This is a genomic window from Leyella stercorea (assembly GCF_019052365.1).
Lineage (GTDB): Bacteria > Bacteroidota > Bacteroidia > Bacteroidales > Bacteroidaceae > Prevotella.
Map to the genome: position 1 here is coordinate 1 of NZ_JAHQUY010000018.1, position 44,549 is coordinate 44,549.

38 protein-coding genes and 1 tRNA gene are annotated in these 44,549 nt (G+C 48.2%); 25 read left to right on the top strand and 14 right to left on the bottom strand.

The genetic code is table 11. The features are described from left to right. Positions 1–31: 31 nt before the first annotated feature. The 4 genes from KTQ90_RS05010 to KTQ90_RS05025 all read right to left on the bottom strand — a co-directional run bounded on the left by KTQ90_RS05010 (position 32) and on the right by KTQ90_RS05025 (position 2,642). The gene (locus KTQ90_RS05010) at positions 32–817 is read right to left on the bottom strand and encodes a hypothetical protein (protein WP_217317432.1); all 786 of its coding nucleotides are present in this window, start codon (positions 815–817) and stop codon (positions 32–34) included. A gap of 142 nt (positions 818–959) precedes the next feature. Next, the gene (locus KTQ90_RS05015) at positions 960–1,370 is read right to left on the bottom strand and encodes a lipocalin family protein (protein ID WP_217317433.1); all 411 of its coding nucleotides are present in this window, start codon (positions 1,368–1,370) and stop codon (positions 960–962) included. Positions 1,371–1,398: 28 nt separating this feature from the next. Then, positions 1,399–2,235, bottom strand: a complete 837-nt coding sequence (locus KTQ90_RS05020) for a hypothetical protein (protein WP_217317434.1) — start codon at positions 2,233–2,235, stop codon at positions 1,399–1,401. Then, positions 2,232–2,642 (bottom strand): hypothetical protein, encoded by a 411-nt coding sequence (locus tag KTQ90_RS05025; protein ID WP_217317435.1) that lies wholly within the window; start codon positions 2,640–2,642, stop codon positions 2,232–2,234. The genes KTQ90_RS05020 and KTQ90_RS05025 overlap by 4 nt, the downstream gene beginning before the upstream one ends. A gap of 934 nt (positions 2,643–3,576) precedes the next feature. Here KTQ90_RS05025 and KTQ90_RS05030 point away from each other — a divergent pair. Continuing rightward, a complete protein-coding gene (locus KTQ90_RS05030) occupies positions 3,577–3,744 on the top strand; it encodes a DUF6261 family protein (RefSeq protein ID WP_217317436.1) in 168 nt (55 codons plus the stop codon). Positions 3,745–3,793: 49 nt separating this feature from the next. Here KTQ90_RS05030 and KTQ90_RS05035 read toward each other — a convergent pair whose 3' ends face one another. Further along, a complete protein-coding gene (locus tag KTQ90_RS05035; RefSeq protein ID WP_217317437.1) occupies positions 3,794–4,105 on the bottom strand; it encodes a hypothetical protein in 312 nt (103 codons plus the stop codon). 219 nt (positions 4,106–4,324) lie between these two features. On the opposite strand from KTQ90_RS05035, the gene KTQ90_RS05040 reads away from it, so the two are divergent. Next, positions 4,325–4,843, top strand: a complete 519-nt coding sequence (locus KTQ90_RS05040) for a methylated-DNA--[protein]-cysteine S-methyltransferase (protein ID WP_217317465.1) — start codon at positions 4,325–4,327, stop codon at positions 4,841–4,843. 211 nt (positions 4,844–5,054) lie between these two features. Then, entirely contained in the window at positions 5,055–6,110 is a 1,056-nt protein-coding gene (locus KTQ90_RS05045) for a CNNM domain-containing protein (RefSeq protein WP_217317438.1), read from the top strand. Positions 6,111–6,198: 88 nt separating this feature from the next. On the opposite strand, the gene KTQ90_RS05050 is transcribed toward KTQ90_RS05045, so the two are convergent. The 3 genes from KTQ90_RS05050 to KTQ90_RS05060 form a co-directional block, all read right to left on the bottom strand. Continuing rightward, positions 6,199–6,600 (bottom strand): hypothetical protein, encoded by a 402-nt coding sequence (locus tag KTQ90_RS05050; protein ID WP_217317439.1) that lies wholly within the window; start codon positions 6,598–6,600, stop codon positions 6,199–6,201. A gap of 147 nt (positions 6,601–6,747) precedes the next feature. Beyond that, positions 6,748–8,874, bottom strand: a complete 2,127-nt coding sequence (locus KTQ90_RS05055; protein ID WP_217317440.1) for a Tex family protein — start codon at positions 8,872–8,874, stop codon at positions 6,748–6,750. A gap of 81 nt (positions 8,875–8,955) precedes the next feature. Beyond that, positions 8,956–11,247, bottom strand: coding sequence for an NADP-dependent malic enzyme (locus tag KTQ90_RS05060; RefSeq protein ID WP_217317441.1), 2,292 nt, complete (start codon positions 11,245–11,247; stop codon positions 8,956–8,958). A gap of 224 nt (positions 11,248–11,471) precedes the next feature. On the opposite strand from KTQ90_RS05060, the gene KTQ90_RS05065 reads away from it, so the two are divergent. Beyond that, the gene (locus KTQ90_RS05065; protein WP_254359495.1) at positions 11,472–12,065 is read left to right on the top strand and encodes a TetR/AcrR family transcriptional regulator; all 594 of its coding nucleotides are present in this window, start codon (positions 11,472–11,474) and stop codon (positions 12,063–12,065) included. A gap of 166 nt (positions 12,066–12,231) precedes the next feature. Here the strand turns inward: KTQ90_RS05065 and KTQ90_RS05070 are convergent, their stop codons facing one another. The 4 genes from KTQ90_RS05070 to KTQ90_RS05085 all read right to left on the bottom strand — a co-directional run bounded on the left by KTQ90_RS05070 (position 12,232) and on the right by KTQ90_RS05085 (position 17,114). Beyond that, complete coding sequence (locus KTQ90_RS05070; protein WP_217317443.1) at positions 12,232–14,451, bottom strand: RelA/SpoT family protein; 2,220 nt, start codon at positions 14,449–14,451, stop codon at positions 12,232–12,234. A gap of 87 nt (positions 14,452–14,538) precedes the next feature. Continuing rightward, positions 14,539–15,153: a deoxynucleoside kinase gene (locus KTQ90_RS05075; RefSeq protein ID WP_022157417.1), complete on the bottom strand. Its 615-nt coding sequence runs from the start codon at positions 15,151–15,153 to the stop codon at positions 14,539–14,541. Positions 15,154–15,164: 11 nt separating this feature from the next. After that, positions 15,165–15,791, bottom strand: a complete 627-nt coding sequence (locus tag KTQ90_RS05080) for a deoxynucleoside kinase (RefSeq protein WP_217317444.1) — start codon at positions 15,789–15,791, stop codon at positions 15,165–15,167. A 27-nt stretch (positions 15,792–15,818) separates the two neighbouring features. Continuing rightward, the gene (locus KTQ90_RS05085; RefSeq protein WP_217317445.1) at positions 15,819–17,114 is read right to left on the bottom strand and encodes a sialidase family protein; all 1,296 of its coding nucleotides are present in this window, start codon (positions 17,112–17,114) and stop codon (positions 15,819–15,821) included. A gap of 400 nt (positions 17,115–17,514) precedes the next feature. Between KTQ90_RS05085 and KTQ90_RS05090 the strand changes: the two genes are divergently transcribed. From KTQ90_RS05090 to nagA (KTQ90_RS05115), 6 genes are all read left to right on the top strand, one after another. Further along, entirely contained in the window at positions 17,515–19,152 is a 1,638-nt protein-coding gene (locus KTQ90_RS05090; protein ID WP_217317446.1) for an ABC-F family ATP-binding cassette domain-containing protein, read from the top strand. A 4-nt stretch (positions 19,153–19,156) separates the two neighbouring features. After that, on the top strand, positions 19,157–20,422 hold the full coding sequence (locus KTQ90_RS05095; RefSeq protein WP_217317447.1) for a metallophosphoesterase family protein: 1,266 nt from the start codon (positions 19,157–19,159) through the stop codon (positions 20,420–20,422). After that, positions 20,422–23,814 (top strand): SbcC/MukB-like Walker B domain-containing protein, encoded by a 3,393-nt coding sequence (locus KTQ90_RS05100; RefSeq protein WP_217317448.1) that lies wholly within the window; start codon positions 20,422–20,424, stop codon positions 23,812–23,814. The genes KTQ90_RS05095 and KTQ90_RS05100 overlap by 1 nt, the downstream gene beginning before the upstream one ends. Positions 23,815–23,932: 118 nt before the next feature. Continuing rightward, positions 23,933–25,267 (top strand): DUF4082 domain-containing protein, encoded by a 1,335-nt coding sequence (locus KTQ90_RS05105; protein WP_217317449.1) that lies wholly within the window; start codon positions 23,933–23,935, stop codon positions 25,265–25,267. Between the two features lie 318 nt (positions 25,268–25,585). Next, a complete protein-coding gene (nagA, locus tag KTQ90_RS05110) occupies positions 25,586–26,743 on the top strand; it encodes an N-acetylglucosamine-6-phosphate deacetylase (RefSeq protein ID WP_217317450.1) in 1,158 nt (385 codons plus the stop codon). A 12-nt stretch (positions 26,744–26,755) separates the two neighbouring features. Beyond that, positions 26,756–27,913 carry an N-acetylglucosamine-6-phosphate deacetylase gene (nagA, locus tag KTQ90_RS05115; protein ID WP_217317451.1) on the top strand — a complete coding sequence of 386 codons (1,158 nt, stop codon included), beginning with the start codon at positions 26,756–26,758 and terminating at the stop codon, positions 27,911–27,913. Between the two features lie 126 nt (positions 27,914–28,039). Here the strand turns inward: nagA (KTQ90_RS05115) and KTQ90_RS05120 are convergent, their stop codons facing one another. Continuing rightward, the gene (locus KTQ90_RS05120) at positions 28,040–29,509 is read right to left on the bottom strand and encodes a phosphohexomutase domain-containing protein (RefSeq protein ID WP_217317452.1); all 1,470 of its coding nucleotides are present in this window, start codon (positions 29,507–29,509) and stop codon (positions 28,040–28,042) included. 198 nt (positions 29,510–29,707) lie between these two features. On the opposite strand from KTQ90_RS05120, the gene KTQ90_RS05125 reads away from it, so the two are divergent. Both KTQ90_RS05125 and KTQ90_RS05130 read left to right on the top strand, forming a co-directional pair. Further along, complete coding sequence (locus tag KTQ90_RS05125; protein WP_217317453.1) at positions 29,708–30,406, top strand: helix-turn-helix domain-containing protein; 699 nt, start codon at positions 29,708–29,710, stop codon at positions 30,404–30,406. A gap of 100 nt (positions 30,407–30,506) precedes the next feature. Further along, positions 30,507–32,552, top strand: coding sequence for a TonB-dependent receptor (locus KTQ90_RS05130; RefSeq protein ID WP_217317454.1), 2,046 nt, complete (start codon positions 30,507–30,509; stop codon positions 32,550–32,552). A 17-nt stretch (positions 32,553–32,569) separates the two neighbouring features. Here KTQ90_RS05130 and KTQ90_RS05135 read toward each other — a convergent pair whose 3' ends face one another. Further along, a complete protein-coding gene (locus KTQ90_RS05135; protein ID WP_217317455.1) occupies positions 32,570–33,343 on the bottom strand; it encodes a class I SAM-dependent methyltransferase in 774 nt (257 codons plus the stop codon). Positions 33,344–33,510: 167 nt separating this feature from the next. On the opposite strand from KTQ90_RS05135, the gene KTQ90_RS05140 reads away from it, so the two are divergent. From KTQ90_RS05140 to KTQ90_RS13860, 13 genes are all read left to right on the top strand, one after another. Further along, a complete protein-coding gene (locus KTQ90_RS05140) occupies positions 33,511–34,290 on the top strand; it encodes an EFR1 family ferrodoxin (protein ID WP_217317456.1) in 780 nt (259 codons plus the stop codon). A 27-nt stretch (positions 34,291–34,317) separates the two neighbouring features. Further along, positions 34,318–34,704, top strand: a complete 387-nt coding sequence (gloA2, locus tag KTQ90_RS05145) for an SMU1112c/YaeR family gloxylase I-like metalloprotein (protein WP_217317457.1) — start codon at positions 34,318–34,320, stop codon at positions 34,702–34,704. 90 nt (positions 34,705–34,794) lie between these two features. After that, a complete protein-coding gene (locus KTQ90_RS05150; RefSeq protein ID WP_217317458.1) occupies positions 34,795–35,577 on the top strand; it encodes a ZIP family metal transporter in 783 nt (260 codons plus the stop codon). Between the two features lie 47 nt (positions 35,578–35,624). Then, positions 35,625–35,996, top strand: a complete 372-nt coding sequence (locus KTQ90_RS05155; RefSeq protein WP_254359497.1) for a rhodanese-like domain-containing protein — start codon at positions 35,625–35,627, stop codon at positions 35,994–35,996. A gap of 42 nt (positions 35,997–36,038) precedes the next feature. Beyond that, positions 36,039–36,797 carry an SDR family oxidoreductase gene (locus KTQ90_RS05160; RefSeq protein WP_022157199.1) on the top strand — a complete coding sequence of 253 codons (759 nt, stop codon included), beginning with the start codon at positions 36,039–36,041 and terminating at the stop codon, positions 36,795–36,797. A gap of 224 nt (positions 36,798–37,021) precedes the next feature. Continuing rightward, on the top strand, positions 37,022–38,272 hold the full coding sequence (gene serB, locus KTQ90_RS05165) for a phosphoserine phosphatase SerB (protein WP_217317459.1): 1,251 nt from the start codon (positions 37,022–37,024) through the stop codon (positions 38,270–38,272). Positions 38,273–38,313: 41 nt separating this feature from the next. Then, entirely contained in the window at positions 38,314–39,180 is an 867-nt protein-coding gene (locus KTQ90_RS05170; protein ID WP_217317460.1) for a tetratricopeptide repeat protein, read from the top strand. Between the two features lie 119 nt (positions 39,181–39,299). After that, a tRNA-Arg gene (locus KTQ90_RS05175) sits at positions 39,300–39,374 on the top strand. Between the two features lie 389 nt (positions 39,375–39,763). Further along, positions 39,764–40,078, top strand: a complete 315-nt coding sequence (locus tag KTQ90_RS05180; RefSeq protein WP_217317461.1) for a hypothetical protein — start codon at positions 39,764–39,766, stop codon at positions 40,076–40,078. Positions 40,079–40,101: 23 nt separating this feature from the next. Then, positions 40,102–40,725, top strand: coding sequence for a S8 family peptidase (locus KTQ90_RS05185; protein WP_217317462.1), 624 nt, complete (start codon positions 40,102–40,104; stop codon positions 40,723–40,725). Positions 40,726–40,785: 60 nt separating this feature from the next. Further along, positions 40,786–42,084 (top strand): hypothetical protein, encoded by a 1,299-nt coding sequence (locus tag KTQ90_RS05190; RefSeq protein WP_217317463.1) that lies wholly within the window; start codon positions 40,786–40,788, stop codon positions 42,082–42,084. 19 nt (positions 42,085–42,103) lie between these two features. Then, positions 42,104–43,603 (top strand): S8 family peptidase, encoded by a 1,500-nt coding sequence (locus KTQ90_RS05195; RefSeq protein ID WP_217317464.1) that lies wholly within the window; start codon positions 42,104–42,106, stop codon positions 43,601–43,603. A gap of 214 nt (positions 43,604–43,817) precedes the next feature. Beyond that, positions 43,818–44,411 (top strand): leucine-rich repeat domain-containing protein, encoded by a 594-nt coding sequence (locus KTQ90_RS13860; RefSeq protein ID WP_369680863.1) that lies wholly within the window; start codon positions 43,818–43,820, stop codon positions 44,409–44,411. The last annotated feature ends 138 nt before the right edge of the window (positions 44,412–44,549 follow it).

Consider the following 44,549-nt stretch of genomic DNA (forward strand, 5'->3'; position numbering starts at 1 on the left):
ATTTCTCTTTGCCGTACGACACAGAGAAATCCTAATGACCGATTTGGGTTAAAGTTCCAGAACCACTAATGGTGGATGTTTTATCTATTTTAATGCATGAATTGTACCAAAGACAATCCCAATATGTTCCGTAACCATAAGTCGCTCCTGGCTTTATAGGGCCAGTAACCTTACCACCACCTTCAATGGTTCCACGAGCTTCACATGAAACTGGATCACCCACTGCATTTATAGGATAGCCACTCCAGTTTAAATATTTTATAGTCTTATTAGATACATTCTTCCATACAAGATGAGCGTCTACACCGCCAGCACTATTAGGAGATGATAGATAAGCCTTCTTTATCTTTATCGTATTTTTTAACAGGTCTATTCTCTTAGCTCTCTTTAGACTATCCTGACTCTTTTTTTCTGCAGCAGCTATGGTAGCGAGAGAATCATCTTTTTTATCGGTCTCACTATTTGAAGTTGACTCAGTATTATTAGAAGTCGTTTTATAATTATCAGAGCAATCTCTTAGTAAACAAATACAAAATGCAAAAATAATCACAGAAAATAGTAATACAAAAGCACATGGGAAGGATGTTTTCCCCCCATCTGGATTGTTACTTTTATTATCATTAATATTTGAAGAATAAGGAACTTGTCCATTATCAAATTCCATACGTTTCTTATCTTCTACTTGAGGCATTTGAATGTTAGCTTTAACTTGTCTTTCTTCCTCTTCTTGTTTCACGCTAGTTTCTTCCTCTTGGCGTTTCTTTTCGGCCTTCCATTCTAAGAATTCCTCAAACTCTTTTTTTTCGTCTTCTGTCATTATATCTCAGTTTTAAGTTATTACACAATTAATGAACATTAGTCTCATGCAAACTCACCTGTCCCACTTTAAATTTTAAAACGCCACCGTTGCAAATCTGCAACAGTGACGTCAATCTTTATTGCTATCTATTTGCAAGAATTTATTTTTTCTCCCATGTATAGTTAAAGCTAACGTCCAGACTTGAAGTTCCGTTCCATTTCATCTTATTACCACTAACAACAATCGTTGCGCTGAAAGTGTTACCATACGTGTTCTTAGCTGACATTTTATTACCGTCAAGCTTCCATGTGCCATTGCCTATAGAGCTTGCAGTAGAAGAGAACTTTCCATCCTCACTGATAGTAATAGACTCCACAACCATATAACCGGTTATAGATTTACCATCCACTTTATCTGTACTTGCGGTACATGTCCAAATTCCAACTACTTCTTGCACATTGATGTCTTTGCTGCCGTCTCCGTCATCATCACTACTACATGACGTGAAAAACATAACTGTTACTGACATTACGAGCATCGCTAAGATGCTCCAAATTTTGTTTGTTTCCATATTTTATTATTTTGATCTACTTGCGTTTTTATTCATGACATACAGGACGAATTGATCGACCTATATGACGAGTACCTGTATCATAAAAGTTCAAATCGTTTTCAGCATGAAAGCTGGTAAAATATGCATTAGAGTACCAGTTTGAGAGAGAACATGTCCAATAGCTGCAGGTTTTGTCTGTCTCGCCTATTCCAGTATTAACATAACCACCTGCTGCTGGAAGGAAAATATAATTACCATTTGGTCCCGTTATTTTATAGCCGTAATTACTTTTCATTAAAGCCCATTTCCATGTACATTTATCACGTAATTCTTCAAACTCTTCAATTGTAGGCATACGCCATTTGCCACCCCAATTCTCATAAGCAGCATCATCTTCTAATTCTAATGTAACTTTATCATCGCGAAAACCATCATATCCTGATTTATCATCAGTAACGTACTTTGTGTACCCTTTCTTTGTTATTTCAATAAGAAATCCATCTTCGTCTGTTGTTTCAGTAGTGCTTTCCATGTAATATTTGTAGTCCTTTTCTGTGAAATTGGTTTTTCCCTCCTGACTACCTTTGGTTTCTGCCCATGCAAAATAATCTCCATAGGAAGATATGCTTTTGGCACCGATATTCATATTTGCCCATTTTGTTCCTGATGGCAATCCAAGATCAATTGCAGTTACGCCATTGGGGGTATTGTCTGGTTTTATCGGTTCTGAATTGTTAATACTCCATGTGATATTATCGATTAAAGGAACTGGAATTTCCATAACCTTACCATCGACAAAATTAATTTGCATTTGTGCATTTTGTGCATTTGAGCAAATAATGGTTGAAACAAAAGCAAAAAATAAAGCTACTATTCTTTTCATTTTTTTAATACTTTAAAAGTTGTATCGCCTTTCTTGATTATATAAATTCCCTTAGGAATTTCTAAAAAATTGTTTTCTGATATTCCAGAATCATTGTGTATCCTTTTTAGAAGTACACCTTTTTCATTATATATGAGAATATCGTTACTTTCCCTTTCAATATGTTGTAATTTTATGTCTGTTAATTCGTCTTCAAAAGATAGCTTTTCAAGTTCGGTTAATGGGAATTCAATAGAAACAGTTTTTGTAGAAACCTTTAATGTGTTTCCTTCATAAGTAACTATTGGCTTGTCTAAAAAATCACAACAGAATATCTCTCCTTCTTTTTGGTGAATGTTCAGAGTGTTCTGGGCAAATCCTGCAATCGAAAAGAGGATTATAGGAATTAATATCAAAAACTTTTTCATTGTTTTATCTTTTTGTTAAACGCAAAAACGTGAGACTCTACACTTGCTCGCCACTCATTCAAGGTCGTAGGAAACCTATGGTTAATGACGAACAGATAGAATCTCACGTTGAAAGTTATACGTACCCCCCAAAAGTGTGCCGATGAGGTTAATCCTCCTTGGCACACTACGAGGGTTGATAATACAACCTACCCGTGACACCTTCTCTGCAATGTCATTGATAACCAATTTGAATTTCCTACGTTCAGAATGATCAATGAGCAAAGCGTTGACGACGCCTTATGTATGTTTGCAAACGCATTTATTGCGAATGCGCAGCAAAGTTACTAAAAATCAATAAGAATAAAGACATTATTTGTTATCGATTTCGTAAAAACTGAAATTTTTGTCTAATTATGCTACTATAATTACCAAAAACATCAGCCAATATGTCAAAACCATAGTGCATGATACAAGAAACCGTATCAACGATGACATGAAATGTGTCGGTAAAGGTTTGTGGCATGAAGATTGTATAATTCATTATCGGAAGACGGCAGAAACAGCGTTTCTTGCATTACTTCATACGGAATGGTGCAAGAAACGCTGTTTTTGCGACCAAACCCAAAGGAGCGAGTAAGGAAACAACGTGCACGGCTGATTCTATGATAATTATTATCGGAAACAACATAGAGATGGCATAAACAATCTATTTAACGCAACAGAAAACGGAGTTTCCACAGTATTCATCTTAAACCTTTTATCAAACTACAAGCGAAATTGGAACTCTTAGCTTGGAGCATCTAAACAACGGCGCACATTTTCTGTTCATTTCAAATGTGTTGGCACGTGCTGAGGCCGATGCGAATTAAAGAGTAAGCTCAGCGCACAGATTGTCTCGCTAAAGGCTGCCATGGAGCAAAAGGATGAAGACTTGAAAATCTCGCAAAAAAGTATGCTGACAGATGACATCGCTACAGCCGATGCTGAGCGTGACGGACTTTACAGCGGTTACAAAAAGGCAGTTAATGGCTTCAAGAATTTGTCTGTGGAGAACATGGCAAAAGCAGCAAAGGTACTGACGCAACACATCAAGGAGGTACTTCGTAGACACCTGCTCTAATCCAATTGAGCCACCTCGCCAGTTTTGCCATAACAGATTTACCACTCCGCTATCGCTTGTCTGGAACGCCATAGTCTATCCAGCGCTCCTGCGGATAATAGCCTTTGATGACCTTCTTGGTCTCGCTATAAGTCTCCTTGACAGTCATAAAGGTTGCGTTCATGTGCTTCACCTTTTCACTAAGTTCAGCACGTATCTTGTCAACCTCTGCACTTTGCTGTTTGAGTATTGAGAGATTATTCTCAAATTTAGCTACTTCTTCGTTCGTCACTCCACGCTCACCAATTTCGCTGATGTGTCGCTTCACGCCTTTCACGAACGTACGGCTCTTTTCAAGCTGGATTTCTATCGTTTTTGCCATTTCTATAAGATCTTAATTGTTCCTGTTTGTTTTCTTTTTACTATACAAATTTACAAAAAACATGTTCTTGCGTAAATATAAAATGTATCTTTGTATAAGATAAGCTGTGTCTCAGGATATCTGCGGCAATACGTAAGGCGCCAACGATAAGCCGAAGAATTGGTTATTGGAAAATTGACAGTCTGGAAAGACTTCACATGTAAGTGCAAGAGAATTATGATGAACAACAGAAAGCAAATAAACATCCAGTATTACGACTCGCCATGCGGCCGATTGGTCTTGGCTTCTTTCGCTGACAGTCTATGCCTTTGCGATTGGAGCGACAATCCTTTTGCAGAGCGCAACATGCGTAGACTGACAAGGGGCATGAATGTTTCTTTCAAGACTGGGACAACCTCTGTCTTGGAAGAGACCAAAAGACAACTCGACGAATACTTTGCCGGCAAGCGCAAGGCTTTCGACATACAGTTACAACTGACGGGTACTGATTTTCAGAATGAAGTGTGGAACGCTTTGCTCGACATTCCGTACGGAGCGACAAAGAGTTATAAGGATATAGCGCGATACATCGGCAAGCCCAAGGCCGTAAGAGCCGTGGCTGGAGCCATAGGCGCGAACGGCATCAGCATCCTGATCCCTTGTCATCGAGTAATAGGCAGCGACCATTCACTGACAGGCTATGCGGGAGGATTGGAGGCAAAGAAAATGTTGCTTGGTGTGGAGACAATTGTATTATAAGTGAGATAGTAAAAACTTTATAAAAGCCGAAGCCTTTTAGTTAAATATTCGCAATGTTTTAGCCTCCGAACGTCATGATTATTGCAAAATAGATATCTTTGTGCAGTAAATGACACATCGATTATACATACACCATAACGCCCTTCGTTTATAGTAAGTCGTCTAAACACCCCTTTTGCAGACAACTTATTATTAACGAATCATATATTTAATGGGCTTAATCATATTATATTTTTTAGGTGCTCTGTCACTATCCTTTTTATGTTCCGTCCTTGAGGCGGTACTCCTATCCACTCCTATGTCGTTCATCTCGATGAAGGAAACCGGCGGCAATAAGACTGCCGCTTTGATGAAACAGTATAAGAACAACGTAGACCGCCCGGTAGGCGCAATCCTTTCGCTCAACACCATTGCGCACACCATCGGTTCGGCAGGTGTCGGCGCCGAGTCGATGAAGCTCTTCGGCGAAGAATACTTCGGACTGATATCAGCCATTCTCACGCTGTTGATTCTTGTGCTTTCCGAAATCATCCCCAAGACTATCGGAGCATCCTACTGGCGTTCGCTCGCCATGCCTTCTACCAAGATCATCCGCGTGCTCATCTTCATCACCTACCCGCTGGTTCTGCTCTCAGAACTAATCACAAAGTTGTTCACTCCGAAGAATCATCAGGCTTCTGTGAGCCGCGAAGAAGTGTCGGCGATGGTTGACGTAGGCACAACGGAGGGCATCTTCCGCGAATCGGAAAGCAAAATAATAAAGAGTTGCATCCGTCTGGCGAGTGTGAAGGCACGCGAGGTGATGACTCCATCCATTGTAGTAGAATCTGCCAACGTGAACCTTACCATCAAGGAGTTCTACGAGCAGCAGACATGGAACTTCTCACGCATACCGGTATACGACAACAGCAAGGATTACATCATCGGCTATGTGCTGAAAGACATGGTGCTGAAGGAGTTATCAGAAGATAAGTTCGATACCAAACTCTCCGACCTCATGCGCCCGATTCTTTCCTTCAACGAAGACGATTCGGTATATCAGATATGGGAAAAGATGCTGGAGAAGCGCGAGCACATCTCCATCATCCTCGACGAATACGGCTGCCTACGTGGCGTGGTGTCGATGGAAGACATCATAGAAACCATGACCGGCGTCGAAATCGTGGACGAGGATGACGTGGCTGTTGACATGCAGGCTTTCGCCAAAGAGAAGTCACGCAGAAGGTTTAACGCTTCATCATGTTTTGGCACACATTCGGGCATTTAATCAGATTACCGCGCACCGAAAACATCATTACAGCAGCGTGGTAATAGCGTTACCGCGCAAAGGTAATACCGTTACCACGCTGCTGTAACTATGGTATCTTCACCTGTTCCACCTCCTTCACGAGCGAGTCTTTTCCGTTAAGCAAGTAGTATTTCACTCTTACCACGTTGTTAATCTCGGCAGAGCCTTTTACGCGTATGTGTCGTGTCTTGCCATAGACGGTGGTGTCGCGGCGTGAGGGATAGGACACAAGCTGTATGAACTCTCGGGTAGATCCGCTACCGATGTAGTAGAGTCCCACGCTGTCGGCTACAAACGTAGTATCGGCAGCCTTTGCGCGTGCCTTCTTGTTAATCAAAGCCGTGTCGGCAGGCTCAAATACCGAAGCCGCAACCGTATCGCCCAAATTAGGCGAGGATGCGAAGCGGCAACTTGTGAGAGCAAAGCCAGAGGCTACGATGCACGCAGCAATAAACAATATCGATTTCATTCTGTTTCTTAAATTTAAAATTACTGATAAAAATGAGGGTGAGTCAAAACTATAACATTTCGTTACAACTGCTTGCAATGGCTACGGCAGGAATGCCGTAGCCTCCTACAGTGTGGATGCGTGGGTATAGCAAGGATGCCACGCCCACTACTCCTTCATCGACAGCGAAATACGCTGGCGCTTGCAGTCCACTTCCGTCACACGCACCACAACGTGCTGATGGAGCTTTACGACGTCGTTCGGATCCTTCACATACCGATCAGCAAGCTGCGAGATATGCACCAATCCGTCCTGATGCACGCCGACGTCGACGAATGCTCCGAAGTTTGTGATGTTCGTCACGATACCCGGCAGAAGCATACCCACCTGCAAGTCGCCAATCTCATGCACACGCGGGTCGAACTCGAACACCTCAACCGCAGCACGCGGGTCGCGTCCCGGTCGCTGCAGCTCAGCCATGATGTCGGTAAGCGTAGGCATGCCGACAGCAGGAGTGACGTAGCGGTCGAGCTTTATGGTCTTCTGCAGGTCTTTGTCGGCTATGAGCTGCTGCACGGTGCAGCCCTTGTCCTCAGCCATGCGCTTCACGATGTCGTAGCTCTCGGGATGCACGGCGCTGTTGTCGAGCGGATTCTTGGCGTCGGGTATGCGCAGGAAGCCGGCACACTGGACGAAAGTTGCCGGTCCGAGTCGCGGCACCTTCTTCAGTTCGGCACGCGAGCGGAAAGGACCGTTCTGCTCTCTGTAGAGTACGATATTCTTAGCCGTAGTGGCGTTCAGTCCGCTGACGTAGGTGAGCAGGTGGCGGCTGGCTGTGTTGAGGTTGACGCCCACCGTATTCACACACGACTCCACAACCATATCGAGCGACTTCTTCAGCTCCGTCTGGTCCACATCGTGCTGATACTGTCCGACGCCGATGCTCTTCGGGTCAATCTTCACAAGCTCTGCAAGCGGGTCCATAAGGCGTCGTCCGATAGATACCGCTCCACGCACCGTCACATCCTCCTTCGGAAATTCCTCACGCGCAACCTCCGAAGCCGAATAAACCGAAGCGCCGTCCTCGCTCACCACGAAGACATGTATCTTCGGGTCAAGACCAATCTCCTTTAGGAAAGCCGACGTCTCTCTGCTTGCCGTACCATTACCCACGGCAATCGCCTCTATACCGTATTTCTCCACCATGCCCAACACCTGGCGTGCTGCGCCACGCGTATCGCTCTTTGGCGGATGCGGATAAATAGCTTCAAAGTGGAGGAGCGTGCCCTGGGCGTCGAGACAAACCACCTTGCAGCCCGTTCTGAAACCCGGGTCAACGCCCATTACACGCTTCTGTCCGAGCGGAGCGGCGAGGAGGAGCTGACGCAGGTTCTCGGCGAACACGCCTATAGCCTCCTGGTCGGCGGTCTGCTTGCTCGACACAGAGAACTCGGTCTCTATCGAAGGCTTCAACAGACGCTTGAAGGCGTCGTCGGCAGCCTCGCCTACCAGCTTGCTGCACTCGCCGTAGCCACGCACGTACTGCGCCTTTATCTTCTGCTTGCATGCCTCGTCGTCGGCAGAGATGCTCACCTTGAGGAAGCCTTCGCGCTCGCCGCGACGCATGGCAAGAAGGCGATGGGAAGAGCAGCGGCGGAGCGACTCAGAGAAGTCGAAGTAGTCGCGGTATTTCTGCGCTTCCTCGGCATCAGCCTTCGCCTTTACAGCCTTTGAGGAGATGACAGCCTCGCGTCGGTAGATAGCTCTGACCGCCTTGCGCACGCTCTCGTTCTCGTTGACGGCTTCGGCTATTATGAACTTTGCGCCCTCAAGCGCTTCTGCCACCGACTTCACCTCGCCCTTCACGAAGCGTTCGGCTGTGCGTGAAATGCTCTTGTCGAGCTGCAGAAGGATGGCGTTGGCGAGGGGTTCGAGTCCGTTCTGTCGGGCTATGTCTGCCTTTGTGCGGCGCTTCGGCTTGTAGGGCAGGTAGATGTCTTCGAGCTCGGAGAGCGTCCAGCAGTTGTCGATGCGCTTGCGCAGATCATCGGAGAGCTTGCCCTGGCTCTCGATGGTAGAAAGAATGGTCTCCTTGCGCTTGGCGATGTCGGTGAGCTTCTCGCGCATGAGCGCTATGTCCGACACCTGCACCTCGTCCATATTGCCGGTCATCTCCTTGCGGTAGCGACTGATGAACGGAATGGTGCAGTTCTCGTCGAGCAGCTGCAACGTGTTCTCCACTCCGCGCTGCGGCAGACCAAGTGCCTCGGATATGATTGGTGTGAATGTATTCATCTTGCTTGTGTTTATGCAGATACAACAAGAGGTTATGACTGGAGAGCCATAACCTCTTTTCTGAAAATAAGTATATACGGCTTATTTCTGTTTGTTAATCTTCTTGGCTACGTAGGCGTCGATAACCGCAACGGCTGTGATGTTCACAATGTCGCGTACCGAGCTTTCGAAGTCGGTGAAGTGGATCGGCTTGTTCAAGCCCATCTGAATCGGGCCAATGATTTCGGCATCGGGGTCGAGCGCCTGCAGCATCTTGTAGCTGCTCTGAGCGCTGCTCATGTTCGGGAAGACGAGCGTGTTGACGTCCTTGCCCTTAAGGCGTGTGAACGGATACTTGTCGTCGCGCAGCTGCTTGTTCAGCGCAAAGTTGACCTGCATCTCGCCGTCGATGCACATATCGGGGAAGCGGCGCTGCAACTCGTCGACAGCTGCATGCACCTTCACCGGACTGCCAATCTCGTCTGTACCGAAGTTTGAGTAGCTTATCATGGCTATCTTCGGCTCCTCGTTGAAGAAACGCACGGTGTGGGCCGTGAGGCGTGCCACGTCGGCAAGGATATGCTCGTCTGGGTGACGGTTGATGAGCGTATCTGAGATGAAGAACACGCCCTTCTTGGTGTTGAGGATGTGCATTGTGGCGAATGTGCTGTACTCGTCGCGGATGCCGATCACCTCCTTGGCTACCTTAATGGTATTCGAATACTTGGTGTAAAGACCGGTGATGAACGCGTCGGCGTCGCCCGTCTCTACCATCATCATACCGAAGTAGTTGCGCTCGTACATCTTGTCGTATGCCTCCTCGAAGGTGTAGCCCTGGCGCGCACGCTTCTTGGCGAGATGCTTGGCGTATGTGGCACGGCGGCCCTGCTCCTGGTCGGCACGCATGTCTACGATGTCGATGCCCTCAAGACTCAGCTTCAGACGCTGTGCCAAGCGCTGCAGACGGTCGGGATTGCCGAGAAGTACCGGATGGCAGATGCCCTCAAGGCGTGCCTGAACGGCTGCCTTCATCATAGACGGGTGACCGCCCTCGGCGAACACTACGCGCTGCGGATGCAGACGGGCTGTATCGTGGAGGTTGCGTGTGAGCTTTGTCTCCTGACCCAGCAGCTGCATAAGATTCTTCTTGTAGGCGTCCCAGTCAGTGATGGTCTTGCGTGCTACTCCACTCTCCATTGCAGCCTTGGCAACAGCCGCACTCACCTCTGTGATAAGACGAGGGTCGACGGGTTTCGGGATGAAGTATTTCGGACCGAACGTGAGGTCGTTAACATGATATACCTCGTTCACGATATCGGGCACAGGCTGCTTTGCGAGGTCGGCAATGGCATGAACGGCAGCCATCTTCATCTCCTCGTTGATAGCCTTGGCGTGAACGTCGAGGGCTCCACGGAAGATGTACGGGAAACCGATTACGTTGTTAATCTGGTTGGGATAGTCGCTTCGGCCAGTAGACATGAGCACGTCGGGACGACTTGCCATTGCGTCCTCGTAGCTAATCTCGGGCACGGGGTTGGCAAGGGCGAACACGATAGGCTGGTCTGCCATAGAGCGGATCATATCCTGCGAGAGCACGTTGCCCTTAGAGAGTCCGACGAACACGTCGGCGCCCTTCACGGCTTCCTCAAGGGTGTGTACGTCGGTGCGCTTTGTGGCGAACAGGGCTTTCTGCGGAGTGAAGTTCTGACGGTCGGCGGTGATAACACCCTTAGAGTCGAGCATCACGATATTCTCTACTTTTGCGCCAAGCGCTACGTACAGTTTAGTGCAGCTGATGGCGGCTGCTCCTGCTCCGTTTACAACAATCTTTACGTCGGCGATGTTCTTGCCGGCTACCTCAAGCGCATTCTTCAAGCCGGCTGCCGAGATGATGGCTGTGCCGTGCTGGTCGTCGTGCATCACGGGGATGTCGAGGGTCTTCTTCAGACGCTCTTCGATGTAGAAGCACTCAGGAGCTTTGATGTCCTCAAGGTTGATGCCGCCGAAGGTAGGCGCAATCTTCTCTACTGCCTCGCAGAACTTCTCCGGATCTTTCTCGGCAACCTCGATGTCGAACACATCGATGCCGCCATATATCTTAAAGAGCAGGCCTTTGCCTTCCATAACTGGCTTGCCGCTCATTGCTCCAATGTCGCCAAGACCTAACACGGCGGTGCCGTTTGAAATCACAGCGACAAGATTGCCTTTGTCTGTGTACTTATACACATCGTCCGGATTCTGCTGAATCTCAAGACACGGGAAAGCTACACCAGGAGAATACGCCAAACTAAGGTCGGTCTGGGTGTGGTAAGGCTTTGTCGGCTTCACCTCAATTTTGCCAGGACGTCCACTTTCGTGATACTCCAATGCACTTTCTTTTGTGATTTTAACCATTGTATTAAATAATTATTAGATATAGAATTTCACCGCAAAGTTACTGAAAAAGCTTGGATTAATGGCATCGGTTAAAAAATTGTTTCGCACGTTTTGTTTAAAATAATATAAAAACTCGCAGCTCTTTGAAAGTTTTTTTATACTTTTGCGGAAAATTATAACGATATTCATCAGATTATAAATAGTTTTCTATGTACAAGGGAAGTTCTCAAACATGCTATAAATTGGAATTGCGCAACAGGATTCTGAAGGCTGCCATGACCGAATTCTTGCACAAGGGCGTCAAGTCGGTAAAGATGGACGACATAGCCAACACACTTGCCATATCCAAACGCACGTTGTATGAGATTTATTCCAATAAGGAGGAACTTCTGCTTGAGGCGGTGCGCATACACGAGCAGGAGTTCAACGACCACATGGTGCAGTATAGTCAGGACAAAAACCATAATGTGATGGATATCATCATCGAGTTCTACAAAAAAAAGCTGCTTGACATTGCCGACGTGTCGCCTTTGTTCCTCGTAGAACTGCGCAAGTACAAGCAGGTCGTAGAGTATCTCGAGAAGCAGAATGCAGAGCGACACAACAACGCTCTACTGTTCTTCCATCGTGGCGTGAAGGAAGGTTTCTTCCGCTCCGACCTCAACTTCGACATTATCCTTAAAACAAGCTCTGCGTCTGCCAACTATGCCATGGAGACGCAGATGTACAAGAACTACAGCATTACTGCCATCATGCACAACACAATATTCCTTTATCTGCGCGGCATCTGCACAACGAAAGGCATAAAGGAACTGGATGCTGCGATAGGACAATGAGTTTTGAATTTTGAATTGTGAATTTTGAATTGTGCGCTTCGCACATTTTGAGTTGGTCAATTTTGAATTACGAATTCGCAGTTCATAACTCTCAACTCATAAATTCAAAATCGGCGCAGCCGACAATTCAAAACTCAAAATTCAAAACTCAAAATTCATAAGCTCACTATAGACGTGTAACCGACTTCACTCCCTTCACGGTGCGCAGCTTCTTCAATAATGCGTCGAGTTTCGACGTGTCGTCAATCAGCACGTTCAGATTGCCGCTGAACAGTCCGTCGTGACTGTCGATGTTTATCGACTTCATCACAATCTTTTGCTCCTTAGAGATGATGCTTGTGATGTTGTTCACGATGCCGAGGTCGTCGTTGCCTACTACGCGCAGCGTTATGTTATACTGCGATGTTCCCTTGCCGCTCCATCTTGCTTTCACTATTCGATAGCCGAAGCGCTTGCGCAGTTCGGGGGCGTTCGGACAGTCCTGACAATGTATCTTGATACCGCCGTTCACGGTCACGAAGCCGAATATCTGGTCGCCGTAGATAGGATGGCAGCATTGTGCCAGCGAGTAGTCTACACCTTTAAGGTTGCGGTCGATAACCAGCTCGTCGTCTGACGACTTTGTGCGGAAGCTGTTAGCGTTATTGTCTTTGTCAAGCACAAACTCTTCTGCCGAACGTATCGCAGCGCCCATCTTCTGGTTTGCGCCGTGTTCTTTCTCGGCTATGTATCCGTCCACAACATCGTTGATGTCTATCTTCTCGTCTACGAGTTGTCTGTAGAAGTCGGAAGTCTCCTTGAAGCCCATCTTCGAGATGAGATGGTAAAGCACGCTCTCCTCAAGCTCTATCTTTCGGTTCTTGAACTTGCGCTCGAGCATCTCTTTCGCAAACACTCCGTCCTTCACCTTCAGCTCCTTCAGCGCAAGGCGTATCTTCGACTTCGCACGCGAGCTTTGCACGATGTTCAGCCACTCCTGCTTCGGCGTCTGGTTGTTCTGCGTCAGAATCTCTATTGTGTCGCCCGAGTGAAGCACCTCTCTGAACGACACGTTCCTGCCGTTTATCTTGCCGCCGACACACTTGTTGCCGACGCCTGAGTGTATGTGGTAGGCGAAGTCGAGCACGGTCGATCCTTTCGGAAATTTCAGCAGATCGCCTTTCGGCGTGAATACGAACACCTCATCTTCGTACAGATCCATCTTGAACTGGTCCATAAGCTGCAAGCTGTCGCCTGCTTCGAGTGCTGCTCGTATGTTGTTGAGCCAATCGTCTATGCCCGAATCGCCCTTGATGCCCTTATAGCGCCAGTGCGCAGCCAGACCTTTCTCGGCTATCTCGTCCATGCGCTCGGTGCGTATCTGCACCTCCACCCACTTCTGCTCCGGACCGAGCACGGTTATGTGCAGACTCTCGTAGCCGTTCGACTTCGGCACCGAGAGCCAGTCGCGCAGACGCTTCGGGTTAGGCTGGTACATGTCGGTGATGAGCGAGTAGGTCTGCCAGCATTGCATCTTCTCTTCGCTCAGCGGCGAGTCGATGATGATGCGTATAGCGAAGAGGTCGTAGATGCCCTCGAATCCGCATTGCTGCTTCTTCATCTTCTGCCATATCGAGTGTATGCTCTTCGTTCTGCCTTTTATATGACTCTTTATGCCCATGGCGTCGAGCTTCTCGGCGATAGGCTTTATGAACTTCTCTATATATGCGTCGCGAGAGCGCTTCGTCTCGTTCAGCTTCTCCTTTATCATATAGTAGGCGTCGTGCTCAAGATACTTCAGGCTGAGGTCTTCCAACTCGCTCTTCAGCTTGTAGAGGCCCAGCTTGTGTGCCAGCGGAGCATACAGATAGCTCGCTTCTTCGGCCACTTTCTGCTGCGCTTCGTTGTTCTCCGTATCGCGGATATGGCGCATAAGCACCACGCGCTCCGATATCATAATCAGCACCACGCGCATGTCCTCGGCGAACGAGAGCAGAAGGTTGCGAAAGTTCTCGCTCTCTATCACCGGCGACTTGCGGTATAGCTCGTGAATGCGTACAAGGCCTCGGATGATATGCGCTATGCTCGTGCCGTATTCTGTCTCTACCTCTTCTATCGTGAGACTCTCGTTCGCCACGCTGTTGTAGAGCAATATCGACAGCACGCAGTCGCGCTTCATGCCTATCTCCTCAAGCTCGAGCAGAGCGGTCCGAAAACTCATAAGTATAGGGTTCAGCCCGAAAACGTCTCTCTTTATCTTGTTCTCCTGCAGATCGCTCTCTATCTGATCGCGCACCTTCTCAGCGTCTTCCTCACGGTATTCGTCGCCCATCTGCTGCCTCAGCTGCTCGCTCATCTCAAGGAGCTCTGCCTTCTCTTCTTCTGTAAATTTGAACATTTCTCCCATAACTTTTGTGTTTATGTGCAAAACATTTTGTCTAATACAAAGACAAAGGTAAGAAGATTTTCCGAAAAACTTACAAAATAGTCACTTTTATTTGAACAGACCGTAGAGCATGGCGTCTATCTGGTCCGTGATCTTTCTGAACGCTTCCGTGTCCGACTCAAACTTCTGCGTGTCGCCGTCCACTATTATCAGCCTTCCCTTGTAATTCTTTATCCATTCCTCGTATCTCTCGTTCAGTCCCGTCAGATAGTCGATGCGTATCGTCTGCTCGCATTCGCGTCCGCGCTTGCCTATCTGGCTGATAAGGTTTGGCACCGTCGAGCGGATGTATATCATAAGGTCGGGCAGCTTCACGAGCGTCATCATCGTGTCGAACAAATCCGAGTAGTTCTCGAAGTCGCGGTCCGACATATATCCCTGTCCGTGCAGATTGGGCGCAAAGATGCAGGCGTCCTCAAAGATGGTGCGGTCCTGAATGATGTCCTTGTCGCTCTGACTTATCTCCACCACTTCCTTGAAGCGCTTGTTCAGGAAGTATATCTGCAGATTGAACGACCATCTCGACATATCGTTGTAGAAGTCGTCGAGATACGGATTGTGCTCAACGGGTTCGAAACGTGGCGACCAGTTATATCTTTTTGCCAACATCTTGGTCAGGGTGGTCTTGCCGCTGCCAATGTTTCCGGCTATAGCTATATGCATTGTTCTTTCTGTTATTTAGAGTGAGTATGATTGGTTGCCAAGATAGCGTCTATCTTGTCCGTAATGAAACTGAAGTCCTCCTGGCGCGTCTTGTAGTCGAGTTTGTCCACATCTACCGTAAGCACCTTCCCCTTGTATTTGTTAAGGATAAAGTCCTCGTAGCGGTCGTTCAGTCCTTGCAGATACTCGATTGGTATCTTCTGCTCGTAGACGCGTCCGCGCTTCTGTATGTTCTCCACAAGGTGTGGCACCGAAGCTCTCAGATAAATCATCAGATCGGGCAGCTTCACCTTCTCCATCATTATCTCGTACAGCTCCATATACGTCTCAAAGTCCCTGTCGCTCATGTTTCCCTGCTCGTAGTTGTTCGCCGTGAACACGAACACGCCTTCATGAAGGGTGCGGTCCTGGATGACGATGTTCTCCGAATCCGCAAATCCGATAACGTCCTTGAAGCGTTCTTTCAGAAAGAACACTTCCATCGCGAACGACCACCGCCGCAGATCCTTGTAGTAGTCGTTCATGTACGGATTGTTCACTACTGTCTCATACCGCGGTTCCCATTGGTAGTGCTCCGCAAGCATCTCTGTGAGCGTTGTCTTGCCGCAACCAATATTTCCTGCTATTCCTATATACACTTGTTCTGATCTGTATGTTGATTAAACTTACTTATGCTTGCTATACTCATATTCGCCGCCGGTTATCTCTCGTAGCGTCAGATTCCTGTAGAGAATGTTGTACATCTCAGTCCACTGACTGCCCAGGCGGAAGCGCACGCCCTCGTCTTCGTATATGAAGCGTATCGTGCCGTCGCCGCCTATAGCCATCGTCGAGTATGCCGACTTCCCGTCCGTCACTTCATAGCGCTTCCAGCCGTCCACCCAGTCCTCCGGAGTCCTCCAGTCTTCTGCCCCGCCGAACGCCTTCCAGTATATCGACACATGGCTGCGGCGCTCCAGGTTAGACGGATGGTCGCCCTTCGAACCGCGCGGCACCGACTGCAGGGCTACATACGCACGCTTGCCGCCCACTGCCCTTGCCGGCACCAGCAGAATCTCGCCGTTCGTGTTGTTGTTCAGAGTGGCTGTCCCGCCCTCTTCTGCTTCAGACGCTACCGCCGTGGCCCAGCTTCCGCTGTTATACTTCTTGTTCTCGTACGTGTAGATGTTGAAGCAGCGCCCCTCCTTGCCGCCGCGTCTGCAGCTCAGCAGCACGCGGCCGTCGGGCAGCTCTTCTATCTTCGCCTCGTCGCCCTCCGGTGCCGGACGCGCATCGGCGCCGCCTAACGGCTTCCACGTGCCGCCGAAGTCGTCCGAGTAAACCACAAGGCTACCCTCGTTCGTCACCACCGCCGAATAGATGCGTTGGTATGCGCCGCGCTTCACGAGTCTACTCTGACAGATCTTTCCGCTCGTGAAGAACAGGCGGTATATGTTGCCGTGTCCTCTGTACATGTCGTATATCTCCTGCGTCACCTCGCCGCCCCTCCATGTGTGTCCGTCGTCCTCGCTATAGTAGCGGCCCACCTTCAGCGCCTCGCTGTAGTCGCCTGGCGTCGTCACCCTCGACCGTCCGTAGCCCACTTCGCCCGAACCGGTCATTATCAGCATCCGTCCCGTCCCGCGGTCGCGCACCACAGCCGCGTCGCCATGGCTCTGGTCGAAACCGCCGCTGCCGAAGCCCCTCACGGCGCATTCGGCTGTCCCCCATGTGCGCCCGCCGTCCTTGCTCCGGCGCACCTCTATACTGATGTTGCCTGCCGACCCCACGTCGCCCCAACTCGTAGCGTCCGTCACACCCGAACGGTTGTCCGCAAAGGCTATCACCTGCTCGTCGTATGCCACTATCGCCGGAATGCGATAATACTCATGCCGCGCCGTGTCCGTCTGCCATAGCGTCGTCTGCGCACAGCCCAATGTGGAAGCAAGCGCAACCACTACCGTAGTAAATATTTTCTTCATCTTCTTCGTTTTTAGGTAAATTGTTTCTTTCTAAGCCATGTCTGCCTCCCCCTATGTGCATACCTCAAGGGCGCGCAGCTGTCTCTGCTGCACCAACCATCCTAAAGGTCTCCGCAGCAAAGCTCCCTCAAGGGGGTGCAGCAGTCTCTGCTGCACCAACCAATCTAAAGGTCTCAGCAGCAAAGCTCCCTCAAGGGGTGCAGCAGTCTCTGCTGCACCAGCCATCCTAAAGGTCTCCGCAGCAAAGCTCACTCAAGGGGGTGCAGCAGTCTCTGCTGCACCAACCATCCTAAAGGTCTCAGCAGCCAAAGCTCCTTTTAGCCAGCAAAGTTAGCAATTTTTATCGAGAAAATCGTAACTTTGCACTCTAATCACAAATATACACCCAGTTCTAACAATTATGATTACAGTCGATGCACTAACCGTCGAGTTCGGCGGCACCACCCTATTTAAAGACGTCTCCTTCCAGATAAACCCCAAGGACCGTATAGCCCTCATGGGCAAGAACGGAGCCGGCAAGAGCACGCTGCTCAAGATCCTGGCCGGCGTCCGCACAGCCACACGCGGCTCCGTTTCGATGCCCAAAGACTGCGTCGTGGCCTACCTCCCCCAGCACCTCCTTACCGAAGCTGGGCGCACCGTGTTCGACGAGACGTGCCAGGCGTTCGCCCATCTGCATGAAATCCAGGCGCAGATCGACCGCATCAACAACCAGCTCTCTACCCGCACCGACTACGAGAGCCCCGGCTACATGCTGCTCATCGAGAAGCTGTCCGCCCTCTCCGAGCGGTTCTACGCCATCGACTCCACCCACTTCGACGAGGACGTCGAGAAAACGCTACTCGGACTCGGCTTCCAACGCTCCGACTTCAACCGCCCCACAAGCCAGTTCTCCGGAGGATGGCGAATGCGCATCGAGCTGGCCAAACTCCTACTCATGTCGCCGGACGTCCTCCTACTCGACGAGCCGACAAACCACCTCGACATACAGTCTATCCAATGGCTCGAACAGTTCATCACCAACAGCGCTAAGGCGGTAGTCGTTATCAGCCACGACCGAAAATTCGTCGACAACATCACAACACGCACCATCGAGGTCACGCTCGGACGCATCTACGACTACAAGGCTTCATATAGCCAATATCTCGAGCTGCGAAAAGAGCGACGCCAACAGCAACTCAAGAAATACGAAGAACAGCAGAAATTCATCGCCGAGACGCGCGACTTCATCGAACGTTTCAAAGGCACTTATTCAAAAACACTCCAGGTGCAGAGCCGCGTAAAAATGCTCGAAAAACTCCAACTCATCGAGGTCGACGAAGAGGATACAAGCCACCTCCGACTGAAGTTCCCGCCTTCACCACGAAGCGGAGCATACCCCATCCAAATGAACGACGTAGCCATGGCGTTCGACAACAAGACTGTCTTCAGCGGCGTCAATCTTACCGTCGAGAGAGGCGACAAGATAGCCTTCGTCGGACAAAACGGCGAGGGTAAGTCCACACTCGTCAAGTGCATCATGGGACAACTGAAAAACCAGGGAAAGCTACAGATCGGACACAACGTACAGATCGGATACTTCGCACAGAACCAGGCGTCGCTCCTTGACGGCGAGCTCACTGTCTTCCAGACCATCGACGACGTGGCGAAGGGAGAAATACGCAACAAAATACGCGACCTTCTCGGAGCCTTCATGTTCGGAGGCGAAGAGTCGACAAAGAAGGTGAAGGTGCTGTCCGGAGGAGAGCGCACACGTCTTGCTATACTCAAACTCCTCCTCGAACCAGTGAACCTCCTCATCCTCGACGAGCCGACAAACCACCTCGACTTACGCACCAAAGACGTGCTCAAGCAGGCACTACAGGACTTCGACGGAACGCTCATCGTCGTAAGCCACGACCGCGACTTCCTCGACGGCCTCGTCTCTAAAGTCTACGAATTCGGAGACGGACGCGTTCAAGAACACCTGGGCGGTATCTACGAATTCCTCGAGTCAAAGAAAATGGAGAGCCTTCACGAACTTGAGAAGAAAAACTAAACATATGAAGCTGATAACAACAAGCGACTGGCACATCGGAAACCTTTTCCATGGCAACGACCGTCTGCCAGAGCATAAACACTTTCTAAAATGGCTTCTTCAAAGAATTGAAGAGCAACAGCCCGATGCCCTTCTTATAGCAGGCGATGTGTTCGACAATGGCAATCCTTCCGCTGCTGCCCAATCTGCCTATTATGAGTTTCTGGCTGACGCCACCCAAGCATCCCCTCAGATGCAAATTATCATAACAGCGGGCAATCACGACTCAGCCAGTCGTATTGAAGCTCCTCGCGCCCTCCTCACACGACATAATGTAGAGATAAGGGGAAACGTGCGTCGCACATGGAACGCTGACAACGACGGCGGGAAATGGGATATTGACTACAACGACCTAATGGTACCCGTAAGAAATAAAAACGGGGAAGAAGCTATTGTGCTCACAGTTCCATACCTGCGAAGCGATATTGTACAGAATGTATGTTATTCGGAAGGAGTAAACACCTTTCTTCGCAACCTCACAAGTATGGCTCGTGAAACTTATCCCGATATTCCAATCGTAATGATGGCACACATGTACGCTAAAGGCGCTGACATCGCTACAAAGGATGCCAGCGAGAAGATTGTCATTGGTGGTCAGGAGGAGGTGAACATGCAAGGTTGGATTGGGCACCCCGACTACCTTACATGTGGCCATATACATAAGCGTCAACATATATGGAATACAGACTGGGCACGTTACACGGGAAGTGTTCTGCCTATGTCTTTTGCCGAAATAGACTACAGACATGGTGTCGATATGGTAACAATCTCCAACACGCAAAAGCCTAAGGTGGAGTTTCTCGAATACACTCCACAACACAAGCTGTGCATCCTGCCGGAAGGAGACGATGAACTCACTCCTAAGAAGCTACAGAAACTAATCAGAGAGAAGTTGCCTGATAGAACGGACGATAAGTTGGACGACAATTTCGTGTATCTTGTCCTTAAGGTGAAACTGGAGAAGGTAAGTAATGATGACATCAAGGAACTGGAGGCGATCATCAGCAAGAAGAATGCAGTTCTTTGTAAAATACAGAAAATAATACCCACTCTTGACCTCAGTACGATAGTCGACAGCCATCATATTCAAAGTATTGATGACATCCTCAATCGCGACCCTCTTGACACGTTAAAGGAAACGTTCGCTGTTAAACACAATGCGGAAATGACCGAACATCAAGAGATGATTCTCAAGCAGTTACTCGAACACATTAAAGAAAACATGAACTAATGAAACTCATAAAGCTCGAAATACAGAACCTTGCATCTCTCGACCGTATAGGAGGAGAGACAATCAACTTTGAAGAAGGAGCATTAGGCGACAGTACGATATTCAGTATTGTCGGTCCTACCGGTAGCGGCAAGTCTACAATTCTTGACGCTATATGCCTTGCGCTATACAATCGTGCACCACGCTATCCACGCAAGAAAGGCGACCGCAATCAGAATATCGAAGTATTCGGCAATTTGAGTTCTGAAGAGAAATGTCGTCTTGCGCCTACTGACTCGCGCAACATCCTCACACGCGGCAAGAAGGAAGGCTATAGCAAACTTACTTTTCTTGCGAACAACGGCACACTATACCGTGCAGAATGGTATGTCCGCATGAAAACCAAAAAGTTTGAAGATCCTACTCTGTCTCTCTACAAGATTGATGTCAACAATGGTGTACCTACAGAAGAGGTTGACGACTGGAATAGACTTCCTCTTATCATCGGACTGGACTACGAACAGTTTCTGCGAACCGTACTTATAGCCCAAGGATCGTTTGCAAACTTCCTTACTGCCAAGGAAAATGAACGCTATGAATTGCTCGAAAAGCTCATCGGGTGTGAGGAATTGTACACAAACATAGCCAAAGAGATAAAGCAGAAAAAGGATGAAGCCGTTAAAGCCTACGATCTGATTGCAGCCAGTTTCACAGCTCAAGAGAAGGACCTTATACCCGAAGAAGATCTCTGTAGCGTAAAGGAACGCATCGACGAACTGGAGAAGTTGGATAAGCAGATAAAAGAGGAGTTGCAGAAAATAACAGAAGCGCTTACCTGGTACACTACTTTTGAAAAGCACCAGCAAAACATCGTAAAATTTGAGCAGGCTTTCAACGAAGCAAAAAGTCAGATAGATGCTTTTGCAGAGCAAGCAGCTCGTCTCTCGCTTCACGATGCAACCCTTCCTGCCGTAGCCCTGTTAAAGGATATCAAGACATCCGAAACAAACATTGCTTCTTTGGAGAAAACCCTAAAAGAGTTGGAGTCTGCTATCTTAAATAAAGAAAAGGAGATAAAGCAAGAGGAAGATGTTGAACTCAAACTGCTTGTAACCAATGCACAAAAGGCTTCGGAGGAGCTTGAAATTCAAAAACCTCATATCAATAAAGCCCGCCAGATAAAAACCGAACTCGAGGCTTTGCAGACAGCTCTCAATGACAAGGCAAAAGCAAAAACTGAAGCCGAGAATGCCAAAGTTAAAGCTGAGAAAGCTGTAGCTGATAACATGAAAAATATTGAAGCTGCAGAAGCTGTGCTTAGCAAATCGAAGGAAAGTCTGATTGCCTTGCAACAGCGAACGAAGGAAGAAGAGAAACTTTTGTCGCAAAAGGCTGATGATGCCACATCTTCATACGAGGAAGAGAACAAAAAGCTTGAATGTAGCGATGCTGCGAAACTTCAGAATGCCAAGACTATGGCAGAACGAAACCTTACAGACCTCAATTCTGCCATTCGCATACAAGCTGCTTTGAAGGCAAAGCGTACAGAACACGACAAGAATGTCTGCCAGCAAAAGGTATTGACAGACAGAAACGCTGTAATCTCAGAACTGCTTAAGAATTACAGAATCGAAGAACTTAATAAGGAACTCGAGATTCTTCTCAAGTCGTACGCCCTTATGACAAGCGAAAACTGGGCTTTGCATCGTGGCAATCTGACAGAAGGTGAAGCTTGTCCGCTATGTGGTGCTACGCATCATCCTTACAGCGACAAGGAAGCCATCTTACCGGTAATCGACGATATGAACGCTCTTATTGAGGGTAAACGTGCACAGATCAACGCCCAACAGACAGAAAAACAGCAGCTCACCAAAGAACAGAGTAGGAACAAAGGACTTTTGGACGGTATAAGCAAAACTATAGAAACGCTCCGTTCTGAAACGGCAAGCCTTTCTGACGAATGGAAAGTGATAGCTTGCGCGCATAACAACTGGCCGGAGGCTGAAGATCTGCTCAGATCGCTCATGCCGGAAATCGAAAAGAAGGTAAAGCTTTCCGACGCAGAACTAAAGGCATACAACGAGCAGGTAAAGCTTGTAGACAAACTCCGCAAGCATATGGATGCAGCTGATAAGGCAAAGCAGGAATACACCAAAACTGCATCAGAAAAGATACAGACGGCAGAAAAAAGAGTAATGGAAGCAAACACATTGCTCGAAACTGAAAAGGGAAAAACCGAAAATCTTAAAGCCCAACTCTCAGATAAAGCTGCCGTTTTCTCGTCTGCAGCAGAAGCTTTGGTTGATGCGCAGCATATCGTTGAAACAAAGCGGCTTGATTTGAATAAAGAGATTGGAGACAAGGATCCTGACGAATTTGAGAATTCGCTGAACGAAGCCAAGTCAAAGGCTGACAGCTTAGTGAGAGCTAAGACTGAAGCCATTTCACGATTGCGCGAACTACTCAATGAGGTACGGGGAAAAGAATCGGCAACCAAAACACAGAAAGAAAAAGAGCACGACTCTATAAACAAGCGGAATGCTGAACTTTCGGCGTGGCTGGCAGACTACAACAAGGCTCATACCAAGAATATTCTTACTGAAGACTCTATCGCTCATCTCCTCTACTCTACCGAGAATTGGGAGCACATACGCACCATCCAAAAGCGATTGCAAGATGCCTTCACCTCTGCAGAAACTACTCTTCGCAACGAAAACCGCTCTATGCACGAGCTTCTGCAGAAGAAACCCGATATGCAGAAAGAGGCGCTGCTCACAAAAAAGGCAGAACTTGAGAACGTCTCCAACCAAGAATTTATCGACACCAAAGCCCGACTCCAACGTCACAACATGGCTAAAGAATTGATGGGCAATATGTTTGCGCAAAAGCAGAAAGCGGAAGTCGCAAAACGCGAATGGGAGGAGATCGCTGACGCCATCGGGGGCGACGGCAAGACGCTACGCAAGATAGCTCAATGCTACACGCTGCGCTTCCTCATTGAGCATGCAAACGTCGAAATCAGAAAGTTCAACTCTCGATACGAACTTCTGCAGGTGAAGAATTCGCTCGGCATCCGCGTGGTCGACCACGACCGTGCCGACGACGTGCGCGACACGACGTCTCTCTCTGGTGGCGAGACTTTCATCGTTTCGCTCGGACTGGCGCTCGGGCTTTCCTCTCTCTCGTCACGCAACATCAGTTTCGAGAATCTCTTCATCGACGAGGGCTTCGGCACGCTCGACCCCGACACTCTTGCCACAGTTATCGACTCCTTGGCAATGCTCCAGTCGTCTCAAGGAAAGAAAGTAGGCGTAATCAGCCATACCGACACCATGTCCGAACGCATTACTACCCAGATACGCATCATCAAGGACGGTAACTCCGGTAGCAGCCATATAGAAATATATCCGTAATTGAAAGCAAAAACTCGTTTTAATAAACTTTTTTCAAGTTTCATTTTGTAAACAACAATAAATTTTCTAAATTTGCACGCAAATAGATAACATTTTGTTTAACAAAAACATACACAACATGAAGAAAACGCTACTTTCTATCGCTGCGCTTCTCGTTTCTGCTAACGCAGCCCTCGCTCAGAACGGCATCACCGAACTGCCCGACGCCGACCATAACGGACTCACTATCACTGCTATGTCGCCTAACGCCAAGTTCGTCGCCGGATCTAACGCCTCTACATTCGGAGGCTTTATCTTCGACCTCGAAAACGACAAAATCGTCAACTTCGACGTCAACCCCTCCGACGACCCCGACGCCGACGTCGACCTCCAGATAAAGGCTATAGCCAACAACGGCCTCGCGGTCGGATGGAACGGACCGGCCTCTACGTTCGACTTCTCTACGCAGAAATGCACCTCTTACGGTGCCACCGACCAGTACCTCTTCAACGGCATCAGCCCCTCCGGGGGCTACATCGTCGGTGCACGCTACGACGGCGCACAGACCGAAGGCACGCCCTGCATCTTCCACGACGGCACGCCCCGCGACCTACCGCTCCCCTCTAACTCCTTCCTCGGATACGAGTCCGCTGGCGCCGCCGCCCTCTCCGTAGCCGACAACGGCACCATCTCCGGCTACTTCGTCGACGATATGGCTACTCGTCCTGCCACCACATGGGCGCTGCTCAACGACGGCTCTACCCCCTTCCCCTACCCCGTCTCTCGTCCATACTTCGCCGCTACGGCTGAGTCCTCAAAGCCCTACGCCATGTTCAGCTGCGACCAGACAACAATGTCCCCCAACGGCAAGTGGCTCATCATCAACTACGAGAAGTTCCTCGGCGACTCCGGATCGCTCATCTCCACCGCTCGCTACAACCTGCAAACCGACGAGGTCGAGTTCTTCACGCCCAACGACGACGACGAGCGCTTCGCCGAGGTCGGTGCCGAGGTCTACGGCTTCGGCATCTCTGACGACGGCACGGTCGTCGGATTCTACGGCGGCGCTTACGGACCGCGCGTCGGCTTCATCTGGAAAGCTGGCGAAAGCGACATACAGCGTCTCGCTACTGCCTTCCCCGGTGCTACACGCCTCGCCGACTACGACGAGGGCTTCTTCAATACGCCCTGCGCCATCTCTGCCGACGGACGCTACATAGCCGGCTTCGCATACATCTCACCCGAAGACCAGGACGAGGACGAATACTACCTCTCATGGGTGCTCGACACACAAGACCCCGACGCCGCTGGCTCCGCTACCGACGTCGCTCCTATCGTCGTCAAAGACAAAGACAAGGTAGCAAAGATAAAGGCGCTCTACTCGCTCGACGGCGCTCGACGCAACACACTCTCTAAGGGCATCAACATCCTACGTATGTCCGACGGCAAAAGCCTCAAGAAGCTCGTCAAATAACGCCCGCCGCTAATATTTTACCGCGTAGCGAAAACCTCATTACAGCATAGCTGAACAACCCTTACCGCGCAAAGGTAACATCCTTGCCACGCAAAGGTAACGATGCTGGCTGTCTGAATAACCAAGACGGTTGTGAGACAAACCCCTCTCACAACCGTCTTTTTTATATTTCTTTGCATAGATTTTTTTTGCAGCAATAAAAATAATGTGTACCTTTGCTCTCTGTAAAACCTACTAACGAACAGAGCATCGTTGCACCCTCAGTCGCCTAACGACACATCGTGCAGCCTGCGAAGTTCTTAAACAATTCATTCAGTTATGCTAAAACAAATACTCAACGGTCGCGTTCTCACTCCACAAGGCTGGCTCGAAGGCGGCTCTGTAATCATCGACGGCAACAAAATCTTAGCCGTATCCAACAGCGACCTACACATCGTAGACGCAGAAATCATCGACGCTAAAGGATGCTATGTCGTGCCCGGCGGTGTAGATCTTCACGTGCATGGAGGCGGCGGACGCGACTTCATGGAGGGCACCGAGGAGGCGTTCCGCGTGGCTATCAAGGCGCACATGAAGCATGGCACCACTTCCATATTCCCTACTCTCTCTTCTTCTACCGTCCCCATGATTGAGGCTGCTTGCGAAACATGCGAGAAGCTCATGGCTGAGGAGAACAGCCCCGTGCTCGGACTTCACCTCGAAGGCCCTTACTTCAATCCGAAGCAGGCGGGAGCGCAGATACCCGAGTGGATAAAGCCGCCAGTAGCCGAGGAGTACGAACCGCTGCTCGACAAGTATCCGTGCATCAAGCGATGGGACGAGGCGCCCGAGCTACCTGGCTCTATAGAGTTCATACAGTCGTGCCGCAAGCATGGCGTCGTGGCTTCTATCGGCCACACTCGCGCCACATACGCTGACGTCGTGGCCGGACATAAGGCTGGCATGATGCACGCCACTCACTTCTACAACGCCATGCCCGTTGTCTACAAAGAGCACGAGTTCAAGGTGCCGGGCACTGTAGAGAGTGTCTACGCTCTGCCAGATATGACCGTAGAGGTGATCGCCGACGGCATACACGTACCGCCGGTTATGCTTCGTGTCGTCTATCAGATCAAGGGCGTAGAGAAGACAGCGCTCATCACCGACTCTCTGGCGTGTGCTGCAAGCGACGAGGGCGTGGCGTTCGACCCGCGTGTCATACTCGAAGACGGCGTGTGCAAGCTGGCAGACCACTCGGCGCTTGCCGGATCTATCGCCACAATGGACCGCCTCATACGCACGTGCGTACAGATGGCGAAAATACCGATGGAGGACGCATGCCGCATGGCGAGCGAGACGCCTGCAAAGATCATGGGCGTGTTCGACCGCAAGGGATCGCTCGAGGACGGCAAGGATGCCGACATCATGATGTTCGACAAAGACCTTAAGCTTACATACGTAATGCAGATGGGCAACGAGGTTACAAACGAACTCTAAACCGAAAACACTATGTTGAAACAATTTGTCAATGGTCGCATCCTCACACCTAAAGGATGGCTTGATGGCGGCTCCATTGTTACCGACGGCAACAGAATCAGAGCCGTCTCTAACATCAACCTTCATGTGGTCGGAGCCGAAATCATCGATGCCAAGGGTGGCTACATAGTCCCCGGCGGCATTGATATGCACGCTCATGGTGGCGGCGGACGCGACTTCATAGAGGGTTGCGAGGACGCTTTCCGGGCGGCTGTTAATGCGCATCTCAAGCATGGCACCACCGCTATATACCCAACGCTCTCTTCTTCTACAGTTCCTACCATCGAGGCTGCTTGCACGGTGTGCGAGAAACTCATGAACGAGAAGGACAGCCCAGTACTTGGTCTGCACATCGAGGGCTCATACATCAACCGCAAGCAGGCTGGTGCGCAGAACCCTGTGCTCATAAAGGCGCCGATCATCTACGAATACGAGTCGCTGCTAAAGAAGTACAAGTGCATCAAGCGATGGGACGAGGCGCCCGAGCTGCCAGGCTCCGTAAGATTCATAAAAGAACTGCGTAGTCACGGCGTTCTCTCTGCTCTCACCTGCACACGCGCCACATACGAAGACGTAGTTAAGGCACACGACGCCGGAATGACTCACGCTTCTCACTTCTACAACGCTATGCCGGTTGTCTACAAGGAGCACGAGTTCAAGGTGCCCGGCACCGTAGAGAGTGTCTATGCGCTGCAGGACATGACCGTAGAGGTGATTGCCGACGGCATACACGTACCGCCTGTTATGCTCAAGATTGTGTATAAGATAAAGGGTGTCGAGAAGACCGCTCTCATAACCGACTCTTTGGCTTACGCTGCGAGCGAAGGCGACGTGTCTGCTGAGGCTCGCGTCATTATGGAAGACGGCGTTTGCAAGCTGGCCGACCGCTCGGTGCTTGCCGGCTCTATCGCCACAATGGACGTTCTCATACGCACCTGCATACAGAAGGCTGAGATACCGATGATTGATGTGTTCCGTATGGCGAGCGAGACGCCAGCAAAAATCATGGGCGTCTTCGACCGCAAGGGCTCTATCGAGGAAGGCAAGGATGCCGACCTCATGGTGTTCGACAAGGACATCAACCTCACATACGTAATGCAAATGGGCAAAGAGATTACGAACAACCTCTAATCTCACATTATATATAAACAAGCACTCATTATATATAAACTAAGACTCATTATATATAAACTAAGACTCATTATATATAAACATAACAAGGGCTGGGTTCCACAAAGGAATCCAGCCCTTTAATGATTAAATCAGTCCGAGCGACTTCAGTTTGCCTTCGATAGCCTCAACACCACCTTCTACGTTGCTCTCGATGTTAAGAGGCATAACCGGGTCGTGCAGCGACATACGCAGCAACCACCAACCGGCTTCATCCACATTGCCGCAACTAACGCGCAGTCCCTCGTAGTTTGGCTCAACAATCGTCCAGCCTTCCACTCCTGCTGCCTTTGCCTTCATATCCTCAAGCACCTTCGCGCCTTGAGCCTTAAAGTCGGGATCGGTGAGTTTGATTCTTATCTCCTTGCTCTCCTTTGGCTGCTTTAGCGAAGCTATCACCTCATGCACCTGCTTACCCTCCTTGTACAGCTTTGCTGCGAAGACTATGAGCTTTGCTGCAAGATAAGCGCCGTCGTCGAGGAAGTGGTTCTCGCGCAGAGCCGCATGACCAGATGTCTCAATAGCCAACCAGCACTCCTCACCTGCTTCGTTCAGACGGATGCCCTCGTTTATCACGTTCTTGTATCCGCGGCGGAAGCGGTGGTGCCTGCCTCCCTTTTCGCTGATATACTCAGCAAGACCGTCAGAAGTTACAGAGTCGGTTACGATTGTGCTTCCCGGATGCTCATCCAGTATCACGGAAGAGATAAGCGCAATGAGAGAGTTGCGGTTGATTGGCTCGCCCTTTCTGCCGATGATAGCCGAACGGTCTACGTCTGTATCGAAGATTACGCCGAGGTCGGCATCGCTTTCTTCCACAGCCTTGCAGACAGAAGCCATCGCCTCACGGTCTTCAGGGTTAGGAATATGGTTAGGGAAGCGTCCGTCAGGATCGAGGAACTGGCTGCCCTTTGTGTCGGCGCCAAGCATACTCAATATCTTCTCGAAAAATCCGCCATTGCCGTTGCCTGCGTCTACAATGATGTGCATGCCCTTAAGCGGATGCTGATAATCATCAGCATTCACACCCTCACAGATGTAGTCGGCAATATGACGAGAGTAGATATCCATGAAGTCGAGTGTTGACGAACTGCCCTTCGCGCCTTCAAAAACATATTCTCCATTCTCTGCTATCATAAGGATAGAAGCAATGTCCTTGCTGTCGAGACCGCCCTTAGGAGTGAAGAACTTAAGTCCGTTGCGGTTGAAAGGCAGATGACTTGCCGTCACCATAACCGAAGCCGTAGCCTTCACATGCTCGCTGATAGTGGTCATGAACATGGCTGGAGTAGAAGCCAGTCCACAGTCTACGACATTCGCGCCAGCCTCAACAGCGCCCTTCACAAACGCACTCTTGATGCTGCTGCCTGAAAGACGACAATCCATACCTACCGCAATAGTCGGCGTGTCGCAGTCAGAGTTGTTTCTTATCCAGCGCACGAACGACTTTGCGATTGTTTCTATAACTTCGGGTGTAAGGTTAACGTGTTCTCCTTCAATACCTTCAAGAGCCACGCCTCTAATGTCAGAACCATTCTGTAGTTTTTTCCAATTCATAGTTATACCTTAAGATTAGTAGGAAACAAAATTATACATTATTTTTCAAACATCAAACTAAAACTCCGCAAAAATCATTATCTGTAAAGTTTTTTGTACATAAAGACTTGCAAAATCAAAAAAACGTTTGCGAGTTTTATAATAAAAATGTACATTTGTGTCTGACAAACATAGCCTACTTAATAAATCGTGCAAATTATGAAGACTCTTCCCTACATGATATTCAGTTTTCTTATGCTCTGCGCATTGTGTACAAGCATAAACAGTTATCGCAGAACAGAGAATATTATAGCGCAGGATGTGAATCGGGCATTGGAGCAGGTGCTTGTGACGATGCCAGACAATATGGTCACAACAGACACCATACGCTGCTATCGCAACTGCCTCACCATAGCCGAACTGAAAGACACGGCAGGCATAGCCATGCGTACTGTGCGCAAGGACGGACGTTGGGAGACCCGACTCGTGGCGGAGGCTAACTGTGGCTTCGCAACTACCTTCATGATGTCCGACCAAAAGGCATCAGGGTCTTTTCTGTTTGCCGGATTGCTGTGGCTGTTGTGCAGCTTGTGGTACATAAAAAGGAAAGGACCGGAGCTGATTGCACAAGGCATATCGTACGGAGGCATCGTCTTTTATAACGACAAGTTCATGACGCTTTCGGGCGAGCAAATTCGTCTTACGCCTATGCAACATTCTCTGCTCGAAATGTTCATAACAAGCGACACACATACTCTATCAAAACAGCACATTTGCGACCGACTATGGCCGAAGAAGCCCGATGCAAGCGACACGCTCTACACGCTGATAAAGCGCATAAAGCCAATCATAGAGACTCATAGCACGCTGAAGATCCAGTCGGACAGAGGCAAGAGCTACAGTCTGATAATCAAGTAGATAGTCTTTTGCCAGCCAATTGTCAGGTAAATGTCAGACTCGTAAATTGGCTTTCTTTTAAGGAGATTATAACTTTGCACCATAACAAAATTGGTGCAAAATGAAACGATTGATTACACTTTCTATTATTCTCTCCTCCGCATTCTCCGCTTCTGCCCAGGATGTGAACAAAACCGTTACGCTCAATGAGGTTACGGTAAAGGCAGCCAAGGTTGTGAACAAGCCCGACGGCATGGTTCTCTACCCTACCGATGCTCAAAAACAGTCATCGAACAACGGCTACAGCATTCTTGAGAAGCTCTCGCTTGCCAATCTGCGTATCGACAATATCAACCACTCCATTACGGCTATCGACAACCGCGGCAGCATTCAGATCAGAATAAATGGCATCGTTGTGGACAAGTCGGAGATGTTGGCTCTCGATCCGAAGAACATCACGAAGATTGACTTCATAAACAATCCTGGCGTGCGTTATGGCGACGGTATAGCTTATGTCGTTGATATCATTACACACAGAAAAGAGAGCGGATATACCGTTGGTACCGACCTTACTTCGGCGCTTACCACCTTGCAGGGCGATGGCATGGTTTACGGTAAGTGGAACCGCGGCAAAAGCGAATGGTCACTTTCCTACGATTTGAGCGGGTATCGTACAAAAGGAAGCAAGAGCAAACAGTCTGCAGAATATACATTGACTGACGGAAGCATACACAGAATAGAACGAAACGATATGGAGACGCTTCGTAAAGCTATTGCGCACGAAGCAAAACTGACATACAACTGGGCTGACTCTACAGCCACCGTCTTTCAGACATCATTTAGTGGAGCGTTCAACAACGCTCCCGACAACTACATTATTAAGGATATTAAGGACGGCGCTCGGCAATACCAAGCAACAAGTTGCGATGCTGACAAAAGCTATTCGCCGGCATTGGACGTCTACTTCTTCCGCCAGATATCTCCACGTCAGTCTCTTACCGCCAATGCCGTAGGCACATACATCTCCACGCAGACCGGCTCTTTCTATAACGAGGGTTCTCCTTATAAATACAATGTAGACGGCAAGACAACATCCTTGCTTGCGGAGGCAATCTACGAGAATCGGCTGAAGCCATTCACGTTCTCTACGGGCGTGAACTATAGCTATAAATACATAAAGAACGGTTATCTTGGCGATGCCTCGTCTCTTACTAAGACAAACAATAACCGTCTGTATGGCTTTGCAGAAATCAAAGGTATGCTACGCCAGCTGCGCTACACGTTAGGTGCTGGCGTAAGTTACATTCATTACACGCAGAACGGTCACAGATTCAATTTCTGGACTTTTCACCCGAAGGCATCGCTCACATATCAGATCAACAACGGCTTGCAGATGAGCTATACTTATCAGATGCAGGACAAGGTGTCTCGCATAGCGATGACAAGCGATGTTATGATTCGCACAAATAGCATGGAATGGACCAAAGGAAATCCCGATTTGAAACCGTCGCATGATATGGAGCACCGCCTGCAGTTTTCGTATAACAACAATCGCTTGCAGGCCTTCGTCGACGGCTACTTCAAGCAATGTTTCAAGCCTAATATGGCTCATTATGAACGTACCCAAGACAATCAATTCGTCTATACACAGATAAACCAAAAGGAGATAGACGCCTTGAGCGTTATGGCATACGCCGGCTACTGGCTTTTGCCCGAAAAGCTTCAGATTGCAGCCAACGGAGGATTGTACAGATGCTTCAACTACAGCAATGACTATACACATTGCTACACCTCTTGGTTCTACGCTGCCAGCATCACGGCTTATCTCGGTAGATTCACGCTGCAGGGATACGTAGACAACGGCAACCGCTTTTTAGAGGGAGAATCGAAAAGCTACAACGGAGCCTATTCTGTCGTGAAAGCATCACACGCATGGCGCAACTGGCAGTTCTCCTTGTCGTGGGCGAATCCGTTAAACAACAACTACAAGGCATACGAGAACGAACTGCTCAACCGCAATCTCTACAAGCATACCATAGGCTATTCAAAGTGGATGGGCAATCTGGTTTCGCTGAACATCTCTTGGCGACTGAGTAGAGGAAGCAAGCACAATTCGGCAGAAAAACGCATAAACCTACGCGATACGGATAACGGCATCATAAAATAGAGAGCAGAGGCTACTGGTTAGGGAACTCTCACAACATCCACCACATGGCTGCCAGCTCCAATAAGGTCGGCACGCTCAGAGATGCACTTCTGATATTCTATGAAACGCGCAAACGTCTCGTCACTCATGCGGTTGAGACGTGTGCGCATATAGTCGGAAGCGCCGTCGGGCGAGAATATGGTTAGACGTTCCAAGCCTGCACGTTCGTCAAGTCGGTTGATGTCGTCTATACGCACATAGTCGTAAAGCTCGTCTGCCTGAGCCTGAATATGGAAGTTCTCGTCAACGGCGCCACGCTCCATCAGTCCTTCTATTCTATCCTCGTCGAAACAATACGACAGAATGCTGTATTCGTTCATCAAGTATGCCACAAAAATCAGTCCGCCCAGTTTGGTCACGCGCTTTGCCTCGTTCAGAGCCTTTAACTTCTCCTCGTCGCCGATGAGATGATAGAGCGGACCGAGCAACAGCGTAATGTCAGCATACGCCGTAGGCAGGAACGGCATGTTACGTGCGTCGCCCTGCACAACATCTGCCGTCGGCTCACGCTTCAGAAACACCTCGATGTTGCGTCGCACCAGTTCTACAGCCTTCACCCGATAACCTTCTGCCATAAGAGCCGATGTGTAGCGTCCAGTTCCTGCACCTATATCGAGCAACAACGAGTCGGGCTTAATGTATCGGCGCAAGTGATGCATGGTGGTTTCGAACTCTACGATGCCGTGCCTGCGCTGCAAGCGAAGGTCTTCAGGGTGCTTATTGTAGTGTTTCTCTATATTGGATAATGCCATATTTATATATTAAAAGTTGGAGGTTGAATAATATGCTGTTTCTTTTAACAACGATAATCCTCAACAAATTTAGATAAAATTTCCGAATTATAAGCCAGTTGGGATAAAAAACAGGCTGATAATTCGGAAATTTTATCTAAATTTGCGAATATAAATAAACAAGAATTATGAACATACACTTAATAACTTTCAGCCCTACTGGCGGAACCCGACGTGTCAGCGAATCATTATGCAAGGCTCTCAGCGACGAGAGCGTTGTTACGGAACTTTGCACAAAACCGCAGAATCTGTCTTATCCCGATATAACAGCCGACGACCTTGTGTTTATCTCCATGCCCGTATACGCTGGTCGTGTACCAGCCTTAGCCGTTGAGCGACTGAAGGGCATAAAGGCGAACGGAGCAAAGTGCGCTGTTGTTGCCGTATACGGAAACAGAGCGTATGAAGACGCCTTGGTTGAGATGCAGGACACAGCTACAGAAATAGGGTTTCAAGTGATTGCCGCAGTAGCTGCCATCGCCGAACATAGCATCTGCAGAATGTACGGCACAGGAAGACCAGACGAAGAGGACGCAAACGAATTGGCTTCGTTCGGCTTGGATATATTCAACAAGGCAAAGGAGATGACAAACCAAACAAACGGCGTACAGACTTCCTCACCTCTCGCATTGCCCGGAAACAGACCATATAAAGAAGGCTGCTCCGGCCCCTATCCTACAGCCGGCGATGCTTGCACAGAATGTGGAACTTGCGCTGACGCTTGTCCTACGGGAGCCATTTCTTTTGATAATCTCAAAGGCGTAAACACCGAACTGTGCATCGGTTGCATGCGTTGTGTCTCCGTTTGTCCCATACACGAAAGAGGCATAGGCGATCGCCTCAACCTACTTGCCGCACACCTCAAGCCCTTGTGTAGCGAAAGAAAGATGAACGAGCTTTTCTTATAACATAAACAGGAAATTAGAAAGAATATTATGAAACTCAACAAAGTACACCACGTAGCCGTAATCTGCTCCGACTACGAGCGCTCAAAGCAGTTCTATACCGATGTACTCGGCATGAAAATAAAGAGCGAACATTATCGCAAGCAACGCGACTCATGGAAAGCGGACTGCTATCTTGGCGACACATACATCGTAGAACTGTTCTCCTTCCCCAATCCTCCTGCACGTCCTTCCTATCCCGAAGCAGCCGGTCTGCGCCATCTTGCTTTCGAGGTGGACGACCTCACGGCGGCGGTAAGCGAACTTGACAGCAAGAGCATAAAGCACGAGCCGATACGCACGGACGAATATACCGGCAAGCAGTTTGTGTTCTTCAGCGACCCCGACGGACTGCCGATAGAATTGTACGAGAAATAAAGAAGCATCACTTTTAGGTATTGCCTGGCTCACAACAAAATTGTATCTTTGCATCGTAACAAACAAGTTTAAAAGAAGAATATGACAGAAATGACAACTACAATAATCGTAGGACTTCTAATTCCGTTATTGGGAACGATGTTGGGATCGGCTTTCGTGTTCTTTATGAAAGACGAGATGTCTGCACGATTGCAAAAGACATTGTTGGGCTTCGCTTCGGGAGTGATGGTTGCCGCATCTGTGTGGTCTTTGCTGATTCCTGCTATGGAAATGAAAGCTGATAGCGGCGCATGGTCGGTAGTGCCGGCTGCCGTTGGTTTCCTGATGGGTATAGGCTTTCTGCTGCTTATCGACGAACTGACGCCTCATCTGCACATAGGTACAGACAAGCCCGAGGGCATCAAGTCTCACTTGTCAAAGACCGCCATGCTTGCCCTTGCCGTAACCATACACAACCTGCCCGAAGGTATGGCTGTAGGCGTAGTGTTTGCAGGAGCCGAAAACGGCTCTTCGCACATATCCTTAGCCGCAGCCATTTCCGTATCATTAGGCATAGCCATACAGAACATCCCAGAAGGAGCCATTATCTCAATGCCTATGCGCGCAGCAGGCAACAGTCGGTGGAGATCATTCGTGTTAGGATCTCTCAGTGGAGTCGTCGAGCCCATCGGAGCCATCGCCGTTCTGTTGCTCGCATCGCTTCTGATGCCAGCCCTTCCATACATGCTCGCCTTTGCTGCAGGCGCCATGTTCTACGTAGTAGTGGAAGAGCTGATACCAGAAGCCTCAAGCGGGCAGCACAGCAACCTCAGCACTATAGGTTTCGCCATCGGCTTCGTACTGATGATGGTACTTGATGTGGTGATGAATTGAGTAAAAATAAAATAACAACCTATTTAATAATGAAAGCAATCAGAATTATGAGCATACTTACTATGCTCTGCGCCATCTTCTCTTGCAAGGCGCAGAACAAGGGTTTCGAGAGCGTGTCGGCAGATGCCTACGAGAAGATAATAGCCGACACAACAGTGGTACGCCTTGACGTGCGCACAGCAGAAGAATTCGCTGCAGGTCATATCGAGAACGCTGTTAATATAGACGTGCTGAAGCCCGACTTCGAGCAGAAGGCGTGCGAAACACTTTCTAAAGACAGAGTGATAGCCGTGAACTGTCGCAGCGGCAAACGCAGCAAGAAGGCTGCAAGCATACTCGTGCGCAACGGCTATGTAGTTGTAGAGCTCGACAAAGGCTACAACGCATGGGTAGACGAAGGTCACAAAGTAGTGAAGTAGAACTATACCTAAACAGATTAAGCAATTTAACACCAGACTATTATGAAAAAGACAGCACTCATAACCGGAGCTACAAGCGGCATCGGCGAAGCCTGCGCAAGAAAGTTTGCCGAGGGCGGATACAATCTTATCCTCACGGCTCGCCGCGCAGAGAAGTTAGCAGAAATAAAGGCACAGCTCGAAGCCGAGGGCACGAAGGTGCGCACCTTGGTGTTCGACGTGCGCGACGCCGAAGCTGCAAAGCAGGCTATCGCTTCGCTCGAACCAGAATGGCAGACTATTGATGTTCTGATTAACAACGCCGGACTCGCACTCGGTCTCGAGAAGGAATACGAGGGCGACCCCGAAGACTGGAACACGATGATAGACACCAACATAAAGGGTCTGCTCACCATGACACGTCTCATCGTGCCGGCTATGGTGGAGCGTAACGAGGGTCACGTAATCAACATCGGTAGCGTGGCGGGCGATGCGGCATATGCCGGCGGCAACGTCTATTGCGCCACTAAGGCTGCCGTGAAGACCATTACGGACGGCCTACGCATCGACGTAGCCGAATCGGCAGTACGCGTGACGAACGTGAAGCCCGGACTCGTTGAAACCAACTTCAGCAACGTGCGTTTCCACGGCGACAACGCTCGTGCCGAGAACGTATACAAAGGCATCGTCCCGCTCACCGGAGCCGACATTGCCGATGTAGCTTTCTACGCTGCTTCAGCTCCGAAACACGTGCAGATAGCCGAGGTGCTCGTGCTTGCCACGCATCAAGGAAGCGGTAGCGTGATACACAGAGAAAGGTAATCTGATTGGACGGCGAACGCAATCTGATTGGAAGGCGAACGCAATCCGATTGGACGGCGAACGCAATCCGATCGGACGGCGAACGCAATCCGATCGGACGGCGGACGCAATCCGATGAAAAAGCCCTGCATACATTATGCAAAAATGCCAACAACTCTACACTTTTATTTGTAAGTTACGATAAAAAGGCTTACTTTTGTAGTTACAAGTAAAAAAGTAATGGAATGAATACAAAAACCAATACCAATAAAGAAGAACAGATACTGATAAGAATTACGGGCAACGACCGCCCCGGACTGACCGCTTCCGTAATGGAAATACTCGCCAGTAAGGATGCCAAGATTCTCGACATCGGACAGGCTGACATTCACTCTACCCTATCTCTCGGCGTGCTCATACGCATTTCTGAAGCAGCATCAGGACAGGTGATGAAGGAGTTGCTCTTCAAGGCTACAGAACTTGGCGTGAACATCGGATTCGAACCCGTCACCGACGACGAGTACGAGAATTGGGTGAACCTCCAGGGCAAAAACCGCTTTATCCTTACGCTTATCGGACGCTCACTTTCTGCCAAGCAAATTGAGGCTGCAACAAAGGTTATAGCGCAGCAGGGACTGAACATCGACTCCATACTCAGACTCACAGGTCGCATGAGCATAAAGCACCCGGAACACAACAGGCGCGCCTGCATCGAGTTCTCGCTCCGCGGCACACCTGCCGATAGAACAGCCATGCAGAAGGAACTGATGCACATATCTAACGAGATGGAGATCGACTTCTCTTTCCAGCAGGACGACATGTACCGCCGTATGCGCCGACTCATCTGCTTCGATATGGACTCTACACTTATACAGACAGAGTGCATCGACGAACTGGCAGAACGTGCTGGTGTTGGCGCAGAGGTGCGTGCGATAACAGAAAGCGCCATGCGTGGCGAAATCGACTTTAAGGAGAGCTTTACACGCCGCGTTGCTCTGCTCAAGGGACTCGACTCGAGTGTTTTCGAGGACATCGCAAACAAGATGCCTATCACCGAGGGCGTAGACCGACTCATGGCTGTATTGAAGCGTTGCGGATACAAAATAGCCATTCTTAGCGGCGGATTCACCTACTTCGGCGAGTTCCTGCAACGCAAGTACGGCATCGACTACGTATATGCCAACGAACTCGAAATAGACGAAAACGGCAAACTTACCGGACGATATCTCGGCGAAATTGTAGACGGACATCGTAAGGCAGAACTGCTGAAGCTCATTGCGCAGGTGGAAAAGGTGAATCTCGCACAGACCATCGCCGTGGGCGACGGAGCAAACGACCTGCCCATGCTCGGCGAGGCCGGACTCGGTATAGCGTTCCACGCTAAGCCACGCGTGGTGGCCAACGCCAAGCAGAGCCTCAACACCATCGGCATCGACGGCGTGCTCTATTTCCTCGGATTCAAGGACAGCTATTTGGGCGAACAAGGCCGCTTCTAAGGCTAAAGGCTAAAGACTAAAACCTAAACAATATAACTTATATGAACTTTTTTAAAAAGCTATTCGGATCACAGAACACTTCTGAGGAAGTGAAGGAAGAAAAGAATTTCGACGTGCTGAAATACGACGGAGTGCGTGCGTTACGCATGCAGCAATTCGATTATGCGGCAAAATGCTTCGTGCTCGCTCTCGAACTGAACGCCGACGACCTCGAATGTCGCGACTATCTTTCACAGGCATACATCTCGCTCGGCGACATGCAGAACGCATATACACAGCTCATGGCGATATCTGCAGCACAGCCAAACAATGTTGCCGTGCTGCTACGCATGGCTGACGTGTTGTACATGACGGAGGACTATGCGGCTATGGCTGAGGTGTGCGAGAAGGCGTTGCAGCTCGATAGCGAGAATATCATGACCTATTATACCTACGCCAAAGCATACAAAGGACTGAACGACCTCGACGCTGCCGTTGCTATGCTCTCAAAGGCTATCGACCGACGCGAAGACTTCGACGCGGCTCGTCTGCTTCGTGGCAACGTGTTGTTGGAGAAAAACCAAACAGCCGAAGCAGCTATCGACGCTGACAATCTCTACCAGCGAATCGAAGAGAACGAGGACGTTCTCCTGCTAAAGGCTCGTGTAGAGAAAGCTCTTGGCAATCTCAAGGAGGCAGAAAAAGTATACACTAAAGCGATCGACTTCAATCCGTTCTTAATCGAAGCCTACAAGGAGCGCAGCGAGGTGCGCTCGGCGCTAGGCGATACCGCCGGAGCTAAGGAGGACCAGACAAGAGCAGACGAAATGGAGCAAGATATTCCGCAACCAACAGAAGGAATAGAAGAGAACATCAAGAAGAAAATGCAGCAAATGGATCCATACAAGGTGTTCTACAACGAGTATTAAGCCTTGATCTCAAATGTTTTTTTAATAAAACACTCACATTTTCAAGAGTACAGACAAAAAAAACTTTGAAAAAAGCATTGTAATTGAAAAAAAAACATTACCTTTGCAGTCGATTTGGAGGTTCCGTAGCTCAGTTGGATTAGAGCAACAGCCTTCTAAGCTGTGGGTCTTGGGTTCGAACCCCAACGGAATCACTTTGTGACCCCATGCGGGTCACATCGGAACAAAACAACGTCAAAGAGGATTCTACTTCGGTAGTATCCTCTTTGTTGCTTATATACAGTTAGTTACGAGCGAGTAACTTGAAATCCAGACAGTTATTTAGAGGACGAGCGTAATGTCTAATTAACGCAGCGGATTTGAACCTGGTGCTTTGATGATGACATAACGGGACACAACGATACATAAATGTGTGACACTTTGTGTGACACTTTTCTGAAATGTGTGACACTTCTTAAAATGTGATACACTTTCAGCCACTAAATAGCTGGGATTGGTAAAACCACCAATTAAAAATTGTTAAACTCCCATTATTCTCATCTTCTTCACTTATTTGTCCGCTGTACTAAAACCTACTTTAACGATGAAGAAGGAATTGGTAGAGGTCGTCTTCGACCGTAGAAAAAACTCCGAGAAGAGGGGTTACGGATTTTTGGAAGTGCAAGTTTATCTTGGACGTGCCACTCGTAAATACATTATGATTGGCAAGTATTCACCCGACGACTGGCAAGCAGCAGCAGCTTCGCCCGAAACACAAGCTCTGGTAGCAAAGTGTAAGAAAATCATTGCTGCGATGGACGTTCTTGATGAAGAGCGTACCTACGACAATTTCATGTATCACTTCAATGGCGAAGACAAGAAGCCTAAGGTGGGAGTAAAGGAGGAATACAAGTTGTAGGCGTTGCGCCCGATGCAAAATTAATGTCTGTCAGCAATAGTTTATCAACAGTGACGAACTTGGAAGCCAATCTCGCAAATGGAATAAATTGGTCATGGAAAAACGGTGCAGATGTTATTTCATGTTCATGGTGGTGTGAACCAAACGATTTGATTGCAGAGGCAATTGACAATGCTGTTTATAAAGGTCGAGAAGGAAAGGGTTGTGTATTTGTCAAATCAGCTGGCAACTATACTTTTGCACACCCTACCTATGATATATCCTATCCTGGAGACTACAGTGAAAATGTATTGGCAGTATCCAATATGACTATAGATGGGACATTATCTTCGAAATCCTGCTATGGACCAAATTTATTTGTGACGGCACCGGGTACAGACATCCTGTCAACAATACGTAACAATCGGATTGATAAAATGAGCGGCACATCAATGGCTTGTCCTCATGTTGCAGGTTTAGCTGCATTGATTTTGGAAAGGAATCCATCATTGACAGCAAAGAAAGTTCGTGAGATTATTGCTAAGAATACAAAAAAAATTGGCAATATTCCTTATAGCACAAATAAGATTTACGGAACATGGAATATCAAATATGGCTATGGTCTCATTGATGGCTATAAAGCAGTCATAAATACTCCTCGCAACTAAACTTAATCGGGCTATGCCATAATAACTAAAATTATGGCAAGCCCATAACACATAGAAATCATGAAAAAAAGAAAACTAATAGGTCTGGTTTCAATACTGGCCACTGCAACGGCATTAAACGTATCTGCCTCCGGTCTTATACCTGAGCAATGTACTATTGGAGACCGTCCGGTTTGTTATCCTATTGTTGATATCGGATTTACATTCGATGGATCCATCTCAATCACCGAAAACTCAACTGCAACTGTGTTTTCTGACGGGCATCCTGTGGCAACAGGCGTGTTGTCCTGCTCCAACTATGTAGGAAAAAAAAGGATACAGGGAACTGCGGTGATCACATTTGAATCGCCCCTGCTGCTTCCGAAAGGCAAGACATACCACCTTGTCGTACCGGAAGGTGTTATCTACAGGGAGGGTAAACCAGACATCACCAACGAGAAACTTGAAGTGGAATTCAGTGTGCCATCGACCCTCGGTCAGGCAACGCCCACTGTTGAAGAAGGATCTGTTGTTGAAAGAAAAGACCGGATAGGATTCTTTTTCGGATTCGAAACTGCACCCGTCGATGGCGCGAAGGCGATACTCCTTCGTGAAGGGGTTCCTGTTAGAGAATATTACTGCGATGTAAGCTGGGATTGGAATCTCGGTTATGCAGGAATTGATTTTGGCGAAAACATAAATTTCGAGAATGGAGTGAGATACTCGATTCAATTGCCTGCGGGTAGTACAAGTGCCCTATACCGTACGGATATTGTAAATGAAGAAGCAATCGTCAACTTCATAGGCGGTTACACAGAGCCGGTGAAGCCAATCCAGTACACTTGGTGCAGTCTCTTTGACAACCATACCACGGATGTGCTTGGGGAAGTAAAATTCTATTATGACCGTCCGATTGCCCTTTCCGCAAATCCGATTATCAAGCTTAACATCGAGAATGAAAATCTCACAGTCAAGGAAGTCGTACCGACAATTTCGGAAGAAAATGGGGACTGGGTGTTGGTTGCGGATTTCGAGAACATTCCGCTTATCTCGGAAAAGGGATATACTATAATTATACCCGAAGGAACAATCGTTTCCAAAGAAGGAGATGTTGTTGTCAATCAACGCAATGTAATGGAGATTGGGAGCAGCAGTGGCATTGTTGAGATTGAGAACCGTGAAGTATCGATAAACTCAGCAAATGGTGTCATATCAATAGGACAAATTTTTAAGGGATGTAATATAAAACTGTTCTCCCTTGATGGGACAATGATATACAACACAAAAACATCGGAAGGAAACGTCTCTATTTCTGTACCGACATTTGGAGTTTATCTTCTGTCCATAAATGGTAAAACGTATAAGATCGCAGTTAAGTAACCACCAATACAAAAAAACAATGAAAGCACTTTTTTTCATCTTATTGCTGGCTGCAGGATGTATGTACTCGGCAGCGGCTACTCCCTATTACTACAGTCAGGGAGAGAAAATAACTCTGACGGAGGTAAGTGACAGGATGAGCGTTGCTGTCAACACATCGACACCCATATCGATGTCTTCCGGATATTCAGTAGTCAGGGAGATTAAAGACAACACATTTCGAGTTCTCGTGTGTGAGGACAATCCTCAGAACGGATCCCGTTCCAGTGCCACAACCTTTAAGGCAAGACTTAAAGGAGTCTCAACTACTGCAATGGTTTCTCCCTGTTATAAAAGTGAAAACGGGGATCATATCGTCATTACTCCTTACTTGAATGTAAAACTGAAAACCGCAACAGACTACACATTGTTGGAAAATGCGGCCAGACAAAACAATCTAACCATCGTATCGCAAGATGAGTTCTTGCCGTTATGGTATATACTCTCCGTGACACCCGCAACAAACGGCTCATCTCTGGATATTGCAAATAAACTGTATGAAACTGGATTGTTTGCAGAAGCCATTGCTGATTTCTCTTCAGAGAACGACGCTTTATGCTCCTACGACCCTTTTGTAACACAGCAGTGGGGACTCTACAATGCCAACTATGACGACATTGACATCTCAATCTGTGGTGCATGGTCGTATGCAACCGGTCGCGGAATAAAAATCGGCATCCTTGATCAGGGTGTTGATGTCAACCACATAGATCTCGCTCAAAACATCTATCCCTTAAGTTTTGATACAGAATCCGGGACTTCTCCCGCCAAGCTGTTCGGAGACCATGGCACACATTGTGCAGGGATTGCAGCAGCTGTTCGGAACAATGGAATACAAGTGGCAGGGGTAGCACCTGATGCCAAAATCGTTTCAATCAGCAACTCATTATACAGTACACCCAACAGTCAACTTAAAAGAGCTGATGGGTTTATATGGGCCTACAAGAATGGAGTTGATGTTATATCCAATTCTTGGAAATCCGGAACAGTTCACCCAGCCATTAATGAAGCAATTGCCGATGCGTTCAAATATGGCCGTGAGGGTAAAGGCTGCGTGATTGTGTTTGCTGCTGGAAATGGTGGACATATTGATGTCTCCTATCCTGCGAACTGTAACGACAAAATAATTACTGTTGGCGCACTTTGTTCAAATGGAAATATTTCTTATTTTTCTCAAACCGGAGATAAGCTAGATGTGGTTGCTCCTGGTGTTGATGTGTTGTCTACACTGCCTAATAACGAAACCGGCCTTAAGGATGGTACATCAATGGCCTGTCCACATGTAGCAGGTTTGGCGGCTCTCATTCTTGAACGAAATCCCCGTCTTACCGTAACACAAGTTAATGACATCATAGAAAACAATACAAAGAAAGTTGGGCCAAATAAATATAATGAGACACGTAAAAACGGTACTTGGAATAGTTATTATGGTTATGGTCTCATCAATGCAGAACAAGCACTAATCAATACCCCAAGATAAACAATGCGAAGAATTAACAGCGATTTATGAATGTGTTCAGAACATATACAAATAAATATAAATCCATTGTGTTACTCGTTCTCATATTGCTAACGAGTAACACAATGGATGCTCAGACAATATATGATAAGAATGGTGCGATGTTTACTTTCACAAAAGATTCATACAAAGCTAATATATCATATTAATACATTTACCAGAAGGATTAGACAGGATTCCTAATGGCTTTGCTGATGCTTGTTTTAAACTACAAGATGTAAATATAACATCCTCTGTAAAAAGTATTGACATAGCAGCTTTTCAACAATGCCACTCATTAAAAAAGATAGAGTTACCAAATGGACTTGAAACGATAGAGAAAGATGCCTTCTGGCACTGTGACTCTTTGGAACAGATAGTCTTTCCTGCAACATTGAAAATGTTGGGACAAGAAAGTTGTTCCTACATGTCAGAATTAAAACGTATATATTGTATGGCCTCCGAACCTCCTGTATGCGAGGAAAGCACCCTTAATCCGGGGAATACCCCATTTGGCGATTACGAGCCAGTTCCTAATCTAATTACTCCCAATGACATTCCGGTTTATGTTCCTGTCGGTACTGCTGAAAAATACCGAAAGGCTTGGGGATGGGATTATTTTACTAATTTTATAGAAACAGATGATTTCCCGACAGCAATACACAATGTCACCATCGAACACTCTAATTCCAGCAATCGAATTTATGATTTAAATGGCAGAGAAGTGATAAATCCGCAAAAAGGACAGGTGTACATTAAAAATGGGAAGAAAATATTATTTGCTTATTGAAATAGTTGAGGAGGAGAAGTAACATGTTCTCCTCCTCATTTACTATCCAAGCATAATAACTATTGTTCCTTCATTACTATTCATTTACCTGTTGGCGGAATTAATTTAGTGCATACTTAATTCTGCCAATGGGCTTGT

What these genes read in the sequence shown, in the direction of transcription:
- KTQ90_RS05140 (WP_217317456.1), top strand. Translation starts at nt 33,511, where the DNA reads ATGAACATACACTTAATAACTTTCAGCCCTACTGGCGGAACCCGACGT.
- KTQ90_RS05125 (WP_217317453.1), top strand. Translation starts at nt 29,708, where the DNA reads ATGAAGACTCTTCCCTACATGATATTCAGTTTTCTTATGCTCTGCGCA.
- KTQ90_RS05155 (WP_254359497.1), top strand. Translation starts at nt 35,625, where the DNA reads ATGAGCATACTTACTATGCTCTGCGCCATCTTCTCTTGCAAGGCGCAG.
- KTQ90_RS05090 (WP_217317446.1), top strand. Translation starts at nt 17,515, where the DNA reads ATGATTACAGTCGATGCACTAACCGTCGAGTTCGGCGGCACCACCCTA.
- KTQ90_RS05075 (WP_022157417.1), bottom strand. Translation starts at nt 15,153, where the DNA reads ATGCATATAGCTATAGCCGGAAACATTGGCAGCGGCAAGACCACCCTG.
- serB (WP_217317459.1), top strand. Translation starts at nt 37,022, where the DNA reads ATGAATACAAAAACCAATACCAATAAAGAAGAACAGATACTGATAAGA.
- KTQ90_RS05105 (WP_217317449.1), top strand. Translation starts at nt 23,933, where the DNA reads ATGAAGAAAACGCTACTTTCTATCGCTGCGCTTCTCGTTTCTGCTAAC.
- KTQ90_RS05100 (WP_217317448.1), top strand. Translation starts at nt 20,422, where the DNA reads ATGAAACTCATAAAGCTCGAAATACAGAACCTTGCATCTCTCGACCGT.
- KTQ90_RS05085 (WP_217317445.1), bottom strand. Translation starts at nt 17,114, where the DNA reads ATGAAGAAAATATTTACTACGGTAGTGGTTGCGCTTGCTTCCACATTG.
- KTQ90_RS05195 (WP_217317464.1), top strand. Translation starts at nt 42,104, where the DNA reads ATGAAAGCACTTTTTTTCATCTTATTGCTGGCTGCAGGATGTATGTAC.
- KTQ90_RS05150 (WP_217317458.1), top strand. Translation starts at nt 34,795, where the DNA reads ATGACAACTACAATAATCGTAGGACTTCTAATTCCGTTATTGGGAACG.
- nagA (WP_217317451.1), top strand. Translation starts at nt 26,756, where the DNA reads ATGTTGAAACAATTTGTCAATGGTCGCATCCTCACACCTAAAGGATGG.
- KTQ90_RS05030 (WP_217317436.1), top strand. Translation starts at nt 3,577, where the DNA reads ATGCTGACAGATGACATCGCTACAGCCGATGCTGAGCGTGACGGACTT.
- KTQ90_RS05130 (WP_217317454.1), top strand. Translation starts at nt 30,507, where the DNA reads ATGAAACGATTGATTACACTTTCTATTATTCTCTCCTCCGCATTCTCC.
- KTQ90_RS05055 (WP_217317440.1), bottom strand. Translation starts at nt 8,874, where the DNA reads ATGAATACATTCACACCAATCATATCCGAGGCACTTGGTCTGCCGCAG.
- KTQ90_RS05015 (WP_217317433.1), bottom strand. Translation starts at nt 1,370, where the DNA reads ATGGAAACAAACAAAATTTGGAGCATCTTAGCGATGCTCGTAATGTCA.
- KTQ90_RS05095 (WP_217317447.1), top strand. Translation starts at nt 19,157, where the DNA reads ATGAAGCTGATAACAACAAGCGACTGGCACATCGGAAACCTTTTCCAT.
- KTQ90_RS05120 (WP_217317452.1), bottom strand. Translation starts at nt 29,509, where the DNA reads ATGAATTGGAAAAAACTACAGAATGGTTCTGACATTAGAGGCGTGGCT.
- KTQ90_RS05180 (WP_217317461.1), top strand. Translation starts at nt 39,764, where the DNA reads ATGAAGAAGGAATTGGTAGAGGTCGTCTTCGACCGTAGAAAAAACTCC.
- KTQ90_RS05020 (WP_217317434.1), bottom strand. Translation starts at nt 2,235, where the DNA reads ATGAAAAGAATAGTAGCTTTATTTTTTGCTTTTGTTTCAACCATTATT.
- KTQ90_RS05185 (WP_217317462.1), top strand. Translation starts at nt 40,102, where the DNA reads ATGTCTGTCAGCAATAGTTTATCAACAGTGACGAACTTGGAAGCCAAT.
- KTQ90_RS05035 (WP_217317437.1), bottom strand. Translation starts at nt 4,105, where the DNA reads ATGGCAAAAACGATAGAAATCCAGCTTGAAAAGAGCCGTACGTTCGTG.
- nagA (WP_217317450.1), top strand. Translation starts at nt 25,586, where the DNA reads ATGCTAAAACAAATACTCAACGGTCGCGTTCTCACTCCACAAGGCTGG.
- KTQ90_RS05060 (WP_217317441.1), bottom strand. Translation starts at nt 11,247, where the DNA reads ATGGTTAAAATCACAAAAGAAAGTGCATTGGAGTATCACGAAAGTGGA.
- KTQ90_RS05170 (WP_217317460.1), top strand. Translation starts at nt 38,314, where the DNA reads ATGAACTTTTTTAAAAAGCTATTCGGATCACAGAACACTTCTGAGGAA.
- KTQ90_RS05135 (WP_217317455.1), bottom strand. Translation starts at nt 33,343, where the DNA reads ATGGCATTATCCAATATAGAGAAACACTACAATAAGCACCCTGAAGAC.
- KTQ90_RS05160 (WP_022157199.1), top strand. Translation starts at nt 36,039, where the DNA reads ATGAAAAAGACAGCACTCATAACCGGAGCTACAAGCGGCATCGGCGAA.
- KTQ90_RS05010 (WP_217317432.1), bottom strand. Translation starts at nt 817, where the DNA reads ATGACAGAAGACGAAAAAAAAGAGTTTGAGGAATTCTTAGAATGGAAG.
- KTQ90_RS05045 (WP_217317438.1), top strand. Translation starts at nt 5,055, where the DNA reads ATGGGCTTAATCATATTATATTTTTTAGGTGCTCTGTCACTATCCTTT.
- KTQ90_RS05050 (WP_217317439.1), bottom strand. Translation starts at nt 6,600, where the DNA reads ATGAAATCGATATTGTTTATTGCTGCGTGCATCGTAGCCTCTGGCTTT.
- KTQ90_RS05040 (WP_217317465.1), top strand. Translation starts at nt 4,325, where the DNA reads ATGAACAACAGAAAGCAAATAAACATCCAGTATTACGACTCGCCATGC.
- KTQ90_RS05070 (WP_217317443.1), bottom strand. Translation starts at nt 14,451, where the DNA reads ATGGGAGAAATGTTCAAATTTACAGAAGAAGAGAAGGCAGAGCTCCTT.
- gloA2 (WP_217317457.1), top strand. Translation starts at nt 34,318, where the DNA reads ATGAAACTCAACAAAGTACACCACGTAGCCGTAATCTGCTCCGACTAC.
- KTQ90_RS05190 (WP_217317463.1), top strand. Translation starts at nt 40,786, where the DNA reads ATGAAAAAAAGAAAACTAATAGGTCTGGTTTCAATACTGGCCACTGCA.
- KTQ90_RS05025 (WP_217317435.1), bottom strand. Translation starts at nt 2,642, where the DNA reads ATGAAAAAGTTTTTGATATTAATTCCTATAATCCTCTTTTCGATTGCA.